Origin of the sequence: Streptomyces sp. NPDC001270 (assembly GCF_042896695.1) — a bacterium.
Taxonomy (GTDB): Bacteria; Actinomycetota; Actinomycetes; order Streptomycetales; family Streptomycetaceae; genus Streptomyces.
On record NZ_JBIAXM010000052.1, the window covers coordinates 1 to 47,182 of the forward strand.

At 68.7% G+C, this 47,182-nt stretch carries 57 protein-coding genes; 36 read left to right on the forward strand and 21 right to left on the reverse strand.

Going from position 1 to position 47,182, the window contains the following annotated elements:
* The first annotated feature begins 1,241 nt into the window (after positions 1–1,241).
* Both ACFY2B_RS42490 and ACFY2B_RS42495 read left to right on the forward strand, forming a co-directional pair.
* Entirely contained in the window at positions 1,242–1,862 is a 621-nt protein-coding gene (locus ACFY2B_RS42490) for a hypothetical protein (protein WP_390768429.1), read from the forward strand.
* Positions 1,863–1,918: 56 nt separating this feature from the next.
* Positions 1,919–2,338 (forward strand): helix-turn-helix domain-containing protein, encoded by a 420-nt coding sequence (locus ACFY2B_RS42495; protein ID WP_390768430.1) that lies wholly within the window; start codon positions 1,919–1,921, stop codon positions 2,336–2,338.
* A gap of 356 nt (positions 2,339–2,694) precedes the next feature.
* On the opposite strand, the gene ACFY2B_RS42500 is transcribed toward ACFY2B_RS42495, so the two are convergent.
* The 3 genes from ACFY2B_RS42500 to ACFY2B_RS42510 form a co-directional block, all read right to left on the reverse strand.
* Positions 2,695–2,844 (reverse strand): hypothetical protein, encoded by a 150-nt coding sequence (locus ACFY2B_RS42500; protein ID WP_390768431.1) that lies wholly within the window; start codon positions 2,842–2,844, stop codon positions 2,695–2,697.
* 348 nt (positions 2,845–3,192) lie between these two features.
* Complete coding sequence (locus tag ACFY2B_RS42505; RefSeq protein ID WP_390768432.1) at positions 3,193–4,524, reverse strand: replication-relaxation family protein; 1,332 nt, start codon at positions 4,522–4,524, stop codon at positions 3,193–3,195.
* A gap of 301 nt (positions 4,525–4,825) precedes the next feature.
* Positions 4,826–5,023 carry a hypothetical protein gene (locus ACFY2B_RS42510; RefSeq protein WP_390768433.1) on the reverse strand — a complete coding sequence of 66 codons (198 nt, stop codon included), beginning with the start codon at positions 5,021–5,023 and terminating at the stop codon, positions 4,826–4,828.
* 578 nt (positions 5,024–5,601) lie between these two features.
* On the opposite strand from ACFY2B_RS42510, the gene ACFY2B_RS42515 reads away from it, so the two are divergent.
* Positions 5,602–5,784 carry a hypothetical protein gene (locus tag ACFY2B_RS42515; protein WP_390768434.1) on the forward strand — a complete coding sequence of 61 codons (183 nt, stop codon included), beginning with the start codon at positions 5,602–5,604 and terminating at the stop codon, positions 5,782–5,784.
* 805 nt (positions 5,785–6,589) lie between these two features.
* Here the strand turns inward: ACFY2B_RS42515 and ACFY2B_RS42520 are convergent.
* The 7 genes from ACFY2B_RS42520 to ACFY2B_RS42550 form a co-directional block, all read right to left on the reverse strand.
* A complete protein-coding gene (locus tag ACFY2B_RS42520; RefSeq protein ID WP_390768435.1) occupies positions 6,590–7,675 on the reverse strand; it encodes an XRE family transcriptional regulator in 1,086 nt (361 codons plus the stop codon).
* A 22-nt stretch (positions 7,676–7,697) separates the two neighbouring features.
* A complete protein-coding gene (locus ACFY2B_RS42525; protein ID WP_390768436.1) occupies positions 7,698–8,387 on the reverse strand; it encodes a hypothetical protein in 690 nt (229 codons plus the stop codon).
* A 129-nt stretch (positions 8,388–8,516) separates the two neighbouring features.
* A complete protein-coding gene (gene tpg / locus ACFY2B_RS42530) occupies positions 8,517–9,071 on the reverse strand; it encodes a telomere-protecting terminal protein Tpg (RefSeq protein WP_390768437.1) in 555 nt (184 codons plus the stop codon).
* 140 nt (positions 9,072–9,211) lie between these two features.
* Positions 9,212–10,597, reverse strand: a complete 1,386-nt coding sequence (locus ACFY2B_RS42535; RefSeq protein ID WP_390768438.1) for a replicative DNA helicase — start codon at positions 10,595–10,597, stop codon at positions 9,212–9,214.
* Between the two features lie 81 nt (positions 10,598–10,678).
* On the reverse strand, positions 10,679–11,761 hold the full coding sequence (locus ACFY2B_RS42540; protein ID WP_390768439.1) for a hypothetical protein: 1,083 nt from the start codon (positions 11,759–11,761) through the stop codon (positions 10,679–10,681).
* Positions 11,762–12,054: 293 nt separating this feature from the next.
* Positions 12,055–12,627, reverse strand: coding sequence for a GNAT family N-acetyltransferase (locus ACFY2B_RS42545; RefSeq protein WP_390768440.1), 573 nt, complete (start codon positions 12,625–12,627; stop codon positions 12,055–12,057).
* Entirely contained in the window at positions 12,624–13,427 is an 804-nt protein-coding gene (locus tag ACFY2B_RS42550) for a GntR family transcriptional regulator (RefSeq protein ID WP_390768441.1), read from the reverse strand. Before ACFY2B_RS42550 ends, ACFY2B_RS42545 begins: the two co-directional genes overlap by 4 nt.
* A 387-nt stretch (positions 13,428–13,814) precedes the next feature.
* Between ACFY2B_RS42550 and ACFY2B_RS42555 the strand changes: the two genes are divergently transcribed.
* The 14 genes from ACFY2B_RS42555 to ACFY2B_RS42620 all read left to right on the forward strand — a co-directional run bounded on the left by ACFY2B_RS42555 (position 13,815) and on the right by ACFY2B_RS42620 (position 26,440).
* On the forward strand, positions 13,815–14,675 hold the full coding sequence (locus tag ACFY2B_RS42555; protein WP_390768442.1) for a hypothetical protein: 861 nt from the start codon (positions 13,815–13,817) through the stop codon (positions 14,673–14,675).
* 102 nt (positions 14,676–14,777) lie between these two features.
* The gene (locus ACFY2B_RS42560; RefSeq protein ID WP_390768443.1) at positions 14,778–15,122 is read left to right on the forward strand and encodes a hypothetical protein; all 345 of its coding nucleotides are present in this window, start codon (positions 14,778–14,780) and stop codon (positions 15,120–15,122) included.
* Between the two features lie 145 nt (positions 15,123–15,267).
* Positions 15,268–15,804: a hypothetical protein gene (locus tag ACFY2B_RS42565; protein WP_390768444.1), complete on the forward strand. Its 537-nt coding sequence runs from the start codon at positions 15,268–15,270 to the stop codon at positions 15,802–15,804.
* Between the two features lie 3 nt (positions 15,805–15,807).
* Positions 15,808–16,011, forward strand: a complete 204-nt coding sequence (locus ACFY2B_RS42570; RefSeq protein WP_390768445.1) for a hypothetical protein — start codon at positions 15,808–15,810, stop codon at positions 16,009–16,011.
* A complete protein-coding gene (locus tag ACFY2B_RS42575) occupies positions 16,004–16,195 on the forward strand; it encodes a hypothetical protein (RefSeq protein ID WP_390768446.1) in 192 nt (63 codons plus the stop codon). The genes ACFY2B_RS42570 and ACFY2B_RS42575 overlap by 8 nt, the downstream gene beginning before the upstream one ends.
* Before the next feature lie 135 nt (positions 16,196–16,330).
* Positions 16,331–16,561: a hypothetical protein gene (locus ACFY2B_RS42580; protein WP_390768447.1), complete on the forward strand. Its 231-nt coding sequence runs from the start codon at positions 16,331–16,333 to the stop codon at positions 16,559–16,561.
* A gap of 416 nt (positions 16,562–16,977) precedes the next feature.
* A complete protein-coding gene (locus tag ACFY2B_RS42585; protein ID WP_390768448.1) occupies positions 16,978–17,190 on the forward strand; it encodes a hypothetical protein in 213 nt (70 codons plus the stop codon).
* Positions 17,191–17,235: 45 nt separating this feature from the next.
* Positions 17,236–18,396, forward strand: coding sequence for a hypothetical protein (locus ACFY2B_RS42590; RefSeq protein WP_390768449.1), 1,161 nt, complete (start codon positions 17,236–17,238; stop codon positions 18,394–18,396).
* Between the two features lie 242 nt (positions 18,397–18,638).
* Complete coding sequence (locus ACFY2B_RS42595; protein WP_390768450.1) at positions 18,639–20,294, forward strand: FtsK/SpoIIIE domain-containing protein; 1,656 nt, start codon at positions 18,639–18,641, stop codon at positions 20,292–20,294.
* Between the two features lie 189 nt (positions 20,295–20,483).
* Positions 20,484–21,476 (forward strand): NlpC/P60 family protein, encoded by a 993-nt coding sequence (locus ACFY2B_RS42600; RefSeq protein ID WP_390768451.1) that lies wholly within the window; start codon positions 20,484–20,486, stop codon positions 21,474–21,476.
* 3 nt (positions 21,477–21,479) lie between these two features.
* Positions 21,480–21,752 (forward strand): hypothetical protein, encoded by a 273-nt coding sequence (locus ACFY2B_RS42605; protein ID WP_390768452.1) that lies wholly within the window; start codon positions 21,480–21,482, stop codon positions 21,750–21,752.
* A gap of 5 nt (positions 21,753–21,757) precedes the next feature.
* On the forward strand, positions 21,758–23,029 hold the full coding sequence (locus ACFY2B_RS42610; RefSeq protein WP_390768453.1) for a hypothetical protein: 1,272 nt from the start codon (positions 21,758–21,760) through the stop codon (positions 23,027–23,029).
* Between the two features lie 109 nt (positions 23,030–23,138).
* Positions 23,139–24,242 carry a hypothetical protein gene (locus tag ACFY2B_RS42615; RefSeq protein WP_390768454.1) on the forward strand — a complete coding sequence of 368 codons (1,104 nt, stop codon included), beginning with the start codon at positions 23,139–23,141 and terminating at the stop codon, positions 24,240–24,242.
* Positions 24,242–26,440 (forward strand): hypothetical protein, encoded by a 2,199-nt coding sequence (locus ACFY2B_RS42620; protein WP_390768455.1) that lies wholly within the window; start codon positions 24,242–24,244, stop codon positions 26,438–26,440. Before ACFY2B_RS42615 ends, ACFY2B_RS42620 begins: the two co-directional genes overlap by 1 nt.
* A 409-nt stretch (positions 26,441–26,849) precedes the next feature.
* On the opposite strand, the gene ACFY2B_RS42625 is transcribed toward ACFY2B_RS42620, so the two are convergent.
* A complete protein-coding gene (locus ACFY2B_RS42625; RefSeq protein ID WP_390768456.1) occupies positions 26,850–27,053 on the reverse strand; it encodes a hypothetical protein in 204 nt (67 codons plus the stop codon).
* A gap of 121 nt (positions 27,054–27,174) precedes the next feature.
* Between ACFY2B_RS42625 and ACFY2B_RS42630 the strand changes: the two genes are divergently transcribed.
* The 5 genes from ACFY2B_RS42630 (at position 27,175) to ACFY2B_RS42650 (ending at position 30,327) form a co-directional block, all read left to right on the forward strand.
* The gene (locus tag ACFY2B_RS42630; protein ID WP_390768457.1) at positions 27,175–27,570 is read left to right on the forward strand and encodes a hypothetical protein; all 396 of its coding nucleotides are present in this window, start codon (positions 27,175–27,177) and stop codon (positions 27,568–27,570) included.
* A gap of 199 nt (positions 27,571–27,769) precedes the next feature.
* Positions 27,770–28,225: an RRQRL motif-containing zinc-binding protein gene (locus ACFY2B_RS42635; protein WP_390768458.1), complete on the forward strand. Its 456-nt coding sequence runs from the start codon at positions 27,770–27,772 to the stop codon at positions 28,223–28,225.
* 34 nt (positions 28,226–28,259) lie between these two features.
* Complete coding sequence (locus tag ACFY2B_RS42640; protein ID WP_390768459.1) at positions 28,260–29,027, forward strand: hypothetical protein; 768 nt, start codon at positions 28,260–28,262, stop codon at positions 29,025–29,027.
* 199 nt (positions 29,028–29,226) lie between these two features.
* Positions 29,227–29,691, forward strand: a complete 465-nt coding sequence (locus ACFY2B_RS42645) for a Pycsar system effector family protein (protein ID WP_390768460.1) — start codon at positions 29,227–29,229, stop codon at positions 29,689–29,691.
* Positions 29,692–29,814: 123 nt separating this feature from the next.
* A complete protein-coding gene (locus tag ACFY2B_RS42650) occupies positions 29,815–30,327 on the forward strand; it encodes a hypothetical protein (protein ID WP_390768461.1) in 513 nt (170 codons plus the stop codon).
* A gap of 173 nt (positions 30,328–30,500) precedes the next feature.
* On the opposite strand, the gene ACFY2B_RS42655 is transcribed toward ACFY2B_RS42650, so the two are convergent.
* Together ACFY2B_RS42655 and ACFY2B_RS42660 are read right to left on the reverse strand one after the other, a co-directional pair.
* Entirely contained in the window at positions 30,501–31,580 is a 1,080-nt protein-coding gene (locus ACFY2B_RS42655) for a ParB/RepB/Spo0J family partition protein (RefSeq protein ID WP_390768462.1), read from the reverse strand.
* On the reverse strand, positions 31,577–32,725 hold the full coding sequence (locus ACFY2B_RS42660; protein WP_390768463.1) for a ParA family protein: 1,149 nt from the start codon (positions 32,723–32,725) through the stop codon (positions 31,577–31,579). The genes ACFY2B_RS42655 and ACFY2B_RS42660 overlap by 4 nt, the downstream gene beginning before the upstream one ends.
* A 265-nt stretch (positions 32,726–32,990) precedes the next feature.
* On the opposite strand from ACFY2B_RS42660, the gene ACFY2B_RS42665 reads away from it, so the two are divergent.
* From ACFY2B_RS42665 to ACFY2B_RS42675, 3 genes are all read left to right on the forward strand, one after another.
* A complete protein-coding gene (locus tag ACFY2B_RS42665; RefSeq protein WP_390768464.1) occupies positions 32,991–33,437 on the forward strand; it encodes a protein kilB in 447 nt (148 codons plus the stop codon).
* A 138-nt stretch (positions 33,438–33,575) separates the two neighbouring features.
* Positions 33,576–33,785 carry a hypothetical protein gene (locus ACFY2B_RS42670; protein WP_390768465.1) on the forward strand — a complete coding sequence of 70 codons (210 nt, stop codon included), beginning with the start codon at positions 33,576–33,578 and terminating at the stop codon, positions 33,783–33,785.
* A gap of 145 nt (positions 33,786–33,930) precedes the next feature.
* On the forward strand, positions 33,931–34,140 hold the full coding sequence (locus tag ACFY2B_RS42675) for a hypothetical protein (RefSeq protein ID WP_390768466.1): 210 nt from the start codon (positions 33,931–33,933) through the stop codon (positions 34,138–34,140).
* Between the two features lie 30 nt (positions 34,141–34,170).
* On the opposite strand, the gene ACFY2B_RS42680 is transcribed toward ACFY2B_RS42675, so the two are convergent.
* From ACFY2B_RS42680 to ACFY2B_RS42690, 3 genes are all read right to left on the reverse strand, one after another.
* Positions 34,171–34,506, reverse strand: a complete 336-nt coding sequence (locus ACFY2B_RS42680) for a hypothetical protein (protein WP_390768467.1) — start codon at positions 34,504–34,506, stop codon at positions 34,171–34,173.
* A gap of 360 nt (positions 34,507–34,866) precedes the next feature.
* Entirely contained in the window at positions 34,867–35,253 is a 387-nt protein-coding gene (locus ACFY2B_RS42685) for a hypothetical protein (protein ID WP_390768468.1), read from the reverse strand.
* A 131-nt stretch (positions 35,254–35,384) separates the two neighbouring features.
* The gene (locus tag ACFY2B_RS42690; RefSeq protein WP_390768469.1) at positions 35,385–35,699 is read right to left on the reverse strand and encodes a hypothetical protein; all 315 of its coding nucleotides are present in this window, start codon (positions 35,697–35,699) and stop codon (positions 35,385–35,387) included.
* Positions 35,700–36,252: 553 nt separating this feature from the next.
* Here ACFY2B_RS42690 and ACFY2B_RS42695 point away from each other — a divergent pair.
* Positions 36,253–36,441, forward strand: a complete 189-nt coding sequence (locus ACFY2B_RS42695) for a hypothetical protein (RefSeq protein WP_390768470.1) — start codon at positions 36,253–36,255, stop codon at positions 36,439–36,441.
* A gap of 96 nt (positions 36,442–36,537) precedes the next feature.
* Here the strand turns inward: ACFY2B_RS42695 and ACFY2B_RS42700 are convergent, their stop codons facing one another.
* The 4 genes from ACFY2B_RS42700 to ACFY2B_RS42715 all read right to left on the reverse strand — a co-directional run bounded on the left by ACFY2B_RS42700 (position 36,538) and on the right by ACFY2B_RS42715 (position 38,664).
* A complete protein-coding gene (locus ACFY2B_RS42700; protein WP_390768471.1) occupies positions 36,538–37,239 on the reverse strand; it encodes a hypothetical protein in 702 nt (233 codons plus the stop codon).
* Entirely contained in the window at positions 37,236–37,826 is a 591-nt protein-coding gene (locus ACFY2B_RS42705; protein WP_390768472.1) for an RNA polymerase sigma factor, read from the reverse strand. Before ACFY2B_RS42705 ends, ACFY2B_RS42700 begins: the two co-directional genes overlap by 4 nt.
* Positions 37,827–38,048: 222 nt before the next feature.
* The gene (locus tag ACFY2B_RS42710; protein ID WP_390768473.1) at positions 38,049–38,180 is read right to left on the reverse strand and encodes a hypothetical protein; all 132 of its coding nucleotides are present in this window, start codon (positions 38,178–38,180) and stop codon (positions 38,049–38,051) included.
* Between the two features lie 13 nt (positions 38,181–38,193).
* Positions 38,194–38,664, reverse strand: a complete 471-nt coding sequence (locus tag ACFY2B_RS42715; protein WP_390768474.1) for a tetratricopeptide repeat protein — start codon at positions 38,662–38,664, stop codon at positions 38,194–38,196.
* A gap of 133 nt (positions 38,665–38,797) precedes the next feature.
* Between ACFY2B_RS42715 and ACFY2B_RS42720 the strand changes: the two genes are divergently transcribed.
* The 10 genes from ACFY2B_RS42720 (at position 38,798) to ACFY2B_RS42765 (ending at position 44,022) form a co-directional block, all read left to right on the forward strand.
* Positions 38,798–39,076 carry a hypothetical protein gene (locus ACFY2B_RS42720; RefSeq protein ID WP_390768475.1) on the forward strand — a complete coding sequence of 93 codons (279 nt, stop codon included), beginning with the start codon at positions 38,798–38,800 and terminating at the stop codon, positions 39,074–39,076.
* The gene (locus tag ACFY2B_RS42725; protein ID WP_390768476.1) at positions 39,033–39,578 is read left to right on the forward strand and encodes a DUF6879 family protein; all 546 of its coding nucleotides are present in this window, start codon (positions 39,033–39,035) and stop codon (positions 39,576–39,578) included. Before ACFY2B_RS42720 ends, ACFY2B_RS42725 begins: the two co-directional genes overlap by 44 nt.
* A gap of 28 nt (positions 39,579–39,606) precedes the next feature.
* Positions 39,607–40,455 (forward strand): DUF5753 domain-containing protein, encoded by an 849-nt coding sequence (locus ACFY2B_RS42730; RefSeq protein ID WP_390768477.1) that lies wholly within the window; start codon positions 39,607–39,609, stop codon positions 40,453–40,455.
* Between the two features lie 96 nt (positions 40,456–40,551).
* A complete protein-coding gene (locus tag ACFY2B_RS42735) occupies positions 40,552–40,734 on the forward strand; it encodes a hypothetical protein (protein WP_390768478.1) in 183 nt (60 codons plus the stop codon).
* 44 nt (positions 40,735–40,778) lie between these two features.
* Positions 40,779–41,189 carry a DUF6415 family natural product biosynthesis protein gene (locus ACFY2B_RS42740; RefSeq protein WP_390768479.1) on the forward strand — a complete coding sequence of 137 codons (411 nt, stop codon included), beginning with the start codon at positions 40,779–40,781 and terminating at the stop codon, positions 41,187–41,189.
* 181 nt (positions 41,190–41,370) lie between these two features.
* Positions 41,371–41,640: a hypothetical protein gene (locus ACFY2B_RS42745; protein WP_390768480.1), complete on the forward strand. Its 270-nt coding sequence runs from the start codon at positions 41,371–41,373 to the stop codon at positions 41,638–41,640.
* Entirely contained in the window at positions 41,637–42,308 is a 672-nt protein-coding gene (locus tag ACFY2B_RS42750; protein ID WP_390768481.1) for a restriction endonuclease, read from the forward strand. Before ACFY2B_RS42745 ends, ACFY2B_RS42750 begins: the two co-directional genes overlap by 4 nt.
* Before the next feature lie 119 nt (positions 42,309–42,427).
* The gene (locus tag ACFY2B_RS42755) at positions 42,428–43,039 is read left to right on the forward strand and encodes a 2'-5' RNA ligase family protein (RefSeq protein ID WP_390768482.1); all 612 of its coding nucleotides are present in this window, start codon (positions 42,428–42,430) and stop codon (positions 43,037–43,039) included.
* Positions 43,036–43,338, forward strand: a complete 303-nt coding sequence (locus tag ACFY2B_RS42760; protein ID WP_390768483.1) for a hypothetical protein — start codon at positions 43,036–43,038, stop codon at positions 43,336–43,338. The genes ACFY2B_RS42755 and ACFY2B_RS42760 overlap by 4 nt, the downstream gene beginning before the upstream one ends.
* Before the next feature lie 279 nt (positions 43,339–43,617).
* Positions 43,618–44,022, forward strand: coding sequence for a hypothetical protein (locus ACFY2B_RS42765; RefSeq protein WP_390768484.1), 405 nt, complete (start codon positions 43,618–43,620; stop codon positions 44,020–44,022).
* A 126-nt stretch (positions 44,023–44,148) separates the two neighbouring features.
* Here ACFY2B_RS42765 and ACFY2B_RS42770 read toward each other — a convergent pair whose 3' ends face one another.
* A complete protein-coding gene (locus ACFY2B_RS42770) occupies positions 44,149–46,599 on the reverse strand; it encodes a Helicase associated domain protein (protein WP_390768485.1) in 2,451 nt (816 codons plus the stop codon).
* Between the last annotated feature and the right edge of the window lie 583 nt (positions 46,600–47,182).

The window sequence follows — 47,182 nt, forward strand, 5'->3', positions numbered from 1 at the left end:
CCCGCGGAGCGGGTACCCCAGCGCTGCGCGCTGGGAAGTGAACCCCCATGCTTCGCATGGGGGTTGAAGGTGCTTCGCACCTTCCGCTAAACCCGCTCCGCGAGTTTAGCAATTCCCTTGCTCCGCAAGGGAATTCGGATTTCCGCTGCGCTCCAATCCGGAAACCAATTCCCGCAAGCGGGAATTGGTGGGCCGTCCGCTGCGCTCCCGGCCAACCGGCTACGCCGGGCAGCAACAGGAGGGAGCTGCATCGCGTCTGCCTGCGGGTAGGATCACGAACCAGGACCGACCCCCACCCGAGAGAGAGCCCCCCAGACGAAAGCGGGCACCCCAACGGCAAACTGACCCGGAATCAACCAGACCGTTGACCAGAAGAAGAGTCCCAGCAAGGCCATCGTGCCAGCCACACACCCTCAACCAGCAACCGACCATAGCACACCAACACGCACTATCGGCACCCCACATGAGCACACATCAGCCAAACTGATGCATCGGCATCATCCGCCCGCTTCATCACGTGATGCAGAGGGTAGGATCACGAGCAGATCGCAACCCCCTATCTCAGGAACGAAGGCGCGCAGAAAACGACGAAAGTATTTACCACCGCGCTCCCCACTCAGGCGAGGAATTAACGAATTGGAAAGCTGCGGACCCGGGCCACAGAACGGTACCTCAGATATCGGAAGACGTGAATTCCGTCGTGCGGAGGTACCGGAGCCGAACGGCCCCCAGGCCGGGCGGCGGAACCACCCACTGGCACCGGCCACGCTTCCGTGTTTTTGAGCGTCACGGTCGATACCACCCGAGACTCAGAGCCGTTGCTGCTGTCCCGAGCCTGCACCGGGCCACGGTGCCGCACGCGAAGCGAGCTCAGCCACGGAGGCCGGCGCCCCTCGAACCGGTGGTTGTCAGCGGCGACACGCCCGCTGCTGCCAGCTGCTTGTGCCGTGCAGTGCGCGGCGTGGCGGCCGGGGTTCAGGGGTCAGCCAGTGTCTAGTGACACATAAGAGTGTTCCGCGCCGAAACGGCCGATGACCTGCGGTGATACGAAACCGTTTGTTCTAGATCTCCAGAACAAACGGCTCCCGGGTGTTCTGGAGATCTAGAACAAAGTCACCCCGAATCTGACGGGTCGTTAAATGACTGTGGGACACCGGTTGTTCTGCTCCTCCAGAACAAGCCGGTTTACCTAGTGCTACCGTGCTCCCCGAACCGTTGATCATCCCTGGAGGACTGTGCTGATGGAACAGCTGCCGATCGTCCGCCCCGGCGAGCGCGTGGTCGCGCGGTCGGACGGCAAGGGCGGCTTGATCCTGGGCGTGGAGAAGATCAAGGGCCGCGAGTTTGCCGCGAGCGCGGAGTGCAGCGGCTACGTCCTGGACGCCCGGCTGCTGATGGACGTGCTCGGCAGCCTGAAGATGCCCGGCTCCTGGTTCCAGGTCTGGTGCAAGCTCGTGGCGCTGCAGAACGCCAACCGCGCCGATGACCAGACCCGCGCCGCCGCCCGCGGCTTCGTGAAGACCAACCAGCGCGACCTCCAGGCCCGGTGCCACCTGTCGGCGGCCTCCGTGAACGAGGCGTCGCAGTTCTTCGCTCACATCGGCTGGATGCGCACCGCCAAGCGCGGGATCCTCCAGCTGAACCCGTGGCTGACGGTGGCCGGCACCTCCGGCGAGCAAGAGAAGTGGCAGGCGCTCTGGAACAACGCGGAGGGCCCGGCCTGCATCATCCCGCACGCCGACTACCCCACCGAGTGGCGCCAGGCGCGGGAGGCGGAGAAGAAGGCCGCCGAGGCCGCCCGCCGCAGGGAGAAGGTCGTCACGCTCCGGCAGCGGCGGCCCGTACGCAAGGCGAGCGCATGACCTGGCGCGGCATATCCTCGGTACAGCGTCGACCTGATCGAAAGTGGTGAGGCTCTGTGAGCAGCTCTTACGTCCCCAGCCCTCCCACAGAGGCACCCGTCACGATCTCCCGTGACGTCCTGCGCCTCCTGGCCCTGGTCGACATCACCACTGCCGGCCGACGTGTCCTGGACCAGCTGCTGTACCTCAGCGACCCGGACACCGGCACCGCCGCGATCAGCCAGAACGAGATGTGCTCCGAGCTGGGTGCCAGCAAGCCCACCGTGAACCGCGGCTTCAAGGAGCTCCGCGAGTGCGGACTCGCCTGGAGCCTCGAAGACGGCCTCTACCAGCTCCACCCGCTGCTCACCGGCGGCGCGGTCTCCTCCCCCGTCATGCCAGTCCCCGAGATCCGAGCCGCCGAGCCCGGACGCTTCACCGAGCAGCGACGGGCCCGGTTCGCCGCCCAGACAGCCAACCTCGCCGCCACCGGCTGAACACCCCGCCCAGGGCCCTCACCAGCCCTCCAGCGGCTCCTGGCCCCGCGAGGACCCCAAGGCGCTGCACCCCGGGTGCAGCGCCTTCGTCGTACCCACCCGCAATCAAGCCGGTAGCACTAGCTAAACCGGATTGTTCTGGAGCAGCAGAACAAACGGCGGGCATCCCTCGCCGGAGCGGTCGACCGTGCCACGGGGCGACCGGTAGCACCAGGTGAACCGGGTTGTTCTGGAGGGGCAGAACAGCCCGCGGCCCGGTTGCGATGTGCCGCCTTCATGACAGTCTCGCCCCCGAGCAAAAAGACAGCGGCCCCGAATCCGCCGGGCGGGATTCGGGACCGCTGCTTTCCTTTTCACTATTCGGCGTCGAGCACCTTCATGTGCTCCGCCAGTGAGGCGTACTCGCGGGAATAGGCGGTCTTCAGCGCGTACTCGATGACGTCACGTTTGCTCATCCCCTGCCGCTCTCCCACCAGCGCCATCAGGTCATCCAGCAGTGGCGACACCCGCGTATTGAGCTGCACGAGGGCCCGTGCCCGCCGCCCGCGCACAGGAGCGGGCGGAACCTGTGCCGAGGCCGGAGCTGGGGGGCCCTGCTGATCGTTCGCCTGGCCAGCGGTGAAGCGTACGAGCGCCTCGTAGGACTCAGAGTTCGTCATGAACTGCCAACGAGCCCGACAGTTTCCTGTTGTGCGGTCGCCACCCACAGCCAGAGCCCTGACGGCTCATTCCAAAATTTTGGAACGAACGGCGGCTGCCTGGCCGGGGAGCCAAGCACTTACCGACGACACCCTCCAGCACTGGATCAGCACCCGCGCCTGGCGTAGCGCACGGCGCGCTGTTCACAGTCGGGGTCAGGCGCGGCGGCGCCTGAAGATGCCGCCGGTTGGCGGTTGCTCCGGGGTGGCTTCGGCGGCGGCGCGCTGGCGGTGGTTGAGGCAGGGCCGGCATTCGCCGCCGGGCGTGAGGCCGTCGTCCGGGTAGACGCGGCTTCGGCAGGTGGGGCACACCCATTTCGCGGTCTCCATCTGGCGGCGTTCCTCCTCGTACGCGCGCTGCTGCCGCTCGCGGTCGGCCTTTTCGGCGGCGCGGCGGGCGTCCTCGCGCGCGGAGTGGGCGCGGTGGTCGTCCGGGTTGTCGAGGGCGTCGTCGAGGGGCTGCCAGGCCGTGTGGCCGTAGCGCCACCAGACGGGGCCGTGCGGGCCGTGCCGGGTGAGCAGGCGCAGCGTGGTGGCCAGCAGGGGCACTTTGCCGTCGTAGTCGCGGTAGCCGTCGGGCTGTTCGCCCTCGCCGCGGTAGTCGCCCTCCCAGGTGCCGTGCCAGTGCTCGCGGGCGAGCTGGCCGACCTCGCTCATCCGGGCCTGTATCGCGGCGGGGCCGACGTTCTTGGTGAACACGAGCGCGACCGGGGGGTGGCCTTCGCGGGGCGAGGCGGGCCACACGGTCCGCCACAGCGGCAGCTGCCGCCCGTTCAGGTCGGCCCGGCGGGCGAAGAACCGGGCGTAGCGGGCGACTTTGTCGGCGACGACCGGCGGGCCTTCGGTGCCGTTGTCGACCTCCACGAACAGCAGCGGCGCGACGGTGCCGGGGGAGGCGAACACCAGGTCGGCGCGCAGGCTGCCGCGGGCGGGGGACAGGAACGTCCCGCCGACCGGCAGCACGGCCTCGGTCGACCAGGCCGCGAGCGGCCCGAGCCCCGCCGGCGCCGCCGCGCCGCCGACGGTGGGCGTCGCCGTGGCGGGGGAGGAGGCGGGCTGGCGCTTGCGGACGACGGGCTGGGTAGGTTCGGGCGGGGTCTGGAGGAACGCGGCCAGGGCCTCGGTGACCGCTCGCGCGTGCTTGGCCCCCGATGCTGCCGCTGCCTTCGCTGTCCCGCCCATCTCGCGCGCGGGACGGTCCAGGACCACCGCGGCGGCCTCCAGCCCGGCCGGGGTCAGCGTCCAGAGTTTCTCCGTGACCCGTACCCCGTCCTCCCGGACGTGCACGGCGCTGCCGGGCGAGATGGTCAGCCGCTCGGCCTCCAGGTCCTTCAGGCCGCCACGGACTGTCGCCGCGTCCTTCGTGCCGGGGCACATCAGCCGGCGGATCTGGTCCGGGGTCGCAATCTTCACCACCCCCAGCGCGGCCAGGCACATCGTGCGCGTCCGTCCCGTCGACCCGTACCGGCGCACCCGCGAACCGCCCACCCGTCCCTCCCTCCCCGGCCCGGCCCCTCCCGCGGGGCGGCCCTCTGTCCTGCCCGATCATGCAGGACAGAGGGGAGTCGAGGCACAGCCGGGGCCCATAAACGCGCGGTGACCTGTGTAAACACGGGCCGGATGCGGTCAGGGCACCGCAGGGGGAACGCAGGGGCAATACCAGGGGTGAACGCAGGGGGTGAGCAGGGCTGGCCCGGCGGCGTGCCTTCGTTCCCGTTCCGGTGACGGCCTGCGGGTCCGGCCGTGGTCGGGGCGGGCGGCGGCCCCGACCACGGGCTGGCGTCCCGGCTCACCGGCCGACGGCGCCGGCACTGCCGACGGTGACGACCACAGTGACCACGGCGGCCAGCACCGCCGCCCCGGCCAGCGCGACCGTGAACGGCTGGGTCAGCACCGGGCGACGGTAGACGGCGTAGCCGAGCGCGCAGACGACCAGCAGGACGACCAGGACGAGCAGCAGGACGACCAGCAGAGCAAGCGTGGACATGACGGATTTCCCCCTCAGGGTTGGGTACGCAGCAGGGGCGTGCGGTAGTTGGCGGCGCAGGGTGTTGGCACCCCTGGCCCTTGGGTCGCGGACAGCTGGCCCGGACAAGGCGGCGCCAGAATCCCGGAGACGGGGGCAAGCCCCGCAACTCCCGCCTGACCAGCGCGTTTAGTACCGGGTGCGAGCCTGGACACACGGTCAGGTGCGAGGCAGGACGGCACGGCGCTGCGGCACCCCCGACTCTGCCAGCTCAGAACTTGAATTCAAGGCTTCCTGACCTGCGAAAACGTCAGGCCCAGTTCTTGAATGCGCGCCGCCGGTCCGATAGGCGGCCAGACAGAGGGCGCGAAACGCAGGTCAGCGCTCCGCGCTGGTGAGCAGACGCAAGTAACACCGCGCCTTCAAAGGGAAGTTAGGGAGTCGATTGCCTGACGGGCAGGCAGCGCGGCGCCGACCGCGGGACCGGGAGCCGGAGTTCACTGCCTCACGCGCGCACGACACGCGCGCGCCCTGGCCCACCGGACTCCCGGAAGGACGGCGGTGAAGAAGAACAGCCCGCGCCGGGCGAGAATCCGACAATGAACGACCGCCGCCCCCTGGGCACCGGACCGCAGCCACTGCCCGCCGAGCCGCCCGCGCCGCGCGCCCAGCTCGCCGCCGAGCGCCTCCTGGCGGCCGCCCCGGCCGCCGAGCCGCAGCACGCCCCACGGCCGACTGGGCGCCGCACCCTCGGCGCCGGCCCCGACCCAACCGGGCTGTGACAGACGCTGTGACACAACTTTTGTCACAGCCGACCCGGGCCGGCCCCTACCGGCATCCGTAGGCGCGTCCCCGCGCACACGTACGCGTACACCGCGCCACGCCCGGCACGCAACACGCGGCACGCGCGGCAGCGGACACCCACGGCCGCGCCCTCTCGCCGTGTGCTCGTGCACGTGCGCGCTTTCGCGCGCGACACCCCCATCACCCGGCTGCCGAACGGATCTGATCGGCAGCCGCCCACCAATCACAGCCGTTCCCAAGCTGGCCAGCAGATCGCCGCCGCTAGCACGGGTGCTAGACCTAGCACCCCCCTGCCGCTAGGCCAGGGCCCCTGATCAGGCATCTAGCACCTAGCAGCCCTGCCAACACCCCGCCCGCATACCGGAATCCAGGCCCCAGCGGGCCCTCTGCCCGCAGCCGCTAGACACCCTGACGGACCGTAAGCCACTGCACGACGACCTGACGGCCCATGCGGCCCGCCCCTCCCCAGGGAACCCGGGCGTGCCTGCGAGCGAGGCGGACGACCTGGTGGCCACGCTGGAGGCCGGTGCGACCATCGGGGCACAGAGCAAGCTGGACGGCATGGCGCCGGCCTCTCGGGGCTCGCTGTTCGCGGACGGCTGGGACGAAGGCGTGACGGGCGTGAGCGAGGCCCTGGAGGGCATGGCGGACCGCGACTGGGCGCGGCGCGGCGGCCGGTCGGCCGGTGCTGCTGAGCTGGCCGTGCATCTCGCGGGCGTGCGGCAGCAGGCGCTGCTCGGCTCGAAGCCGGTGGCGTACGTCGACTCGCACGCCGTGCGGCCTTTATCTCACAAGGCTCAGCGCGGGGCGCGCCGGGGCCGTTCGTTGCTCGCCCCCGGCTACGCCGATAGGGACAAGCCCGAAAACATAATCGTTGAGCTCTTCAGGAAATATATCGACGGCCTTTGCGATGTCGACAGGACTTTTCCCCTCGGCTCGCATGACCTCAAATACCTTGGTAATGAGTTTACTGCTTTCGCGGACCAGGGATGATTTCGGTTCTGCCTTTCGGTATCCGAGCTGGGCAAGTTGTTTTGCGGTTTGGCTGTATCGCCATTCGGAGAGGAGGCTTAGTGTGCGGAGGCGGTAGGTAAAGGCCATGGCGGAGACGCCCCAGCGTCGTTTGGCGCTGAGGATGCGTAGGACGTCGGCGTTGTTGACCTGTTGGGCGAGGATGCCGGCCTTGGGCATGAGGAAGGCTGAGGCAAAGGCGTCTGCGGCGGCTTCTGCTTCGGGCCCGCGGGGGGATTGGTAGCCGCTGTGCAGTACGAGGTGGCCGAGTTCGTGGGCTGCGTCGAAGCGTCCGCGTTCGGCTGTCTTGCGGGTATTGAGCATGGCGTAGGGGGTGCCGTGCCTGATGGTGGAGAAGGCGTCGATGTCGAGGCAGTCGGGGGCGAGGGAGAAGACGCGGACGCCGTGTGCTTCGAGGAGGTGGACCATGTTCGGGGCTGGTGCTTCTCCCAGGCCCCATTCGACGCGGACTCGTTCTGCTGCGGCTTCGGGGTCCAGCTCGGAGTAGGACGGCACGTCGGGCTCGGGCAAGGTGAAGTGTTCTTCACACCAGAGGTTGATGGTGGCGGCGATGGAGCCGCAGCTAAGGGCGCTGTCGCGTTCGGCCGCGTTCATCTTGGACGGTGCGCGGAAGCTGACGGCGCCGGGGAGCATGTCGGGTGCTGGCTGGGCGTGAAAGAAATTGATGGGGAAGCGCAGCGCGGAGGCGAGTGAGGAAAGTGTTTCCACCGAAGGGGTTTTTCTGGCGTTCTCGAAGGCGGTGAGGCTTTGCGGCGAGTATCCCGATTCGCGGGACAGTGCCGCAAGAGTCATGCGCCGTCGCTTGCGTGCCAGTACCAGTCTTTCGGGGGTGAACACTTTCCCCAACTCCCGTCGTGCTTTATGTATTCGGCTTGGATTTTACCTCGAAGTCGAGGTCACCGCCGTCACTGCCGTCGCCTTCGTCAGGCGAGTCCAGTAGGCCGAGGTCGAATCCGGGATCCTCACCAGTGAACAGCGGGATCCGTTCACTCCACTCGTTCACGTACTTCCCCTCCATTTTTACCGGAAGGGACAGTTCTGCAACGAGTCGACCGTCTTCGGTTCGTCCGTAGAGGAGGAACCACAGAGGCATGGAATCGAGCTCGCCGCCGAACATGATTTCGTCACGCGAGGCGATGACGGCCTGCCCGCTGCGCTCGAACTTGACGTTGTCTTCGACGAGCTGAGCCATGACACGGCCCTTGGGGTTTTTCGACCTGACCTTGCTGTCCGGATCGCCCACGCCGCCGGCCCCGCTGACCGCGGTGATGGCGTGGCTGCCGGTGGGGTGGACGACCCGCAAGATGCTGTCACGCCTGGTGTACTTCCACACCGGGTCCGGGTCCTGCTTCTTCGGGTCGGTCAGCTGTTCCGCGAGGTAGCGGTTGGCCCTGCTCCAAAACGTGATGCCTGGCATCGCCGGCGCGTCGAGCTCCGTGCACATCCGGGCCTCACTGGTCGCCTGAGACAAGGCGTCCTGGAAGAGCTTCTTCGTCACCCCCAGCTGCGCTAAACGCGCCTGCTGCACCTGTGCTTCATCGCCACTCACTGCATCCCCTCCCTGCGGTTGGTTTCACAAACCGTACCTGGTTCAAGGTCCGATTTTTGAAACCTCAGCGATCATGGCATAAGCGTTCGATTATGTCACGGTGGGCGGAGCAGGCACCGCGTCCCTTCCCTACAGGTCGAACTCCACGTGTTCGACATCGGTGAACTGGACCTCCAGGCCAGTGGCGCGGCGGCCGCCGTCGCGGAAGTAGACCTCGCCGAGCGCTTCGGCCGCGAGGTCGCGCAGCTGCTGCTCGCCCGCGCCGGCGTCCTGGGCGTCGAACAGCCGGGCGGCGTGGTGCGGCGGCAGGGCGATGGTGAGGTGCCGGATCCGGGCGTCGTCGGTGGTGCCCGGCGCGGCGGTGAAACCAAACCGGGCGCGGGTGTCGACGACCAGGCCGGTGCTGGTGGCGGCCTGCCGGCGGGCGGCTTCCCGGACGCGGGGCTGCCAGCGGGCGCGCACGGCGTCCTCCAGGCGCCGGGCGAGGTCGGCGCGGGGCCGGCGGATCTGATCCCGCACGTACCGCTCCACGGTCCGCTGCGAGACGCCGAGCTGCTCGGCTGTCGGGCGGGTGCCCTTGAGCTGTCGGACCAGGTAACGCATCTGCGCACCGGCCGACTTGGGTATCGGGCGGGTGTATGCCTGCTGCACGGCGCGGGCCAGGCCGTCGGAGATCAGGCCCATCGGGCGCCTCCCTTCAAGATCGACTGTGTGGGCTTGTGAGCGCCGGTCACCCGGCCCGGCGAGGGAATTGACGCCGGAGGGGGTGATCGGCCGCGAGGGAGGCGCTCAGGGCGCCTGTGGGGCTGAGGAGGGGGTTGTGGTCACCCCATGTCTTCGAAACGGCTGTAGTGGAGCCGTGCGGCGACGGTCAGGGTGCATGTGGGCCCGAACCTGTTCTTCTCGATGATGAGGTCGACCTCGCCGGCCCGGGGCGATTCCTTGTTGTCCACGTCGGGGCGTTCGACCTTGATCACGAGGGAGGCGTCGTTCTTGATGGCCCTGGATTCGCGCATGAGGCCGTCGTCGTTGAGCTGGGAGAGGGCGATGACGTGGCAGCCGAGCTGGGTGGAGAGGTTTTTCAGGCCGCGGGAGACGGAGGCGACGGCCTGCTCGCGGGTGGTGGTGCGGGACTGCTCGACTTCGACGAGTTGCAGGTAGTCCACGACGAGGAGGTCCAGGCCGTCCGCGCGGGCGCAGGCCCGTGCGGCTGAGGTGATGTCGCCCAGGGATGCGCCGTCGGGCCGGTAGACCCGCAGCGGCAGTGTCTGGAACAGCTCCGGGCCGAGCCGCCAGACCTTCTCCCAGCCCTCCGGGGTGAGGACGCCCTGGTGCGTCATGTGGTGCAGGGGGATGTCCCCTTCGGCGGCGGCGATCTTCTGCATGAGTTCGGTGGCGCTCATCTCCAGCGAGGAGAACATCACCCTCCCGCCGGCCTTGGCGGCGGCCACGGCGGCGTTGAGCGCGAGGGTGGACTTGCCCACGCCGGACCGCGCGGCCACCACGGTCACATTGCCCGGCTGCATCCCCGAGGTGAGGGCGTCGAGGTCGGCGAACCCGTACGGCAGACCGGCCTTCCTGCCGTTCTGGATGTCCTCCAGGTCCGCGACGAAGTCGAGGTACAGGTCGCCGACCGCGGGCGGCGCCTCGTGCAGGCCCGGCGTGCCCGCGATGATTTCGGTCAGCTGCTGCTCGACCAGGTCGCGGACTTCGTCCTCGTCGCCTTCCTCGCTGTAGGCGAACTCCAGGATGCGCAGTGCCGACTCGATCACCGAGCGCCGGTAAGCCTTCGCGCGGACGATCTCGGCGTAGTGCGGGCCGTTGGCCGGGGTCGGCACCGCCTGCACGCAGGTGTGCAGGTAGGACCGGCCGCCGACACGGGCGAGTTCCCCGCGCTCGGTGAGCCTGTCGGCGACCGTGACCGGGTCGACCGGCTCGCCGGCCGCATGCACCGCGCAGATCGCGCGGTGGATCGTCTGATGCGCGGGCCGGTAGTACTCCCCGGCGGTGATGCCCGTCTCCAGGATCTCGGCGAAGAACCGGTGCGACGGGCCCGGGCTCCCGGAAAGGATCAGCGATCCGATGACCGACTGCTCGGCGTCGAGGTCCTGCGGCGGCACCCGGGTGAACCCGGCCAACTGCCCGCTGTCCCGCCCTCCGGAGTCGCCGCCGGGGGCGTCGTGCTGCTGGGCGGGAATGCTGGTGGACACTGGAGGTCTCCTGTTCGGGTTGAGCGTTCAGGGGAAAATCGCGGGCCGTTCCCCGGCATGGGAGCGGCCCGCACTGGTCTGTCAGGCGGGCACAGCCATCGCGCAGTCCAAGCAGCCCTTCCGGTACCGGGCCGGATGAACCGGACACCGCTCACGGCCGGACCCGGGACTGCTCAGCTGCCTGCCCGCAGCAGCGATGACCTCATAGCGGGCTAGATCCCTGATCCGCGTAGGCACCAGGGACGACGGCCGCTTGAATCCCTCCGGGTCCCTGGTCAGCTCTTGCGCGAGCACACCCCGGTCAACTTCGAAGATCGACGGCCAGCCCTGCTGACCCATCGACTGCAGCAACAGCGGCGCGTACTTCCGCGCCGACACCGCGCCCATGTGATGCGGCGGCGTCAGCTTCTGCAAGAACGACTCCGCCGCATGGAGGTCCTTCGGAGCGAAGCTCTCCCCCTCCTCCTCCATCTGTGACGGAAGCGACCGCGAGGGCTCTGTGGGGGAGGAGGGGGAGGAGGTATTTACCTCCTCCGGGGGGTGTGGGGGGGACGGCTTCGCGCTTCTCCTGTCAGGAGAAGCGGTCTGACCTGCGGAAATGCGCCGCTTTCCGGTTCGCCTGTCAGCGCGTGCCTTGTCAGCGCGTGCCTTGTCAGGAGAAGCGGTCTGACCTGCGGAAACATGGTTACCTGTTGGTAGGTTGCGCACCGCTTCTCCTGACAGGGGAAGCGGGTCATTAACAAGCGATTCGGGCAGTGGCGGAGGTGTCCAATGTGGGTTCGACGCGGGGAACTCGTAGAAGGTGTACGAGACCTTTCCGAAGGTTCCGCCGTTGTCCTGCGAGCGGTGAAGGAAGCCAGCTTCGCGCAGCCGGGCGACGGACTCGTAGACAGCCTTGCTGCCGATCAGCCCCTTCCCGTTGGAACTGGTGATCCCTTCACGGCGCAGTGCCGCGACAAGGTCGTCCACACTGAATTGCCTGCCGTCCTCGCACATGAAGTGGATGTGTGCGAGGACCAGGAAGTCGAGGGCGTGGCTCAGGCTGCTGCCGTACAGCATGTGCCGGTACAACGGCACCGACGGGCGCAAAGCTGCGGAACGTCCGGTGATCCGCGCCGCTCCCGGCGCCTCATCAGGATCCGGCGTATCGCTCTGGTGGTGCAAGGTGGTGCATCTCCCCAGGTAGGGGAGCCGTGACCAGCGGGTGTGACCTGGCAGGTGGCCCGGAGTAGTGGCGTTGCGCGATCGGGTGGCGCATACTCTGGGTACAGGTGACCACGAGGGCCGAGAGGCCCACGGGCATCACCCCGGCGAGGTCACCTCACCGGACACGACTCAGGTGTGTGGTAGCGGCTGAGTCAAGGAGTTGGGTTCGAGGGCCGTCCTGTTGGCAGCAGGGCGGCCCTCGGTGTTACGGGGCGCGGGCGTGCATGTTTCCCCTTGTCGCTGCATGCGGGTCAGAGGGGCGAGACCGGAATGTCGCCGCTGACTTCCCGTAGCCATGTCGGGTGTGGTGCCTCGGGATGTTCCTGGTGGCCGGCCGGACGTTGGGCTGCCCATCCGGACACCACGGACGGGTCGGTTGAGGTGCGGACGTGCGTGAAGCCTTCCGCGAGGTAGTAACGCTGCAACCTTGAGTTGGTGCTCCAGGCATCGAGCCGGAGCCATCGAGCGCCTTGCTGGGCGGCTTGGGTGCCCGCCCAGTCCAGCAGGACACCGCCGAGACCGGTGCCAGCGTGGGCGCGATCGACAGCGAGCTTGTGCACGTACATCGCTGGCTCGGCGATCTCCTCCGGAGTCCAGAGGCGTGCGTCGGCGTCACGGTCCAACGTGATGGTGGCGGCCGCGTCCGAGCGGGGCGTCTCGCGGATCATGAACACCTCACCTCGGCGGATCGACGCGAGGATGTGCTCGGCCGGAAACGGCTTGGCCCACTGGTCAGTCCCCCGTTCCTTCAACCATGAGGCCGCATCGGTCCGAAACTTGAGCAGCCGTGGCAGGTCGGCCTCTTCTGCCGGGATGATGATCACGGGGCTCCCCACGGGGTGCGCGGGAGGCTGGCCTCGGCGTCGTCTCGGTGCGTCTCGAACACGATCACGTGCCGGTCACCCGGAATCACGTTGACCGTGACCTGTACGGCGTTACCCGGGGCATCAAACGTCGTCGAGAAATGCTCGGCGACAGGGACGCCGGGGCCGAGGTTGAGCCGCTGCACTTCGTCCGGGGTGGGCATCCGCAGATAGAACTCGTGGAAGCCGTAGACCAGCTCGTGTCCGAGCTCCCCCAAAACCGCGTTCGTCCCACGAGCGACGTCGCCAGGGTGCATCCAGTCGCTGCCCTGGACCAGGGAGAGGCGAGTGTAGGAGTCGTTGAGGTTGTACGGCACGCCATCGAGTTTGCGGACGCGCCGACGTGCCGCGACCAGTTCCTCATTGCCGAGCCCTAGGCGCTCACGGATGGTGGCGTTGGGTTCGACGATCGAGACCTCGATGTCCTGTGACGGAGTCCGGCCGTCTTCCTCCTGGATCAGGTTGGTGAAGATGTCGATCTCGGGGGGCTTCCGCCGGAACTCGGCCTGGGGCCGGTAGACGAGGCGCTTGCGCTCGATGACGAAGTAGCCCTTGGGGCGGCGGGCCTCAATGAGGCCCTCGTTCACCAAGACAGCGAGACCCTGCCGGACCGTTTGCCGAGAGCGGACACCGTACAGCTCGCCGTACTTCTCCAGCAGCTCAGCCTCGGTGGGGATCTGAGCGCCGGCCGGAAATGTGCCGTCGTCGACCTGACGGCGCAGATCATCGGCGATCTGTTGATAGACGGGTGTGAGCTTCATGCCGACATGTCTACCGCCCCGCCCTGACATTGTCCAGTCAATGCAATCGGGTTGGTCGATGAGCTTGACGAGATCCATGAGGGAGTGCCACAGTCATCTCGCCACACATTGTCTGGTCAATGCAGTCCGATCGGATGATCTGTGTTGCGTGAACTATGTGTGCCACCCGCAGTTTCTGCGGCTCGTCTCTTCGGAGGCGGGCAGGTGGCCGGAGGCGGTAGCACCACCAAACCCCCCGGCCAGCAGGACTGTTTGTACGACCTCAGCGTGCTGATGCGCTGACCGTGCGCCAGGACACCTTGGGCTTTGGCTCGTGGGCCTGGTGGGCGGAGAGAGCATCCGCCCCGCGAACACCCCTCCCCTCTTCCTTCCTGTCGAGGAGTCGCCATGTCCGAGCTCGCCATGCCCAAGGCCGCCAAGCGCAAGGGCCGCACCCGTACCTCCCGCGTCAGCCCCCTCGACGCGATCGTCCTCTCGACGCTGTCGCCCGGCCACATCGACATGCGGACCGTGGAGACCACCCAGACCCGTCGCATCTCGGTGGTGTGCCCGGATTGCGGCACGTGGGTGGCGGTCACCCCCAACCGCGGTACCTACCTGCTCAAGCTCGTCCCGCACCACGCCGGGCGGGCCGACAGGGACACCGCGATCCGCTGCCGCTCCAGCAACCGCTTCGTCGACGTGGACATCACCGACTACGCCTGGCGCCGCCAGTACACCGACTGGGCACGCGAGGAGCGCCTCGCCGCCGACCTCACCCGCCACCGCCGCGCCACCGTCCAGACCCTCAAGGTCAGCCAGCCCCAGGAGCGCCCCGCCGACCGGCGAGCCCAGTGGGAGCGTGCGGTGCCCGCTGCCCGCCGGGCCGACGCCGCCCGTAAGGTCCCTGCCGACGCTATCCCCACGGCTCGCGGTGCGGCCGTCGACGGACCCGCCGGCGCCCCACTGGCCATGATCCCCCAGACCGCTGGGGACCGCCGCTCCGTCCAGGCCCTGGCCACCGGCATCCTTCGCGCCCTGGCCGGCGCCAGCCAGGACCGGTGCGCGAGCGACGTCCTCGCGGAGCACCTCACCCGCGCCGCCTACACGCACCTGGCCACGGTCTGGCGCCGCCCCCTGACCCCGGCGGATCAGCCCGCGCACACCGCCCTGGCGGCCTCGGTCAGGGCCGCGCTGCCCGCCCCGGCCCCGGGCGAGACCGCCGCCGCGTACGCCGTCCGCTGCCACAGGCCCGCACTCGCTGTCTGACCCGCACACCGTGACGATCGGCCACGGTCCCGGCCTGCCCCTCCCGTCCCGCCGCTCCGCCTGACAGACCTTCACCGCACCACGAGCCCCGAGGAGATCCCGATGCGTACCACTCTGGCCAGCCTCTACACCCGCTACTCCGCCCGACTCGCCGCCGCCGCGGCCGAGCAGCTCGCCGAGATCGGTGCCGACCCGGTCGCGGATGCTGACGACGTCACCCAGGAGGTGTGGCTCCTGGCCGCGCAGCTGCTTGCGCTGCCGGAGTCCGAGCACGCGTGGGTGGTGCTGACCGGTCTCCTGGACCAGGCGCTTGCCGGACTGGAGGCGTCCCGGCACCGGGAGCTGCCGTACGGGATGGACCTGCCCGGGGTCCGCTGGATGCCCCCGGTGCCGCTTGTCGCCGTGCCGTCCGCGGCCATCGTCTACCCGACGGCCTCGGCGGCCTGACGGTCCGCCACGGTCCCCCTCCCACCCCACCAGAGCGTCAGGGGTGGGAGGCGGGCCGTGGCTGGCCGTCCGGCCAGTCAGAAGGCGACAGCCCCGGAAGGTGAGAGCTCCGGGGCTGTCCGGTCAGGAACCGAGTAGGAGTCCCATGACCACAGCGATCATGACACGCGCTCTGCCCCGTACGACAGGCCAGGACCGGCACACCCTTGTCGGCCGTGCCCTTCGTGCGGGTCTGCAGGAGACCATCGACGACGTCACCACCGAGGACGATCGGGACGGCCTGGAGCCGGACGACGCGTTCGCGCGGGTGCTGGCCGCGATCAACTCCCACCGCTCCCCGCGGCCGCGATTGGCCCGGCTGCACGACAGCACCCCGGCCGCCGCGCTCGGCGAGCACCTCCTGGACGTCGTCCGTCGCCAGGACGCCGCAATCCCCGCCGGCCGCCGCGCGCCGCGCACCGCCGCGGACATGCGTGCCCGCCTCGCGGGCCTGTACGAGGAGGAGCAGGACGCCTGCGGGCTGTGCGGCAGTTGGCTGTGCGACGGGAAGTGCGGCCAGCCGGGGAGTGTTTCGGCTCCGGCCCTGGCACCCGCGTCGAGCGGCGCCGGTCAGTGCTCGAAGTGCGGTGACTGGTACGACGACTGGAACGGCGGCGTCTGCGATTTCTGCAGCAACGGGTAGCCCGTGCCGCACCTCATACAGGCGGCCCGGGCAGCGCAGCACCGCGCGGCCCGGGCCGCCCGCACGATCGGCCCCTCGCACCCGCTCACCCGCCTACTCCTGGCGGCCGCCGCGATGGCCGCCGCCGCGGCGTGGGAGGCGGGACACCGGGTGACCGACCTCCACCTGCTCCACCCCCGTGATCACGAAAGACGGCCCCGTGCCTGACGACCTCTACCAGCGCTACATGGCCGCGCACCGCGCGGACAAGGACCACCGCGCCGCCTGCACCACCTGCACCAGCGACGCCCAATGCCGCGACGGTCGGCGCATCCACGCACGCCTCGCCACGCTCCAGGACGCCTACCTCGAACGCCAGCGCAATCAGCGCGGCAAGCGCAACCCCCGCTGAGCCAACCCCGCTCAGCCGGCACCGCCACCTCTGTCGGTTGCCTCCCACGTCCGTCCCGGTCGGCCTCCCCCGGCGGCCGGTACGGGCGCGGTGAGGGGAGCCGGACAGCCCGGCACACGTCAGGAGGACCCGGAAATGATCGAGAAGATTCGCGCCCGGCAGCGGCATGCCCGGCTGATGAGGGTCGCCACGGACCTGGTCCGGGACGCGGCGGCGGGGGCAGAGGTCAGCCTCGCGCAGGTCGCGAGCCTGGCATTCGCCCGGCATGAGATGCGCATCGACGACGACGAGGCCGCGGACTACCTGGCCGCCGCCCGGGTTGCCTGTGGCTACAGCACCGATCACAGGCCCGCTCCCGCCGTCTGACGGCTGCCTGACCCGCCCGGCCCGCCCCTGTCGGCGGCCGGTCCGGGCGGCGTCCAGGGGAGCCGCGCAGCCCGCGCACTCCGCCCACCGTTGGGAGGTTTCTATGCCCCGCACCATCCCGTTGCGCGCGCCCCTGGACGAGTCCGGGCTGCCGCGCCAGGCGCCGGCCGCCGTCGTCGAGCCGCGCACGTCCGCGGCCGGCCCCGACGACAGCCACGTCGCGCACTGGCACGAGCAGTACTGGGCCTCATCGAGGGCACCGAGGACCGCACCCCGGAGAGGTACCGGGCGGAGGCCGCCTGGTACCGCGACCAGGCGCCCGGCTACACCGACCCGCGAGTCCGCGAGTACTCCCTCGGAATGGCCGGGGTCTGCGAGGCGGCGGCCGCCCGCTGCAAGTCCAGGAGGAGGCCGTCGTGACGGCACTCGCCTACCTGCTCTGCGTGGCGGCCGGCGTCGTGGTCCTGGCCGTGGTCCTGCTCCGGCACCACCCGCCCGGCCGGTCCGGCAGCCGACTCGCCCACCGCGCCTCCACCACCCCTGGAAGAGGAATCCCCATGCGTTTCGTCTACCTGCTCGGCATGGCCAGCCCGCTCATCGTCATCATCGCCGTCCTGCTGGCCCGCTGAGGCCACCGTCCGCAGCCGGCAACCCACGTTATGAGGAGAACAAGCGTGAACAAATCCAAGATCCGGGCCTTGCCCGCCAGGTTTACCCGGCGGGGGGTGGTGCTCAGCGTCCTGGGCGCCATCACCCTGGGCGTGGCCGTGCTGTCGGTGTACGTCAGCTACCAGATCCTTTCTCCCCGGTTCGGGGGGTGGTCCGCGCCGACGGTCGGCGCGCTGGACGTCCTGTGGGTCGTCTTCCAGGCGACGCAGATCCTGGCCGGCAACAACCGGTCCCGTGCCCGGCGTGTCGGGTGGGCCGGTCTGGTGCTCACGGCGGTCAACGCGGCCATCCCCACCGCCGACTTGATCCTGACCGGCGGCTTCGACCTGGCCGTGGTCCTCACCCCAGTCATGATCGTCGGCACGAAGGCCGCGTGGTGGATCGTCCTGCCCTCGCTGGGGCGGAAGGTGTCGGCCGATACCCAGCTGGCCATCGACACCAAGCGTCAGCAGGTCGCCGACCGCCTGGAGGAGATGGAGGCCGAGGCCGCGCACCGGATCGAGCTTCTCCGGACCGCGAGGGGCCTGGAGGAGCGGATCGCCAAGGCGGAGACCGCCTACCGCAAGTCCCAGCTCAAGATGCAGCAGACGATGACCGAGAAGCTGCATGGGCAGGCCGAGGACACACAGAGGACGGTCAGCGAGAAGATGCTGCCTGCCTCTGTGGCGGCGATCCGGCTGCCGGAACTCGATACGTGGACGCCCACCGCGCCCGCCCTGCCCGTCACGGCCGAGAGTGACGGCTCCGGCACGCACGTCCCTGTTCTGCCCGCCGGGCGTGCCGCTTCCGGCACGGACAGCGACGGCAGTCACGCAGGTCAGAGCGATGCCACCTCGGGCCGTGACGGCGAGCGGCACGGCGGGCGTGACGCGGACCGTGACGCCGTCACGCTCGCTGAACTCGCCGCCGTGGCGGGCGTGCCGGTGCCCGTGCCGGGTGAGCAGCTGACCGGTGAGCAGATCGGCGTGGTGCTGCGGCACCTGCGCTACGCCGGCAATCCGCCCGCGTCCTACCGCCAGGCCCGTGACTCCTTCCGGCACGCCGGCTACGTCGGCAGCGAGGAGCGGATCCGTCACGCGTGGGCCGCGCTCATGGCCAACGAGGGTCACGGCGACGTGGCCGAGGACGCCGCGAGCGAGGACGAGACCGAGGACCAGGACGTCTGAACACCCCTTGTCCGGCACCACCAGTGAGGGCCAGCCCGGAATACGCGGGCTGGCCCTTGCTGCGACTGCCGGAAGAACGACATGCAGTCGGTCCCGGTGCAGACCCGGTGAGTGACCCGGCGAGCGATCTTCACGTTCGCAGACCCAGGGAGCAGACCCGGTGAGCACCACACAAACCAGACCAGGAATCCGCGCGCGAGCCGTGCTCGCCCGCACATGACCGGAAGCAGAAGGAGAGGGGTGTGGGGAAGAGAAAACAGCAGGCCAGCCCCATCAAAGAGGACACCTACGGGCAGGCGGCAGGCGCCATCGGCGTACTCGTCATCGCCTTCGGCATCCTCGCCGCCATCAAGGACAAGACGGGGCTGTCCTGGCCGGCCACCGTCCTGCTCACCGCCGGAATGCTGGTCGCGCTCGGCTACGGCGCCTGGAAGGCGAAAACGACCCTCAAGCGCCTGTGGGCACGCGAGCCCAAGCCCGGCAAGACCCAGGCGGCTGCGGGAACGTCGGGGACGCAGGCCGTCACGTTGCAAGCGGACGGCACCCTGGCCCCGGCTGAGACCGACGCTCCGCCGCACCCGGAACTCACCGCGGCCCTGACCACGGCCGGCGCCATCGGCCGGGACCAGATCATCAAACGCGACGAGGCCACCGTCACCGACATGCCGACCGGTACGCTCTACGACTTCCTCGTGCCCGAGGGGCGCACCTACGAGGACGTCGAAAAGCGCCTGGGCAACGTCGCGGGCATGTTCCACGTCACCCGCCTGCACATGACGATGGAACGCAGCCGGAACAACGAACGCCGCGTGAAGCTGCTCAAGCTGCACGAACCGCCTTTCACCCACTCGTTCCCCGCGCCCACCCGGCAGGAGATCGAGACGTTCGCCGGGATCCCTCTCGGCCACGACGTCACCGGCCAGCTCGTCGGCGTGCCCACCTTCGACAAGGCATCGCTCCTGGTCGCGGGCATGACGCAGATGGGCAAGACCACGCTGATCAACGGGCTCATCACCTGCCTGCTCATCGCGTACGGCGAATTCGACCTGTATCTCCTCGACGGGAAATTCTGCGGGCTGACCAGGTTCGAACCGATCGCCACCCGCTACGAGTCGTCCGACGATCCGGCCGTCTTCTGGAGCATGGTCCGGGAGCTGAACAACCTCTCGGACAGCCGGTACGCGCAAATCAAGGAAGCCGTCCGCAACCGGCAGCCCGTACCGAAGTTCAAGCCGGTCATCTTCATCGTGGACGAGGCGGCCGACTTCTTCGCCTCCGGCGCAACCAACGAGGAAAAGGACCAGGCGAAGCAGATCGCGGAAGACACACGATCGCTGGTCGCCAAGTCCCTGGAATCCGGCATCTCCACCATCCTCATGACCCAGCGTCCGTCCACGAACGCCATCCCAGTCATGGTCCGGGACCAGTTCCTTTACCGCCTGTGCCTTTACGTGGCATCGGCGGGAACCGCGAAGGTCGCGCTCGGCGACACCTATTTCGAAACCGTCGCCCCGATCAACCCGGCACTCCTCGACCCCGACATCCAGGGACAGGGCGTCCTCTTCGTGAAGGGGCGCTCCACACTCGTCCGGGGATTCAACTTCGAGGACAACTTCATCTGGGACGTCGTCGACGAAATCCACGTCAGGCAGAAGGAAAAACTCGACGCCGCCCCGGAATCCCCGCTGAAGCAGGCCATCGAACTCATGCGGGATAAGGGCGTGGACTTCATGTGCACGGCTGATCTGGCCCCGGCCATGGGAATCACCGAACAAAGTCCGGTAACGCAAGGACGGAAACTCTCTGCCCTGCTCGGCATCACGTCGGGCAAGGACGACAAGGGCGTGCGCGGCTACCACCTCGCCGACCTCGTCGCCGCCCTGAAGTCCGGTTTGTGACCCCAGCCGTATCCGCCGGAGCATCCGCCGGAGCATCCGCCGGACATCCGCCGGGAAACGCCGGGCATCCGCCGGGAGCCACACCTCCGGCAGATGCCTGGCGGATGCTCCGGCGGATACAAAACACGCGCTGACCTGCGCAAACAGTGGAAACAGCCCCTTGTGTCCCCTGGAAGGAGATTTTCGCTCGTGAGAGCCTCTACGGCCGTCACGATCGGTGTAGGAGCGACCGCGGCCGTCGTGGTGGCCGCGCTGGTACAGGGTGCCGGCGACAGCCCGCTGTCCACGGCGCTCAGCCTGGCCGTCCCCACCGCCTACAAATCGCTGATCGAGGACGCGGGACATACCTGCCCCGAGGTCACACCGAACCTGCTCGCCGCACTATTGACGCAGGAATCCGGATTCAATCCGAAAGCCCATTCACCGGTCGGTGCGGACGGGATCGCGCAGTTCATGCCGTCCACGTGGGAGACCCACGGAATCGACGGCAACGGCGACGGCAAACGGAATGTGTGGGATCCCGAGGACGCGATCCCCTCAGCGGCCGGATACCTCTGCGACATAGCCGACGACGTCAAAAACGTCCCCGGCGACAAGCAGAGCAACATGCTGGCCGCCTACAACGCCGGAAGTAACAAAGTCCTCGAATACGGCGGTGTGCCTCCCTACAAGGAGACACAGAACTACGTCCGGTCCATTCAGGCACTCGCCAGCCAGCCGACCGGCGGGAAAACCACGACCACCACTCAGGCCGCCACCGTCATCAACGCGGCATCCGGGAGGATCGGCACCCCGTACTCGTGGGGCGGCGGAAACGCAAACGGCCCCAGCACAGGGGGCTGCTGCTCACCCAACGGCAGTTCCGGGACAAGCATTACCGGGTTCGACTGCTCCGGGCTCGTGCTCTACGCCTACGCGAAAGCAGGGATTTACCTGCCCCGCACGGCAGCCGAGCAGTATGCCGCGTCCGAACCCGTCAAACCCGGACAGCAACGCCCCGGGGATCTCGTTTTCTACGGTGATAGCCCCAAGGGCATTCACCACGTCGGGATTTACATCGGCGGCGGCTACATGATCGACGCCGCCCGGCCCGGCACAAAGGTCCGCGTCGACCCCTTGGACGCGATGACCGACCTCTACGCAATGGCCCGACCCCTCCCCCGCCACAACAAGGAGATCTGACCCATGTCCAAGTTCATCCTCGCCAAGCCCGTCGACATGTCCGGCGGCTTCAAGGACTTCTTCGACACCATCGGCCTCACCGGCGGCGGTCTGGTCACCAAGGGCATCGCCGCGGTGATCGCCGTCATCGCCGTCCGCATGCTGCTCCAACTGTCGAGCGACCCCAAGGGCGCCCTGCGCAAGGGGTCGATGGCGGTCGGCACGCTGTTCGTCGCCGTGATCCTCGCGCTCTACGGCGACACCCTGTTCTCCACCGTCACCCAGGCCAAGGGCTGAAGCTGATGGCAGACACGACCGACGACCCGTGCGACCTCCTGAAAGGCACGCCGGGATACGACTACTGCCGGGGGGACTCCCAAGCCCCCTCCGGCGGCGGTGGCGGAGGCGGCATCACCAACGGCGCCTCCGACCACGTCAAGGAACTCGCCAACAGCCTCATCAAGAAGATCATCGAGTTGGTCGCGCCGAAAGACGCATGGGCGCCCGAACGGTCCGACAACTGGCTCTACCAGCAGTTCCTTTGGCTGGGGCAGCATCTGGCCGTTGCGATCTTCGTGTGCGTGGTCGTTGTGTGTGCCCTGACCGCGTGGCAGGGCGCACCGCGGCTGCGTCAGATGGGCGCCTCGACCGGATGGACGCTCGCGGCCGTGGCCGGCATGGCGTCGGTCCCGGGCGCGGTGATGCTGCTGAACAAGGCCGTGAGCAACGCGTTCACGGCTGCGTTCGACAGCAACGAGTCGACCCTGTTCACCGTCATCCGTGACGACATGGAGCACGGGGCCGACGCGGGGAACCCGCTGGCGCTCCTGCTCATCATCTCCGCGCTGGTCGTCGCCCTGGCCTTCGCGGCGCTGGTGTTCATGACGCGCTCCCTCGGGATCCTGGTGTTCGTGTGCCTGGCGCCGCTGGTGCTGGCGTCGATGGCACGCGGGGGCGACACGTCGGCGGTCAGGGCGTGGGCGATGCGGCTGCTGGGGCTGATCTTCGCCCCGTTCGCGTTGCTGCTGGTCGCACCGTTCGTGGAACTCGCCAAGGGCTCCCTCGTGGTTGACGCGGTGCTCCTGGTGGCCGCGGACGTCCTGATGCTGCGGATGATCTTCCACGGGATTCCGTACTTCGGACCGAAGGTGGCCGGCGCCGCCCGGGCGCTGGTCGAGCGCAACACGTCCAGCCCGCTGGCACGGGCGGCCGTCCGTGCCGGGGTGCCGGACGCCTACGAGACGGAGAACGGCCCGCGCGGGCGGCGCACGGTGGACACGCCAGGACGCGCGGCTCACAAGGACACCGGCGTCCTGTTCGCCGCGTACGGCATCAAGACGCGGCAGCGTCCGGGCCAGCTCACCACGGCGTCCGTCGTCGACCAGGTCCAGGAAAACGCGGCCCGCACAGAGCGGATCCGCCAGGCACGCCAGCAGGCGCGGGCCGCACTCCAGCCCCAGACGCCCCCCGCCCCGACCGGAACACCCAACCCCCGGCCCCAGCGGCAGGGTTCACCGTCCCGTACCCAGGCCCCGGCGCCCCGGCCGGCGCCCGGCCAGCCCTCCAACCCGTAACGAACCGGCTGCTCTGGCTCCGGCGCCCGCCCTACCCGCCCTGGTGGCGGAGGGGGTGAGCGCCGGGGCCAGGCCCAGCCGGGCCACAGACCTGAAGGAGCACCGTCCCGTGTATTCCCTGGCACCCGGTTACCGCATCCCTGCCCTCCAGCGAGGGCTCAGCCCTGCCGAGACCCTGCTGACGAAAGCGAACGCCGGCCTCGGCAGCGCCGTGCTGATCTCGGCGATGCTCACCCCTCCCCCGGTATGGACGTTCGGCGCGGTCGGCGCCGCCGCGGCCGTGCTCAACCTCGCGCCCGGGCCGCGCTCGATCGCCCGGTGGGCGGCGGTCGGCTACCGGCACCTGCGCGAGCGCACGGTGCCCGACTCCATGACCGCGCAGCCCGGGACGACGGCCACCTGGGCGCTGTACCCGGGACACGGCACCATGCAGGACACCCACCGCCGGGCCGCTTTCCACGACGCGTTCTCCCGGGCCCTCACCTTCGCGGGCGGGCAGGCCCGCGGCGCGGGCATCCAGGTCCACGTCACCCACCACGCCACCGTCGCCGACTGCACCACCCACACCCAGACCGTCTCCGTCCACGTGCCCAAGGGGCTGGCCGGGCAGCCCGGCCGGATCATCGGCACCCTGGAAGGCGAGTTCGCCCGGCTCGGCACGCTGATGCCGCTCAAGCCCGCCCCGCTGCCCGCGGTCGCCGACCGTGGCCCCGGCTGGGTCGGCCTGGACGACGGACGGTACGCGGCCACGGCACGGATCACCGGATGGCCAGCCGAGACCGACGGCGCCCTCATGCCGAAACTGCTCCTCGGCGACGGGGAAGCAGACCGGCAGGACGCACTGTTCGCCGCCGACCGGTCCCTCGCCGTCCTGTACCGGCCGCTGCCGGCCGGACAGTCCCGCAGGTCCGTGCAGTTCCAGGACGCAGCACGCGAGGCATTCACCGCCGACAAGATCAAGGCCGCTGAGCACGAGATCGCCAGCGGCGCCACGCGCGGCGCGCTGGTCCAGGGCGCGACCCTCGTGGACCTCGACGCCTACATGACGGTGTGGGGCGACAGCCCCGAGGCCGTCACCGACGCCCGCTGGCAGGCATCCCTCACCGCCGACCGGCACCGCATCCGTCTCGACTGGCTCACCGGCCAGCAGCACCGCGCTCACGTGATGACCACCCCCCACGGAGCCGCCACCAGGAAAGGGGCGATCCTCTGATGATCCGCCTGCCCTCCAGCCACGCCGCGATCACCACGCCGCTCGTCGCCTCCAGCACCCGTTTCCCCGGCATCCCGATCGGCCGGTCCCTGCTGGACGGCCGCGCGTTCCACCTCTCCCCCGTCCTGGCCGACACCGCCGTCCTGCCGTCCACGAACACCCTCGCCCTGGGCGGCCTCGGATCCGGCAAGTCGACGACGGCGAAGGCCCGGATGCACCGCGAGATCCTCCACCACGGGCACCAGGCCGTCGTCATCGACTCCTTCGGCGAGGACGGCGCCAACGGCGAGTGGCGGCCCGTCGTCCACGCCCTGGGGGGCCGCGTCATCGAGGCCGGCTCCTTCACCCTCAACCCGTGCTCCGAACTGTTCCCGCCCGCCGTCCGTGAGCAGCTGGTCCGGTCGCTGATCCTGGCAGTCGAGCCCGGCGCGCTCACGTACCAGGCCACCCACGCCCTCCAGCACGCCCTGAACCACCCGAAGGCGACCTCGCTGAACGGACTCGTGGACGCCCTGGTCCTCCCCCAGGACGGCCGGTGGCCGGCCGCGAAACTCGCTGAGTGGGGCGAGGGCGCCGCGATCGCGCTGTCCCGCTACACCGAAGGCTCCCTGCGCGGTCTGTTCGACGGCCAGGACGCGAGCCTGCCCGAGACGGACCTGCCGATCCTGAGCTTCGACTTCACCGGCCTGGACCGCAATTCGCCGGCGATCCCCTCCCTCATGGCGGCCGTGTCCTGCTGGGCGGAGCACGTATGGCTGCCCCAGTCGTCCGCCGTCCACCGGCACCTGGTCCTCGAAGAGGCATGGCAGATCCTGCTCTCCCCGGCCACCGCCGAACTGATCCAGCGACAGCTGAAGAACAGCCGCAAAGCCGCGCTGTCCCTGGACGTGGTGATGCACACCCTGTCCGACCTCGGCGACGGCAAAGCCCAGGACCTGGCGCGCCTGTGCGAGATCGCCCACGTCGGACGCCTGAACCCCGAGGAAGCCGCGATCGTCGGCACGCTGCTGGGCCTGCCCCAGTGGGCCGTCGACACCATCCCCACCCTCGGCCCCGGACAGGCCGTGTGGAAGGTGGGCCCCGACTACGTCGACATCATCCAGACCGTCCTGACCGACGACGAGGCCACACTGACCGACACCTCATCCCGACGCCGCAAAGCACAGCAGGCCGTCGCCCACGACCCGCAGGACCTGGCCGTCGAACAGGAAACAGCCGGCGAGCCCAGCCCGGACGGCAACGAGGAAGCCCCCGGCCCGGACGGGGAACCGCCGGCGCCGGTCGAGCAGGACCCGGGCGACAGCGACAGCGACAGCGGCCGTGAGGGCGACTGGGACTGGGACATGCCGCCCAACGTCGTCGACGTCGTCGACACCCGCCACCACGACGTCCTCCAGGCCGCGATGGACGGCCGCTACAGCGAGGCCGCCCAACTCGCCGCCATCGGCGAACGAGAGGACATCACCGCCCACGGAATCAACTCCGACCAGGCAGCCTCCTGGCTTTCCACCCGCGCCCGTGTGGCGGAACTGGGCGGAAGCCCCGACCAGGCAGCCCAACTGCGCGCTACCGTCGCCCGCATGGGCAAAGACGTCGAATGGTTCGAGCAGACCGGAGCCGCCGACAGCACACAGGCGTGGTACAGCGGCCCCCAGCCGCAGCCGCCCGCACCGGCGGCACCCGACGACGCACCCGCCGCACCCCCACGTCGGCGCACCTGGCCCTACATCGCGGCAACTGCAGCCCTGGCCATCGGCGCCGCAGGCGTGTGGCAGCACGCGCAGGACACCCAGCACCAGAAGGACCGCCAGGAGAAAGCCGCCACGTACAAGGGCAGGTCTGGGGCGTCGATCCAAATCGACGGCGTCGATGCGGACTTGGTGGCCCAGTGGAACCACGACAGGGACCGCGTCATCGTGGAACTGCGCTCCTATGCCGACCGCAACGCCAAGTATCTGCGGATCGACGGCGCCGGTAAGAGCGCCTACACCACCCGAGGGGAGGACCGCTGGTACCCGAAGGCTCCTGAGATCGCGCTGCCGGTCACCGATCCGCTAGCTGACGTCACGGTCCGGATAGCGGTTGGCGGGAGGTCCTGGAGGGAGGGGGCGCGGGCGGAGTCCCGGACCGTCCGTCTGTCTCCGACCGGCATCGCCTACGACGCGGAGACCGGTATGGAACTTCCTTCCGATCTCTAACCAGTTCCTCCACGCCCTTGCTGCTGGCCCGTACCCCTGGGGGCGCGGGCGAGTAGCAAGGGCACCATCGATGCCGTATTCCGGGTGCTCCGCCTGGTCCTCGTGCTGCCGCGCTCCGGCGTGGGCCACGAGGACCGGACAGGCCATCCGGCCCCATCCACCACCGCGCTTGACCACGCCGCACGACGGGCCTTCATCGCTACCCGGGACGTGAGGGCTACCACCGCATCCCACCGGAACGCCACCGCGTCTACGGAATCCGGCCGGACTCACGGTCTCAGGGTGCCGTTGAAGCGTTCGTGTTTCCCCGCCGCCATCGTGCTGAGGCATACGTCCCCCATGTCACCGTCAACTCGCTGATGACCGTCCATGGTGAACAGTGGCACTGACAACGACACGTCAACGCAGGTCAGTCGAGTCCAGCCTCGTTCTCGGATCGCGGCGCCGTGTTGTGCTCACGGTGCTTCTTCTTGATCCAGTCATGCATGGCCTCGATGAGCGCATCCGAGGGCGAGCGGCCGTCGGTCTTCGCCAGGGCCTCGAACTCGTCGCGCAGCGGCTTGGGCGGGCGGAAGCCCATGACCTTGGTCTGGCCGGTGGCGGGCCGTCCCATCACTCCCCCTCAGTAAGTGTTTAACAGAATCTAGCATCCATCTGCCGCGATGGATTGACAAGAGATGCGGAGCGCGTCATTATTGTTAAACAGAAACTCACGGAGAGCATGGGAAACGAAAATGACCAAGGTCTACGAGCGCACCGAGGACGGCACCACCACCCGCGTGACTGCCGAGGAGGCCCTTAACGAGGGCCACGCGGCGATGACGGACCGCGTAACCATCCGGGCGCACGTTCGCAAGATCTCCGAAAAGTCCGGGCATTACGACATCACCTACAAGGACGGCCGGCGTGTCGTCCTCGCCCCGGTCAATGTGAAGCCCGCTGCGAAGCTCACGCCGAAGATGCAGGACGCCCTGGACAAGATCCGCGCCAACGGCGGGCGGGTCGGAAACGGCCTCAACGCCTTCCGGGCTCTCGGGGTCAACGCCCGCTCCGTCACTGCTCTGGAGAACCGCGGTCTGCTGAAGCACCGCAGCGAGAACGGGACCGCCTGGCTTTACCTCGCCGCCTAACCCCACACGCACCACCGAGGGGCCCCGATTGACCACTGCGCCCCGCCGGAACTCGAACCCGGCGGTGTGCGGTGCTGTCCCGGAGGAGACCACCCGTGCTCATTCCCCGCCCACACCGCCGGATCCGTCGGCCACGCCCGCAGTGTCCCGGCCCCTGCTACTCGCACCGGCCTGTACGGCTGCCTGCCGCCTGGACACGATGATGTGCCGTCGTGCACGCTGCCGCTGCCCGGAGGACCGGTTACCACGCGGCGCCCAGGGGCTGCCCGAGTACGACCGCGGCGCGTGCCCCGATCACCTCGTCACCCGCCGCCAGCTCAGGGACCGTCACGTCAGCCCCGGGCACGAACCGGTAGCGATCCTGCGCTGCGCACAGTGCCGCTACACGCCGCAACGGTCGTGCACCCATCGCCGCCGCGCCTGGCTCTACGACCTCCGTCTGACCCGGCCGAAACGGGTCCCGACGCTCGCTCAGGAGTGGGCGCTCGATCGCGCGATGGCCGCCCGGCAGACCTGCCCCAAGTGCTGGCGGCGCTACCACTTCTGCCTCCCGCTCAAGTCCCTCGGCACGTGTCTGGAGTGCTACGACGGCACCCCCGCCGCCCCTTCCACCTACACCGCCGCCGCCCCTGAGCGGCCGCCCTTTGCTGCTTGACTGCCAACACCGCCAGCCATCCAAGGAGAGCTTCATGCCCGTGAACACGCACTACGTCAGCGAGACGAACCCCACACGCGTGACGCGTGCCGACTGGTACAGGATCTCGATGACCGGGTTACTGACGCCGCGGCACGAGGACTTCGAGGCGATGCAGTCGGTCTTTCCGTCCGAGTGCCGGCGCCCCGAGGGATACGGACTCGCGTTCCTGGAGAGCGAGGAGCACTCCCGCCTGTACGTCGGCCCGATCGAGCAGATCACCGAGTACAAGAAGGACCCGTCCAAGCCCCTCGACGTCTCGCAAGGGCAGACCTACGACAAGTGGCCGAACACCGATGAGTGGGAGCAGTTCATCCCCGACAACACGTGGAACCCCGACGGGCGCGGCATCATCACCACCTTCGCGCACCCCATGGGCGGCGACGCCATCGTCTACGAGTTCCACGGATCATGGCTGAAGGACAGGCCGAAACGCCCCCTCGTCACCTTCCACTGCACCCACTGCCACGCGGACACCTTCCACGACTCGGGGAAGGTCCACGAGAACCACGGCCCCGACGACCGCAGGTGGGCCGCCCAGCAGGCCCGGCAGCACATCCACAGCGCAGAGCGGCACGGCGTCGGCGGTGAGAACAGCCAGTGCCGGAAGGCCGACCCGAACATGATGCTGACCGTCACCAAGATCGCGAACGAGATCTACGGGACGAACAACCCGGTCACGCCCTACGAGTCGATGTGCGCAACGAGCGGACCGTGCGCCACGATCCGCGAACTCAAGACGTTGCAGGCGGCACGCGACTGACGAGGTCCGACCGCTCCAGCCCCGCGCATCAAGGCCGGAGCACCTGCCGGGCCAGCCGGCGCGCGCCGAGTCTCCAGCTCCCGGCCGCTGGTCCCTGGCCGGGCGAACCGCCGTTCTTCCACACCCACGACCAAGGGGGCGGTCCGCAGCACCATGCGGGCCGCCCCTCAGCCACGTCACGACAGGAGAACCCCCGCACATGACACCCCTCACGGCCCCGCCTTCGACCGTAGACAAGAACCTGGACACCGCTTGCGCCGCGGTCGCCGGCGAGATCTCACGCACGGACGGCAAGGCATCTCTACTGCTCGCCTTCAACGGCGCCGCGGTTGCCGGTCTCGCATCCGTCGCCGGCAAGGACCTGCCACCGGTGACCAAGGTCTTCGGCGCGCTCGCCTTGCTCGCCCTGGGCGCGGCCGCCGTCCTGCTGCTCCTGGTCGTCCGGCCCCGCCAGTGTGGCGACGACCGGGCGTCCTGGCCGTACTGGGCGCGCTTGGACGAGGACGAGATCCGGGCCTGCATGGACGGCGACACCCGAGCCGCCGTCATCCGGGTCCTGTCCATCCTCGCCGTGCGGAAGTTCACCCAGCTGCGGCGCGCGGTCGATCTGTCGCTCGCCGCCCTGGCCCTCCTCGCCCTGGCCGCCGGTGGCCTCGCGCTGTGACGGCGGCCGCGGTGAGGATCACGGCCGGCTCCGCCTGGTCGACGTCGTCGGCGCTGAGTTCGTCCTCGACCTGCGTCCCCGCCTCCTGACACGAAGGGAAAGCCATTGAGGTCATTCAGGAACGTGGTCGCCTTTACGGTGGGCGCCCTGCTGTTCTACGCCGACGCGGTAGCCGCCTTCGTGCTGGCGCTGCTGTGCGGCGTTGTCGGCTTGCATGTCATGCCGTGGTGGGCAGCTGCTGTGCCCGCGGTCGCCGTCGGGGCGGCGGCATGGTGCGTGGGCCGGGCCGTTCCTCGCTCCCGGCTACGGCTGGAGGAGTGGGCGCTACGGGCCGACCACTGGATCAGTCCGCCCGCGCCGCAGCGTTCCGACGCAGAGGCCAAACCCGTCGAACTCCTCGTGCCGGAGAGCACGGCCACGCCCCGCAGCATGACGCCAGCGCGGGCCTCGCGGTCGACAGAGCCCCGCCCGCTGAAGCCATACGAGCTGGCGGGCTGGGAGTGCTGGCGGTGCGGTCAGCCCGCGGTCGCAGGTACCCACGCGTGGGAGGACCGCGGGCCCTGCCAATTGCTCAGCAACCACACGCTCAGGTGCTCCAACGGGCACCGCTGGACAAACAGCACAGACGGCGGCTGAGCCGTTCGGTCACGTCACTTCCGGGGCGGCCCAAGCCAGCCCACCCGGCACTGGCCGGTATGACACAGCCCGCACCCCGCCAGGGTGCGGGCGACCCGGCTGAGCACGACGAAGGCCCGTACTCCTCGCGACGTCGCGAGGAGTACGGGCCTTCTTTGCGTTTCAGGCCAGTGTCAGACGGGCTGCTGCTCCTGCTGGGCGAGCTCCTGGAGCAGTGCGCTGTACGCGTCGGGGTGCTGTTCTCGCAGGATCCTCAGCCACACGCGGGCTCCGTCCTCGAACACCATCGGCTTCATCTTTAGGTGCAGGTGGGTGACTACAGAGAAGGCATCGTCGTACGGCAGTCGGCGGGGCTGCCCGTCAGCCTCGCCCTGCACGGACACCTCGGGGTCCTGGGCCCTCGGGGTATTAACGGCGTTAACGGTTGGGTCCGCCGTGACGCCCGGCGCCGACGCGTCTTCGGGGGTATTAACGCCGTTAACGGTTGAGGCGTCGCTGACGTCTTCCGCCGCAGGCTCGCGACGCTGGCGCGGGGCCTTGGCGGCCTCGATGACCTTCTTCGCCTCGGCCGCCTGCTTCTCCTTGGGGAGCCGGCCGATTCGGCGAGCGGGTTCTACCTTCAACTCGCCCGTCTCTACCCGTTCCTGGAGCCCGGGTGTGAGTTCCAGGAGTGCCAGGCGCTGAGACACCCATGCTGGGGTCTTGCCCAGCCTTCTGGCTACCTGGCCCTGCGACCCGTGGATCTGCACCAGTTCTTGGATGGCCTTCGCCTGGTCCATGGGAGGGAGGTCCACGCGGTGGATGTTGGCGATCAGCGCAGACTCCACGATGTCCGCGGCTGTTGCGGCGAGATCGTCGTTGACATCGATCCGCAGTTCGGCCAGGTCAGCGAGTTCGGCGGCGGCCAAGCGCCGATTGCCGTCAATGACGACGTACTCGGTTTCGTCGCCGAGTTTGCTTTCCTGTCCGGGGTGTGCGCCAAGGAAGACCGCACGTCGCACCACTGTGACGGGCTGGATCTGCCCCTTGGCGCGCAGCGAATCTGCAGTCTCTTCGATCTCGGTGAGTTCGTCGCGAGGATTGAAGGGGTTCCCGGCCAGCAGTCTGAGCTCGACCTTTGCGGGGGGCCGCTTGCCTTCGCCGTTCATGATCTGCTGCCGGGTCCGAATCCGGCGCGGTGCTGCCTTCTTCTCGCCGTCTCCCTCCTCACCCATGTTGAACCCGCGGGTGATCCGCTCCTGAGGGGGCGTCATACGGCAATCTCCTTCGCCAGGTCGCGCATCACCTGCGCGTGCTCACTCTCAGGGGCGTACTCCAGCAGCGGGATCTCACCATCGGCAGCCTCGCGGCCGTCCTTCAGGTCACCGATCACGGCGAGGACTGGCGGGGAACTGCTCTTCTCCCACTCGTCCTTGTTCTGCTGGACGAGCTTGCCGCGTCGGCTGTCGTACGCATTGATGATCAGCCCCAGGTAGTCGACCTGGATCCGGCCCTTCGTGCACAGGTCGTCCATCTGACGGCTGAGGAGCCGAAACGCCCGGTGGGATGCCTTGTTCGCCCAGACCGGCGTGAGCACCCCGGACCTGTCGGCGAGTTCGCCCTCACGACGCCTCACGTAGTACAGCGCGGTGTCCATGTTCAGACCGAGGCTGGGCGGGCCGTCGACGATGATGACGTCGTAGTCCTCCTCCAGAGGCTCCAGGGCGCGCTCAAGCGCGGCCTCGCTGAAGCTGACCTTGGACAGGATGACGTCGCGCAAGAACGCGTCGTCCGACGCGGGGAGCAGATGCAGCCGTTCCCCGAACCGCTCCTGGTCCAAGGCGACCAGGAGGTCGTGGATGTCGCCCTTGGCCGTGCCGTCCATGTGCATCATCAGCGTCTCGACGTCGTCCTCGTACATGACGTCCTCGAAGCCGAGCTCAGCGGTCAGGTGCCCCTGCGGGTCGTAGTCGACGATCAGCACACGATGGCCGGCCTCCGCCAGCGCCTGGGCGATCCCAGACGAGAGAAACGTCTTGCCGACGCCGCCCTTCTGATTGGCCACTATGATCCGCACCACCGGCTGGGACACCAGCGGAGCGGAAGGCGATGGGTGGTTGCTGAGCCACATGGTCAGCGCCTGCGCCAACCCCTGCACGTAGGTGACCCCTCGGCTCGAACACATTCCCTTGAACTTGTCGGGTTCGCCGACGGGGAGGAACGTGCCCCAGGTCTTCGCGCCGTCGGTCTTCGCCTCGGGGAGGCCATCGGCTTCGTACCAGGCTTTGATGGCGTGTTCAGCCGCGTCCTGGATGTCCATTCCGTGCTCGAAAGCACGGATCTTCAGATGCCTGCGCAACTCGGGGGTGAGGGAGGTGATTAGTTTCTCTCGCTCCCCCCTCGGGCTAGGGATGCTCATGTGACCGAACATTACTAGGTGCTCCGGCGAGGCCAAGAGGTTCAGCGTCGTGCCTCACCCGCCAAGCGGAACTCGACGCGCTCGGCCAACTGGTCTTGGCAGTGAACGTCTCGCCGTGGCTGCGTCCAGACGCAGCCACCGTCCCCGATCCCTCTCCCACCTTTGCATCACGGATCCGATGGTGCCGCCCCCTTGCGCGAATGTACGCGTGTGCGTACAGTCTCTCTTGTACGCAGATGCGTACACCATTGAGGGGGGGGACGCCGTGATCGCCACCATCATCGCCATCGTCGGGACGCTCGCCGGGGCCGCGCTGTCCGCCTTGGTCCAGGGGCGGCAGCAGCGGACCGCGCTTGTTGGTACGGAGACCGTCGCGCGGCGGCAGGCGGCCGTGGACGCCGTGGCAGACCTGGTCGCGGCCGTCAGCGCCCACCGGTCGGCGATGTGGCACCGCGAGTCACTGCGGCTGGCTGGTCAGGACTGGACAGAGGCCAGGACCGCCAGCCACGCGAGCCGCGCCGCGATCACTGCCCCCGCTGTCCGTCTCGCCGTGCTGCTCCCGGCTCTCCGCCCGGCCGCCGACGCCGCCGCCCACGCTTCCTATGCGCTGCGCGGTGCTGACACCACCACCGTTCTGGATGCCGCGCGGGAGGCATCCCTGGCGGCCGACCAGCACCTCGTCGCCGAGGCCGGCCGTCTGCTTGGCATCTGACCCCGCCACCATCCCGAGAGAGGACCACACCATGACCATCCAGACGCTCCCGGAACTTGCCGCCGAGGCAGCCAAGGCCGCGTACGCCGCTGCCACCCACGCCCTGGTCGCCGCCCACGGAGTCGCGCAGGACGCGTCGTGAGCGCCCAGGATGCCGCCGCCGAGGCAGCCCGGCTCCTCGCCCAGATCCGGCAGCTCACCGCCCGCGCTGACGAACTGCTCGTGCAGCTGCGCGACTCGGGTATGAGCTGGGGTGACCTCGCAGCCCTGATTGACCCGGCCAGCCCGCCCGCCCGATCGAGCGCCCAGCGGCGCATTGAGTCTGCCCGCCGCCGTCTGACGAACTGACCACCGCCAACCCTGGGCCCGCGCCGACCGGTGCGGGCCTCAGTCGTGCCTGTACGCCGACGAGCACCAGGACCACGACGACGGCCAGGACCACGACCAGCTGCACGCGGCACACTTCTTGCACTTGGGGCGGCATACTCCGGGCATGAGCACCACGCGCCGCCGGCTCGGCACCGGCCCGACCACGTCCAGGACCACGCCGACGACCGAGCTGAGCCTGCGTCTCCTGCCCGCCGAACGGGCCGAGCCGGACGCGCTCCTGGACGAAGCCGAGCGCCGCGGCCTCGGCGGCCGGAAAGGCCGGCGGACCCTCGGGCCGGGCGGCGGCGGTCCGCTGGAGTCTCGAAGCGGATAAGTGGTCGGGTTCCCCCGGGCGACCCGACCACTAACGATTGGTGGGTGCTGCTTCTGTGGTGGGCAGAGCGTGCTGGAGTCGGTCGAGTCGTCCGTACAGTGCGCGCAGGAGGCGGGCCTTGCTCTGCACGCCTTCCAGGTCCCGTGAGGGCTTGGCCAGGGTGGCGGTTTCAGCGAGGACGGTCTCCGCGAAGAGGCGGCGGCCGTCGGTTTCGGGCAGTGTGCCGGCGCGCTGGCGTACGTCGTTGGCGATCGCGCGGGCGGCTCCGGTGAGCAGGAGGCCGATCTGCTCAATTGAGTGGAGAACTTCTACGCCCGTGTGGGGCGTTTTTGGCCTGCGGGCCGACGTGACCCCTGCACTGCACATCCTGCCGACACCGCAGGAGGCGAGAGCCCTCGCTGCCCCGTACAGGGGATTTGCCCGGCCAGGGCTGCCGGGAGTGCCGGAGCAGTGGATGCACTGCACCCTCCTGCACGCCGCCACCGCAGGCCAGCTCCGCGAGGTCGTCGAACGGCTTGTCACGGCTGGCAATGGAGCGAGGGTGATCCGGAGATCCTGATCGTGTGCGATGCGCTCATCGGCTGCCCGGCCTGACGGTGCAGGCTCTCGGCCGGCCCCGCTCGTACCGGGTCGTGCGACGTCCGACACCGTCTCGGGACTACGACCTCAAGGGCGGCCGGCCGAGCATGGTGGCGAGTTCATCTTTGACGACCACGCCACTTGGGGTTAGGAGCGGTTTCGGTCGTCGCTGGCGAAGAAGAAGCCGAAGGCGGCGCTTGTGAGTGCTACGACCGGGGTGAACACGAGGCTCAGTTCGCGATAGGCGTCGGTGCCGAAGTGGGTCCAGTGGGTGAGGACGAGGCCGATCGTCGGGAGCAGGGCCATGGCCGCGACGAGCCACAGCATGCCGACCGCGAGTGTTCGGCGGGTCTCGTCGAGGATCTTCTTCGGCCTGCCTTCGTGGACGGCCTCGCTGGAGCCGGGCTGCTCGTCCTCGACGAACTCGCCCCGGCTCTCGGCCGGTACCCCGGTGGAGGGAGGGCGTGCGGGGGGAGTCCTGAGTATGAAGAAGGTCTCGGTGGAGGGCGTTTCATCCTCCGATAACGGGGCCAAGGGTTACTCGTTCTCCTTGTGGCTGGAGGTCACCGGGATGGGCGGTCCGACTTGCAGGAAGCTGTTGTCCGTCGAAGGGATCTCGTCTTCCCATAGGTCTGGGGACGGGGGCGGCGTGGTATCGGCCCCGGTCACTCGTGTTCGCCCTGCCGGCACTGGCAGATCTCTACCGGCCGTTCCTGGCTGAGTCCGCAGGTGACTGCGTGGACGGGGGCGGGGAGGTCCTCGTAGAACTCGCCGTGTGTCAGCTGATCGCTCCTCACAAGGGTGCCGGTGGTACTTCGGCCGGCCAACTCCGTTCCGTGGGAGGTTCGTTCGGGCACTCGGGTGAGCGCTAACTCGTTGTGCCATTCCTGGAAGGGTGTGACGTACAGCAAGGTTCCGTAGTGAATCACCTCGCGCGTTTTCCGATCATTCGCCATCGGGGTGCCCCCTCCGTTGGTCACTGCGCGACAGTGCTGGCTGTTGATCTCAGAGACACCCAAGCGGTGCTTGGGCGACACCTTACCACACCCTGTGTGTGTTTTTTCTGCACTCGATGTTGATGTCTGCCGCATCTGGTGCACATGGAAAGTGTATCTGAGGCGCACTGGATGCTGATTTACTTGACATGTGGGGCGACTCGCGGCACCATATCCTGTAACCGAGCGCCATCCGGCTCGCTTGAGGGAGAGAGAATGATGGGTCATGTCCGTGCCTGAACCTCCGCTTCACTAGCCGGTTGGAGCTAACGCTGGCTTGCGCCGCGTCTCTGTTGGGGGGACACGCGTGAACGGGGCACGTTGGTTGCTTCGGGCTTATGTGCAAGCCACGTTGACTTATTCACAAGAGCCGTTCGGGAGCCTCCGCTGGATCGTTGCGGACTGTGAGCCCGGACGTTGTCGTGTCTAGGTCTGCATGAGCGACACTTCTATTTCAAGGAGCCTTGGCATGCCCGAGAACTCGACAGATACACCTGCGGCGGGGACCGCGGCCGAATCAGCGGTAACCCGGCTCAGCGTGAACATCAACGAAGACACGGCCAAGAAGCTCCGCTGGTACAAGGAACACAAGGGCATCTCGATCACGGAGACGGTCCGGCGAGCGGTCGCACTCCTGGAACTGGTGGAGCGAGAGACAGCGAGCGGCAACGAAGTTCTGCTGAAGTCACGAGACGGCAAGTCGGTACGGCAACTCTGGCTGGTTTGATGGGCGCCATAGCCTGCTGGACTTGGCGTCGGCGCCAAGCAGCGGCAGCCTCCCGGCGACGGTCACCTAACGCAGCTTCGGGGGGCTGCCCGGCCGTCATCTGAGGCTCCTTTCTTGTCTGCCCACATTCGCAGGCAGGCCCGGGCCGGGAAGCGCGATGACACCGAAGTCCTCGTGGCTGACTTGCTCGATGTGTTCGTGCAGCTCGTTGCTGAGGCTGGCTGAAAGGCCGGCCTGAGGCGGCCAGAGACTGTCTTGGGCCTGGACGAAGTCCGCGCCGCCCAGCCTTTCGTAGCAGTGGACCGCTTCCTCTGTCCGGTTGAGCAGAAGACCGTCCAGGAACAGGCAGTAGGCAGCCGTCGTACTGCCAGCCCCTGCCGCGAAATGCCACCAGAAGCGGGCACTCCTCACCTTCCCGCATAGCTGGAGCAGGCAGGCAAAGACCAGGGCGCCCTGGCTCTCACCTGGTGTCTCCACGAACGACTTCAGATGCTCTGCAGCGTCTGGCCGCTGGATGATCAGCTCGCACAGAGCGACCAGGTCGTCGGCTGCCCGGTCATGGGCGGCCTGCGGCAGCCCGGCGGTGACATCGTCTTCGTCCTGTAGCAGAAGCGCGGTGCACTCGGGGGACGCCGGCACCAGCCAACTGTGGACCTGGATGTTCCGGGCGACTTCTCGCTGGAGTACAGCCGCGCTGATCAACAGGCGCAACTGCCGTTCGTCCTCTTCCATCTGATCGGGGGTATACGGCGGGATATCGATGGGCAACTCCCGCAAGACATCCACAAAGGACATCACGGTGCCTTCCTTGGAGCTGGAACGCTCCAGTCGTCCTGAAGCTGGAGCGCACGGGCAAGTTGGCGGGTGGCATGCTGCAGATGCGTACGGATGGTAGAAGCGCTGATCCCGGTGATATCCGCGATTTCCACCGCGGTGTACCCCAGCACGTGGCGCAGCCAGAAGCAGGTCCGCTGCCGCTCCGGGAGCCCGGCCAATGCCCGGTACACGTCAATACGGGTGAGTACAGCGTCAATTGGATCACTGTTCACCGACCACAGAACCGACGTAACGGGAAGGAACGCGGTGTCCACCGGAGTAGGCCGGCGGTCGCGCCGCCGCAAGACGTCGACGATGTGGTCGTGCAGCATCTTCCACGCGAAGGCCGCGAGATTGTCGCTTCGCAACGCTTCCTGCCAGCGGAGGTGCAGTTTCACGAAAAAGTCGTTCACTGCCTCCCGCGCCTCGGTCTGCGAGGCAAGCTTGCTGTAGGCGTAGCGGTAGTAGGGCTCCCGCTGCTGACGTGTGAATGCCTCGTAAGGTACTTCAAGCTGGAGCGGCAGTCCTGCCCTCAGCTGCTGAGTCGCGGTAGCGACAGACGCGTCCAACGGCACTCCTCGCGCGGGTACACCTCACGCGATGGAGCTGCGTGGGATGGAGAGTCGGCGACCCTCACCTCTGAAGCCGCACGAATCACTTCAAACGTCTAGGGAAAAGCCGAAAAAAATTTACGCAAGGCTACAACATGATCACTTTATGTAACTGGAGGGTAGTCTTCCCAGGCCAATACAAGCCAGCACTCCGATCAAGGTCAGTTCAACTGGTCGACGTCAACGTCGGCCGCTCTCCTCCTCCCCGTACCGCTGGGCCCGTTCGGTGCCGCGGGGGAGCAGGAGGGCGGTCCGGGCCAGTCCCGCGAGGGCCTGGGCCGTACCCAGGGGGAAGTCGATGCTCCGGGCCACGTCGAGGGCCCGGTCATAGGTCTTGAAGGCGATGTCGAGCCGCCCTGACTCGCGTTGGACGTCCGCCGTACCGATCAACGCCTTTCTCGTACGGGTTGTCGATGCTGATCGCCACCTGCTCCGCCATGGTGAGGTGCAGCAGCGCTTCGCCCCGGCGGCCGGTTGCGGCGTGTGCCCGTCCCATGCTGATCAGGACGTCGGCCTCGCCCGGGACGTCGCCCCCGGTCCGGTGGGCGGCCAGGGCCCTGCGGTAACAGGCCAGCGCGCGGTCCGTCTGCCCCGTCGCCTGGTGGACCGCGCCCAGGTTGGTCAGGAGGATTCCCAACTCCTGTCGCCCGCCGTGCTTTCTCATGAGGACGAGGCTGCGTTCGTAGCAGTCGCGGGCCTCGTCGAAGCGTCCCTGTAACGCGTGCAGTTCGCCGCGGTTGTTCAGTGCCTTGGCGAATCCGTAGGGGTCGGGCAGCGTTTCGTAGATGTCCTGCATGAGCTGCACCGGTGCGGGGCTTCGCGCTTGCCTCACGCCAGGGTGGCAGTTCGCGCCCTTGACCGCCGACACGGGAGCGCGGGACGGTCATTGTGCGCAACTATCCGCAACCCGCTCGACAGGGGAGACCGTCATGGCACTACGGTTCGTCGGGATCGACCCCAACACCGGCGGCGAGGGATCGCCCACGGTGTGGGTGGAGGAGGAGAGCGCGGACCTGGTCGTCCAGGGCGAGGAAGCCGACGAACTCCTGCGTGCCCTGGTCCGCTCCACCGAGTGGGTGGCCGGCCACAAGACGGGGATCCCCGCGCACGAGCGGGTGATCCGGATTCCGGCCCGCATGGTGCCGATTCTGAGGGAGGCGTGCGATGCCGCTGAACGTGCTGCAGCTGGACACCGCGACGTTCGCTGAGCTGCTCGCCGACACCCAGCACACGGCGGTCCACCTGGAAATGCGCGACCTGTACGCGGTCGGCGACGAGACGGACGACTTCGAGGTCTTCCTGCGCACCGGCGTCCCGAACCTCGATCCGGCCCGCTTGTTCTGGCCGCAGTGGATGCCGCTCGTTCAGGACGCGGTCGCCCGCGGTGTGGTCATGCGCCGCGCGCGGATCGTCTCCGAGCCGGTCACCGACTACATCCGCTACGAGCACGCCATCACCCCACTCAACCTCCAGGCCGGGGAGGACGTGCGCTGGCTGCCCCGCCGCCGCGCCTCCGACATCGCGCTGCCCGGCAACGACTTCTGGCTCCTGGACGAACAACTCGTGCAGTTCCACCACTTCACCGGCACCGGCGACTGGGCGAAGGACGGCAGGCAACGCACCACCGACCCGGCCGCCGTCGCGCTGTGCGCCGCCGCGTTCGAGGCGGTGTGGCAGCGGGCGGTCCCGCACGCCGCGTACACCGTCTGACCCGAGAACCAGGACGACCCCGCACGCCATGCCCGCCTCCCCGTCCTCCAGTGCGCAGGAAGCCCGTGAAGCCCTCGCCGCCCGCCTCGCCCACCTGATCCGCGATGCCGGGATCAACGGGCGCGTCCTGTCGGCCCGCTGCCGCTGGCATCCGGCGAAGACCTCCCGCATCCTGCGTGCCAAGGCCGCCCCCACCGACGCGGACATCCGCGCCTGGTGCGGGGCCTGCGGAGCCGACAACCAGGCCGACGACCTCGTTGCCACCAACCAGGCCGTCGACTCGATGTACCTGGAGTGGCGCCGCCAGCACCGCGCCGGGATGCGCCGCGCCCAGGAAGACGTCCTCGCCCGCAACGCCGCCGCCCGCACCTGCCGGGCCTACGTCTCCAACGTCATCCCCGGCTTCCTGCAGACCGCCGGCTACGCCGAAGCCCTGATGCGCTCCATCACCGAATTCCAGGGCACCCCCGACGACATCGCCGAAGCCGTTGCCGCCCGCCTGGCCCGTTCCCGCTTCCTCTACGAGGGCGACCACCGCTTCGTCGTCCTGATCGAAGAGGGAGTCCTGCGCACCCGGATCGGCACCACCGCCACGATGGCCGGCCAACTCGCGCACCTGCTCACGGTGATGCCCCTGCCCTCCGTCTCGCTCGGCATCATCCCGTTCGGCGTCCCGCGCACCGTCTGGCCGCTGGAGGCGTTCTACCTCTACGACGACCAGCACACGGTGATCGAGACCCTCACCGCCTCGATCAGCGTGCGGCAGCCCCGCGAGCTTGCCGACTACGCCAAAGCGTTCATGGGCCTGGCACAGATCGCCGCGGTCGGTGACGCCGCCCGCGCCCGCATTCAGGCCGCGATCGACGCCCTCGAATAACCCCGCGCAATTTTCCGCAATCTCGTTGAGTTCCAGACCGCGCCCTCCGTAGCGTCGACGGCACCGACGGACCACCAGCCGGAGAGGCGGGTCCCCATGCGCGCACACACGGACACCACTACTCCGGCCCCGGCGGGCCGCGGCCGCCAGCCACCCGTCTACGGCGTTCCCTCCCCGGCCTTGCTGGCTCGCGCGGACCGCGGCTTCGCCCGGTTCCTCGCCCAGCACACCGAGGACCAGGACGACGGGGCCGACGGCGGCGAGGACACCCAGCGGTGACCGCCGGCCACCCGCGCGAAGACGCCCCAGTAGCGAGGCCCGCCATGAACACCAGCAGCCATACGGTCCTGTACGACCCCACCGGCCTGATCGAGGCGGAACTCCCGCTCGACCGCGAACCGTACGAGTGCCTTGTCAAGGCCGTCCTCGCGTGGACCGGCGAGGACACGCTCGCAACACGCGACTACGAGCAGATTGGCCTCCAGCTGACCGGCCACGCCCGCGCGGTCGCCGCCGACGTCCGGCGCCGCGTGGGCCAGCTGCCCAAGGACAGCGGGCCCCGGGCGCTCGCCGATGTCGTCCTGCGCGAGGCGGAAGGCCGCCTTTCCACGACGCTGGAGGGCACCGTGCGCTGCGTCCAGAACCGCGCCCGGCTCGTCCGCGCTCTCTACGAACGCCTGGATCGGCTGGAGGCCGCGCTCGCCCCGGAGCGGGTTGCACCGAGCGACGGCTGAACGGTCCGGGGCGAGAGTGGCGTAAGCCTGAACTCTGCAGGTCAGATGTCGAACACACCCTTTGATGATCACCCTGTGTGGCGCAGCGCGGGCCCGTTGTCAGTGGGCCCTGTCAGGATGCGTAGTTACGCGAGATTCGCTTCGAGGGGGAGGCTTTTTTATGCCCTGGGTACGGTCGTACGTGCGTGCTGACGGGACACCGGTGCGGGCGCATTCGCGGTGGGCGGCGGGCGCGCGGCGGGAGATGACGGTCTTAGGGTTCATCGTGCTGGCGGTGGTGGGGTTAGGCAACGGGAACATCGTGGCGGGCGGCGGACAGGTTCCGCGGCCGCAGTCGACGATGAAGTATCCGGTCCGGTTCGACACGGCTCCGGCCCCGCGCGTGCAGCCGCGGCCGCGGCCGACGGTGTCCTACCCCATCAAGTTCCCGTCGCCGAAGGACGCGCGGTGACCCGGCGGCGGGGTAAGCGGCAGCGGCAGCGGGACGCGCAACTGCTCGGGCTGCTCCTGGCAGTGGGCACGGGCATCGCGGTGGTGGTGGCGGTGGTGCACTGGCTGCTGGTCCACTGGTGGGTGCTGGTCGTGGTCCTGGTCCTCGCCGTGTTCGCGGGCGCGGGCTGGCTGTACAGGCGTCAGGAGGCGGCGGCTTGGGAGCGGGTGCGGGCACAGGGTCTGCGGTACGGGCTGGCGCAGCTGGACGCGCTGCACCATACCCGGTTCGAGGACGCGGTACGGGAGCTGATGCGCCGTGACGGCTGCCGGGACGCGGTCCGGGTGGGCGGCCGCGGGGACCTGGGCGCGGATGTGAAAGCGACGGACCCGTTCGGGCGCCGCTGGGTGATCCAGTGCAAGCACCGCCGCGACGGCCTGGCCGGCGGCGCGGTGGGCACCCCGGACCTTCGGGTCCTCAACGGCACGGCCCGCCAGGTGCACGGCGCCGACGTCGCGGTGATCGTGACGAACGGCAGGGTGACCACGCCGGCCGTGGCCTTCGCCAAAGCGCAGCGGCTCCACGTGGTCGACCGCCACACCCTGGGGGCATGGGCAGCGGGCTCACGCCCCTTGTGGGAACTCCTCCGGTCCGTCCCGCCGCCACGGAAACCCACAGCCCTGTCCTGACCCCTTCTGGGCACCACCGGTCCCGGGCAGGACCCGGGACCGTTTTCAGGCGGGGGAGTGGCGCCGGACCGGGTGCCGCGGCAAGGATGGGACGCCGGACATCCGACTGGGGGCATTGAGTGGAGAACTTCTACGCCCGTGTGGGGCGTTTTTGGCCTGCGGGCCGACGTGACCTGCACTGGCACATCCTGCCGACACCGCAGGAGGCGAGAGCCCTCGCCGCCCCGTACAAGGGGCTCGCCCGGCCGGGGCTGCCGGGAGTTCCGGAGCAGTGGATGCACTGCACTCTCCTGCACGCCGTCGGCCTGGGCCGAGGGGACGTCGACACGGACGCACTCCTCGCGGATGCCGCCGAGTACGCGCGGACGGTCCGGCCGTTCACCCTGACGTTCGACCGGCCGTCCATCGGTGTCATGGCGGTCGAGATCGGCGGGTGGCCGCGGCAGCCGTTCACCGAGATCGTGGATGCCCTCACCCAGGCGACCGCCCGCACCGGCAGCAGTTTCAAGGCCGCGCCCAGCCGGTACCCCCACGTCTCCGTCGCCTACGCCTCGGACGGAGCCGGGGACATCGAGGCGGTCGCTCTCAAAGCCGCCCTAGCGGACATCGAGGAGCCGCTGACCGCCACCGTGAACGTGGACCGGCTCCACCTCGTCGAGCAGTGGCACGACGGAACGCACATCACGTGGCGGCCGATCGCGGAAGTGCCTCTCGCGGGGGTGCCGGCATGACCGGCACCCCCGGCATCCACCCGGTGCGCGGCGACACAATCCAGCTCATCGCTGACGGAACCCTCATGATTTTCAAAGGGGACGTCATGACCAGGGAAGTCCGGCGCGACGGCAATGGGTTCATCGAGATCACCCTGCCCGCGGATCCACAGCAGCGCCGGAACCTGGAGCGAGCCAAGGGCTATCAGTTCTCCCTGTACCGCGACGGCTTGCAGTTCTACACAACACCTCGATCGCTCAGGGTCGTCGAGATCCGACGGGCGAGTGACGGAGCGCTGGTGGTGACGGGGGCTCCGTGAGGCCCTCAGCCGGAGTAAGCGCCTGCTGATCAGTCCGCTGGGGCGGTGGCTGGCTCGTGTCGGGGATCATCGAGAAACTGATGGATCTCCCGGACCCTGGCGTGATCACCTACCGGGACGATGCCGAGTACAAGACGGCCCATCCCGACGCGGGAGGTCGAGGAGGCGCTCCCGTGCCTGGTCTGCGGCAACCGGTACAAGTCGCTGGGGCCGCACCGACAAGGCCGGGCCGAGCCGACAGCCGGTACTCACGCGACACACCCCCGCATCCTGGCTGAAGTGGAGGGAGAGCGGAGAACCCGGGTTCTGCACCTCGGCGACTACGACGCGAGTGGTGAGCACATGTTCAGCTCGCTCGCCGAGGACGTGATCGCGTTCGCCGAGGCCGCCGGCGTTGAGGTGGAGTTCGAGCGGGTCGCGGTCACCTCCGGGCAGATCGCCACCTACAACCTGCCGACCGCCCCGCCGAAGGCGACCGACCGGCGTTCCTTCTCCGGCACCGCCACCACCCAGGCCGAGGCTCTGCCGCCCGACATCCTGGCCACGATCGTGCGCCAGGCCATCGAGACCCACCGCGACCCCGAAGTCCACCGGCGGGCCCTCGCTCGCGAAGAAGCCGAACGGCGCGCGATCCGTGAGCGCCTGAGCCGGCACCCTGACCCCGGACGGCCACCCGTCGAGTGAACCTCGCGCAAGGCCCCGCGCACCACACCTGTGGTCTTGGTTATGCCACGGGCCCCGGGGGCTGTCCTGACATCCCCGGGGCCCGGCATGAGGGGCGTGCTGTTCAACGACGCCGTGCCCCGGGCGTCACGTGGCCGCCCATTCCAGGCCGAGGCTGGCCAGCTGCTGGAGTTGTTCCGTGCTCAGTTTCGCCCGCCGGGTCTTGGTGTTCGACAGAAACACACCGAGTTTGATCTCACTGCCGTCCGGCAGAACCTCGGTGTGGGCGCGGCTGATAGGCCCTACAGAGCCCGTACGTTCCCGGTACTGCGCCAGAGCCGCACACCCTCGCTCGAACGCCCCAGAACCGCCCCTGGAGCCCTTCCCGGGCGTCCTCTGCTCCGGCAGGAGGGGCCTTACACCAAGGGCGGTCAGACGCTCACGCTGCCCCTGCACCAGCCCCTCCCAGACGACGTGCTGGCGCTGCCTGTGAAGCCACCGCCCCACATCCGCCCCGGATGAGGTCACGCCGGGCACGATGTCGGCCACGTCGGCGCCGAGCGCCAGCAGCCGCGCCACCCCGGCGTACTGGCGCTGCCAGTCCACCGGCCAGTCCGGGCGCCAGTCCGGATCGACCGCGGCCAGCTGCTCCGCCCGCCGGCCCGCTCGCTCCGGGTCCTTGCCGAGACCGCCGTCCTTGCGGCAGTTGGCCAGCCACTGCCCGACCGGCTTGTCCAGCGCGGTCGCCGTGACCGGAGCAGCCAGCGTGCCCGTCTCCGCGTAGTAGGCGCGCGCCGCCGCCAGGTTCTCCTCCCACGCCGCCTCGGACGGCTCCCACACCATCCCCAACTCGTCCAGGTCCGCCGCCCGCTGTGCGGCCATCGTGCCCGCCTGCACACTGCGCCGCTGATCGGCCAGCCACCGCCCCAACGGGAAGGAATGCCCGTCCGACAGCAGTTCCCGGTGCTCATACGGCACCGCCAGATCCCCCGCCCGCTGCCGGTACGCCACCGCGGCCCGGTGCCCCGCCTTCCAGTTGGCGTGCTCCGGCTCCATCAGGTTGTACCGGACAAGCCGGGCGATCAGAGCGGGGTCACGGTGCGTGCCGAACCGCAGCAGCGCCCGCTGCTCCTCCTCACCGTCCTCGGGCTCCTCACCCAGGTACGACGGCTCTGCGGGCGTCCGCTGCATATCCTCCTGAGGGATCGCCAGCATTTCCACGGCCCGCTCATCATGCGCCCGAAGCCCGGAAAGAACCTTGATCAAAGGCCGATACGAAACCGAATACGGCATATCCTCCTCGGTCTCGTCGGGCCTGAGGAAAATAGGCACAATCAGCGTCGCAAGCTTTCCTTCATTCGGTTTCTGCCGCAACGCACGGCCAATTGCCTGAACGATATCGACCGCCGAACCCTTCGGGTCGATCAAGGCCACCGAATCCACCGACGGCACATCCACACCCTCACCCAGAACACGGCAGTTCGAAAGCACCGCCCGCCCGGCACGGCCGCCGAACCGCATAAGCCGGTCCGCCCGCACGTCCGGATCGTGCTCACCCGACAGCCAGTTCGCCCACACCGCCTTCGGGTGCCGCTCCGGGTCCTGCGCGTGCAGGCGCTTCACCGCCCGGCCCAGCCCTTCCGCAAACGCCCGCGCCTCGATGGTGCGGTGGTGGAAGGTGATGCACCGCGTCAGACCGTGCGCGGACATCGTCTCCAGCAGCGCCGCCTGGAGCACCGCCAGCCGCTCCCCCCGCACCGCCTCGTCCTGCCGCTGCTCGCCATACAGCCGCTCCGGCGTCAGGCTCTCGTCCCGCAGCTCCGCCACCACGATCTGATACCGCGCCAGCAACCCCCGCGCGATGGCCTCCGAGAGGTCCAGCTCGAACAGCACCGGCCCGTAAATGGCCTCGTCATCCATCGAACAGGCCAACTCCTCCGGCAGCCGGTCCAGCCCGGCCGGCATCTCCGTGCCGTCCTCCGCCCGGCGCCACCGGCGCGGCTCCCGCTCCATCCAGATCCGCGGAGTCGCCGTCATGTACAGCCGCCGCATCGACGGCAGCAACTCCTGATCGTGCACCGCCGCCCACGACTTGCCCAGAGATCCACTTGTTCTGTGGGCCTCATCCACCAAGATCAGGTCCCACACGTCCATGGGCAAGCCGTACTCGCCCCCGTGCGCGCCGATCAGCACCGGCAAAGACGCGTACGTCGCGTACACCGTCACCGGCCCCCGCCCGTGCCACAACGCCAACTGCGGCGCACTCGTCGTCGACCGCACCCCCAGCGAATACAAACCCGGATCGTCAGAAAGCGAACACACCGCAACCGCAGGGCCCGAATGCCCAAACGCCCGCCACTCTTTGACTGTCTGCGCCAACAGCGCCAGCGTCGGAACCAACACCAAAACGCGCCCCCGCGGCACAAGCCGATTTACCGCCGCCGCGCCGATATAGGTTTTCCCCGTACCGCACGCGCTCACCACGGTTCCGCGTAGTCCCTGTGGTGGAATCTTCTTCCCGGGCGGGATATCGAGGCCCGAAACAATGGCGTCGACCGCTTCAATCTGATGTGGCCGGAGTGGGATCTCTTCCTTCATTCTCTTGCATCTCCTTTCCTGGCGTATGGGGTCGGGATCCGTTCGTGATCCTACCCTCTGCATCACCTGATGAGGCGGGCGGATGGCGTCGGTGCATCAGTTTGGCTGATGTGTGCTCATGTGGGGTGCCGATAGTGTGTGTTGGTGTGCTATGGTCGGTTGCTGGTTGAGGGTGTGTGGCTGGCATGCTGGCCACACTGGGACTCTTCTTCTGGTCAACGGTCCGGTTGATTCCGGGTCAGTTTGCCGTTGGGGTGCCCGCTTTCATCTGAGGGGCTCTCTCTCGGGTGGGGGTCGGTCCTGGTTCGTGATCCTACCCACAGGCAGACGCGATGCAGCCCTTCCTGCTACTGCCCGGCGTAGCCGGTTGGCCGGGAGCGCAGCGGACGGCCAACCAATTCCCGCTTGCGGGAATTGGTTTCCGGATTGAAGCGCAGCGGAAATCCGAATTCCCTTGCGGAGCAAGGGAATTGCTAAACTCGCGGAGCGGGTTTAGCAGAAGGTGCGAAGCACCTTCAACCCCCATGCGAAGCATGGGGGTTCGCTTCCCAGCGCGCAGCGCTGGGGTACCCGCTCCGCGGGG

Coding starts and splice junctions, on each gene's coding strand:
- ACFY2B_RS42740 (WP_390768479.1), top strand. CDS start 40,779: ATGAACACCAGCAGCCATACGGTCCTGTACGACCCCACCGGCCTGATC.
- ACFY2B_RS42715 (WP_390768474.1), bottom strand. CDS start 38,664: ATGCAGGACATCTACGAAACGCTGCCCGACCCCTACGGATTCGCCAAG.
- ACFY2B_RS42515 (WP_390768434.1), top strand. CDS start 5,602: ATGAACGACCGCCGCCCCCTGGGCACCGGACCGCAGCCACTGCCCGCC.
- ACFY2B_RS42510 (WP_390768433.1), bottom strand. CDS start 5,023: ATGTCCACGCTTGCTCTGCTGGTCGTCCTGCTGCTCGTCCTGGTCGTC.
- ACFY2B_RS42625 (WP_390768456.1), bottom strand. CDS start 27,053: ATGGGACGGCCCGCCACCGGCCAGACCAAGGTCATGGGCTTCCGCCCG.
- tpg (WP_390768437.1), bottom strand. CDS start 9,071: ATGGGCCTGATCTCCGACGGCCTGGCCCGCGCCGTGCAGCAGGCATAC.
- ACFY2B_RS42720 (WP_390768475.1), top strand. CDS start 38,798: ATGGCACTACGGTTCGTCGGGATCGACCCCAACACCGGCGGCGAGGGA.
- ACFY2B_RS42630 (WP_390768457.1), top strand. CDS start 27,175: ATGACCAAGGTCTACGAGCGCACCGAGGACGGCACCACCACCCGCGTG.
- ACFY2B_RS42560 (WP_390768443.1), top strand. CDS start 14,778: ATGCGTACCACTCTGGCCAGCCTCTACACCCGCTACTCCGCCCGACTC.
- ACFY2B_RS42565 (WP_390768444.1), top strand. CDS start 15,268: ATGACCACAGCGATCATGACACGCGCTCTGCCCCGTACGACAGGCCAG.
- ACFY2B_RS42490 (WP_390768429.1), top strand. CDS start 1,242: ATGGAACAGCTGCCGATCGTCCGCCCCGGCGAGCGCGTGGTCGCGCGG.
- ACFY2B_RS42620 (WP_390768455.1), top strand. CDS start 24,242: ATGATCCGCCTGCCCTCCAGCCACGCCGCGATCACCACGCCGCTCGTC.
- ACFY2B_RS42610 (WP_390768453.1), top strand. CDS start 21,758: ATGGCAGACACGACCGACGACCCGTGCGACCTCCTGAAAGGCACGCCG.
- ACFY2B_RS42605 (WP_390768452.1), top strand. CDS start 21,480: ATGTCCAAGTTCATCCTCGCCAAGCCCGTCGACATGTCCGGCGGCTTC.
- ACFY2B_RS42770 (WP_390768485.1), bottom strand. CDS start 46,599: ATGAAGGAAGAGATCCCACTCCGGCCACATCAGATTGAAGCGGTCGAC.
- ACFY2B_RS42645 (WP_390768460.1), top strand. CDS start 29,227: ATGACACCCCTCACGGCCCCGCCTTCGACCGTAGACAAGAACCTGGAC.
- ACFY2B_RS42555 (WP_390768442.1), top strand. CDS start 13,815: ATGTCCGAGCTCGCCATGCCCAAGGCCGCCAAGCGCAAGGGCCGCACC.
- ACFY2B_RS42730 (WP_390768477.1), top strand. CDS start 39,607: ATGCCCGCCTCCCCGTCCTCCAGTGCGCAGGAAGCCCGTGAAGCCCTC.
- ACFY2B_RS42675 (WP_390768466.1), top strand. CDS start 33,931: ATGAGCACCACGCGCCGCCGGCTCGGCACCGGCCCGACCACGTCCAGG.
- ACFY2B_RS42725 (WP_390768476.1), top strand. CDS start 39,033: ATGCCGCTGAACGTGCTGCAGCTGGACACCGCGACGTTCGCTGAGCTG.
- ACFY2B_RS42580 (WP_390768447.1), top strand. CDS start 16,331: ATGATCGAGAAGATTCGCGCCCGGCAGCGGCATGCCCGGCTGATGAGG.
- ACFY2B_RS42640 (WP_390768459.1), top strand. CDS start 28,260: ATGCCCGTGAACACGCACTACGTCAGCGAGACGAACCCCACACGCGTG.
- ACFY2B_RS42680 (WP_390768467.1), bottom strand. CDS start 34,506: ATGTGCAGTGCAGGGGTCACGTCGGCCCGCAGGCCAAAAACGCCCCAC.
- ACFY2B_RS42735 (WP_390768478.1), top strand. CDS start 40,552: ATGCGCGCACACACGGACACCACTACTCCGGCCCCGGCGGGCCGCGGC.
- ACFY2B_RS42635 (WP_390768458.1), top strand. CDS start 27,770: ATGATGTGCCGTCGTGCACGCTGCCGCTGCCCGGAGGACCGGTTACCA.
- ACFY2B_RS42760 (WP_390768483.1), top strand. CDS start 43,036: ATGACCGGCACCCCCGGCATCCACCCGGTGCGCGGCGACACAATCCAG.
- ACFY2B_RS42550 (WP_390768441.1), bottom strand. CDS start 13,427: ATGAAGCTCACACCCGTCTATCAACAGATCGCCGATGATCTGCGCCGT.
- ACFY2B_RS42655 (WP_390768462.1), bottom strand. CDS start 31,580: ATGACGCCCCCTCAGGAGCGGATCACCCGCGGGTTCAACATGGGTGAG.
- ACFY2B_RS42660 (WP_390768463.1), bottom strand. CDS start 32,725: ATGAGCATCCCTAGCCCGAGGGGGGAGCGAGAGAAACTAATCACCTCC.